Below are 55,153 nucleotides of genomic sequence, written 5' to 3'. Positions count from 1 at the left end.
AGTTTGAACCTGGCCAGGGGCCGCTGGCCGAACACTTTCCCCGTCGTAATCGCATCATCAGCGGTCTCTCCCTGGGGACGCTGGTGGTGGAGGCGACCGAGCAGAGCGGGTCACTCATCACGGCACGCTATGCCCTGGAGCAGGGAAGGGAGGTGTTTGCGGTGCCTGGCACTCCTTTGAATCTGCAAGCGACCGGTAGCAACCGCCTCATACAACAAGGGGCAAAACTTGTGATGGATGCGGCCGATATAGTGGAAGAGCTGCTCTGGCCGCCTCCTCGCCCCTCAGCTGACCGTATGGTCAGCCATTGCGAAAAGAGTCGATTGCCAGAGGCCGGCTTGTTGGATAACGTAGATTACGAGGTCACCAGTGTGGATGTCGTTGCCGCCAGGTCCCGTCTTCCGGTCGAAGACGTCCTGGGACAGCTGATCGAGCTGGAGTTGGAAGGCAAGGTGCTGGCGGTGGCAGGTGGATATGTCAGAAGAGGAGGGTGAATCATGTTTGACGTATTGATGTACCTTTTCGAGACCTACATCCACAGCGATGCAGAGGTCATGATCGACCAGGACGAGCTCACCGACGAGCTGAGCCGTGCCGGTTTTCATCAGGACGAAATCTACAAGGCCCTGGGCTGGCTGGAGCGGCTGGCCAATCTGCATGACAGCGAGCGGGAGACTTATGTCACCTGCAGTGCGCCCAGCTCGATGCGTATCTATGCCCCTCAGGAGCTGGATCGTCTGAGTGCCGAGTGCCGTGGCTTCCTGCTCTTCCTCGAGCAGGCCAAGGTGCTCAACGCCGAGACCCGGGAGATCGTCATCGAGCGCCTGCTCGAGCTGGATACTCCGGAGATCGAGCTCGACGACCTGAAATGGGTGGTGATGATGGTGCTGTTCAACGTGCCCGGCAGCGAAAATGCCTACCAGCAGATGGAAGAGCTGGTATTCGACGAGTCGGACGGCGTCCTCCACTGACAGAAGCTGACCGCGCTGCTAGAATCCGGCCCATCCGGACTCTGGCTGCGCGGTGACTCATGTCCAAGATCGATCCTAACCTCTTCTCGGCACACGAGCATGCGCTCGAGCGCGAGCCGTGTCCCCTGTGCGGTGCCGAACTGGTGATCCGCCAGGGCAAGCATGGCCCCTTCCTCGGCTGCAGCGCTTACCCCGGCTGCGACTATATCCGCTCTTTGACCCCCAGTGGACGTGATATCGAGAAGGTGCTCGAGGGGTCGGCCTGTCCCGATTGCGGCCATCCTCTCGCCATCAAGAAGGGGCGTTATGGCCTCTTCGTCGGCTGCACCCAGTTTCCTCTCTGCCATCATATGACCTCTCTGCAGGAACGGGATGAGACCCAGATCCCTTGCCCCGCTTGTGGAGAGGGGCATCTGATCAGCCGTACCTCCCGCTATGGCAAGCAGTTCTACTCCTGCAGCCGCTACCCCGAGTGCAAGTACGTGGTGAACGACAAGCCGGTGCCCATGCCCTGCTCCGAATGTGGTTGGGGAATCCTGGTCGAGAAGCGGGTGCGTGGCTCCCTGCGCTGGGTCTGTCCGCGCAAGGAGTGTGGCAAGCAGGTCGAGCGGGAGTGACGGCTCCGCGCGACAGAAGCATTCCAACAAACGGCGGTGAAGCGCCGGCCCACAACGGATAGCAAAGTGAACATGAACGAACTGGAATGTGCGGTCGCCGCCCTCGAGCGTGACGGGGTGATCGCCTATGCCACCGAGGCGGTGTTCGGGGTCGGTTGCGACCCAGACTCCAAGGTGGCGGTTAACAAGCTGCTTGGCATCAAGCAGCGTCCGGTCGAGAAGGGTTTGATCCTGATCGCCGACAGCCTGGAGCAGTTGCTTCCCTATATCGATATGGATGCCCTGACCCAGGCGCAGCGGGATGCCGTGACTGCCAGCTGGCCCGGCCCTTTCACTTGGGTGATGCCGGCCCGTGCGACCACGCCAGACTGGCTGACCGGCCGGTTCGATACCCTGGCGGTGCGGGTCACAGACCACCCCCAGGTCAAGGCCCTGTGCCGTGCCTTCGGAAAACCACTGGTTTCGACCAGCGCCAATCTGACCGGTGAGGCCCCGGGACGCACCACGGACGAGGTGATCACTGCCCTGGGAGACAGGCTCGACTATGTGCTGCCCGGTGAGGTGGGGGGACGCAGCAACCCCTCTCAAATCCGTGATGCCCGAACCGGCGCCCTGCTGCGCCCTGCCTAGGAGAGCATGATGAACAGACCCGATGTCGCCGCGGTGAAGCACTTCCTGCTCGAGTTGCAGGATCGTATCTGCGCCGCCCTGGAGCAGGCCGATGGGAGCGGACGTTTTATCGAGGACGCCTGGCAGCGTGAAGGGGGGGGCGGTGGTCGCACCCGGGTGCTGCGTGGCGGGAGTGTCATCGAGCAGGGGGGGGTGAACTTTTCCCATGTCTACGGCGATGCCATGCCGGCTTCCGCGACCGCCCACAGGCCCGAACTGGCGGGACGCCGCTTCGAGGCGATGGGCGTCTCTTTGGTGATCCATCCGCACAATCCTCACGTGCCGACCAGTCACGCCAACGTGCGTTTCTTCATCGCCGAGAAGGAGGGGGAGGCCCCTATCTGGTGGTTCGGGGGTGGCTTCGATCTGACGCCCTTCTATCCGGTGGAGGAGGATTGCCACCATTGGCACCGCGTGGCCAGGGAGCTCTGTGCCCCGTTTGGAGATGAGGTCTATTCCGAGTACAAGGCATGGTGCGATCGCTATTTCTTCCTCAAGCACAGGGGGGAGACGCGAGGTGTCGGGGGGCTCTTCTTCGATGACCTCAATCGCTGGCCGTTCGAGCAGTGTTTCGCCTTTATACGGGCCGTGGGGGATGGCTATCTCCAGGCCTATCTGCCTATCGTCGAACGGCGCAGGGAGCACCCCTATGGGGAGTCGGAGCGGCAGTTCCAGCTCTACCGTCGTGGTCGCTACGTGGAGTTCAACCTGGTCTATGATCGCGGCACCCTGTTTGGGCTGCAGACCGGTGGGCGTACCGAGTCGATCCTCATGTCGATGCCACCTCTGGCGCGCTGGGAGTATGACTGGCACCCGGAGCCTGGCACTGCCGAGGCGCGCCTGCAGGCGTATCTGGCGCCGCGTGAGTGGTGACATGCAGGGCCCCATGATGGGGCCTTGCTGCTTGTGGCCGGATGGAAAAAACCGTTAAATCGGATGATTCGCCGTAACAGGAGCTCTCCGATGGATCGCTATCTCGTGGTTGGCAACCCGGTTCGCCACAGCAAGTCACCCTTCATTCACACCCTCTTTGCCCGGCAGACCGATCAGGCGATGGAGTATGGTCTCTGTGAGCCTCCTCTCGATGGGTTTGCCGATGCCTTGCACCTCTTCTTCGCCCGCGGCGGCAAGGGGTGTAACGTGACCGTTCCCTTCAAGGAGCAGGCCTTCGCCATCGCGGCCGAGCTGACCGAGCGGGCTCGCCGCGCCGGTGCAGTCAACACTCTGCTGATGACCGGGCAGGGGGTGTTGCTCGGTGATAACACGGATGGCGCCGGTCTGGTGGCCGACCTCAAGCAGCAGCAGGTCGAGCTTAACGGTGCCCGCATCCTGTTATTGGGGGCAGGAGGGGCGGCCCGGGGGGCTCTGGCTCCTCTGTTGGCGGAGCAGCCGCAGAGCCTGGTGATCGCCAATCGAACCCAGGCCAAGGCCGAACAGCTGGCCACCGAGTTTGGTGAGCTGGGCAATGTCTCGGCGGCCTCCTTCGAGGCGCTGGAGGGACCGTTCGATCTCATCATCAACTCCACCTCGGCCAGTTTGGCCGGCGAGGTACCCCCGCTGGCTGCCGGCCTCATCCATGGGCAGTTGACGGTCTACGATATGATGTACGGGGCCGGTGATACCCCCTTCAACGCCTGGGCACGGGCATTGGGTGCCGTGCGGGTCATCGATGGTCTGGGCATGTTGGTGGAGCAGGCTGCCGAAGCCTTCAGCCTTTGGCGCGGCATTCGCCCCGGTTCCCGTCAGGTGCTGCGCGAGTTGCGTCGTCAGCTGGGATAAGGAGAGAGCCATGAACCAGGATATTTTGTTTCCCGACCTGCAGGAGTGGCAGGCTGCACAGCAACGGATCTGTTTTCCGGCCCAGATGATGGGGGCGCTGATCCAGTGCTACATCAGCAAGGGACAGTTGGAGCGAATGGCCGGGCTGGTCTTGCGTTCGGAAGACGATGCCCTGCGTGCCTTCTCGTCGTTGAGATTCGATATCGAAGAGCTGGCGACCCAGGCGATTGAGGAGCAGGCCTTTGCGCCCGATGGCTCGATCACCATTGGTCAATGGGCCCACGGTCACCATGGAGACTTGTGAGCCGCGGGGGGAATCACTCCGTCTTTTTGTAAGAGATCGCCTACAGACGGGGCGGCCAACGGCTGAAATTTTGCATTTAATTTTTAAATAATCTCTTTTTTTTCATTCAGTTAAACAATGCTCGTGGTTTTTAAGTTGTTAAATAAGACAAATTATCTGTTGAGCCCGGGATTTACTGAGTTAAATTACGCTTCATGGAAGCGCTTTCGGCGTGCCGAAGCGTAGCAAGGGAATGAAGTACCAGGGAGTGGTGACCCTCAGGATGAGGGGGTGTGCAGGAGGCCATCTCTCGTGTCGTTCGCAGGAGGCGAATCGGCAGGAGTCTAAAAGAAAGCAAGCACACGCAACAATAAATCCAGGATGACGAGACGATAAGGTCAGGATGACCACAGACCTCACGCAGTTTGTTGAGGCACGGACATGGTGCATCGGGCATCAGAACATCGAAAGGCAGCCATAGGCTGCCTTTTTTCTTTTGTCGTGATTAACCCGCCAGCGGGTTTTGTGTCAAAATAGCGGCAATATGCCCGAGAGGCGCCTCAGCTGCGCCCTGTCGTGAAAAGCGAGACAGAATCGGTGCCGGATCCCATTCCCGCGCTCCTCTCCTGTACCCCCTCTCCACGTCCCTTTAAGATGCCCTGCCGGGACATCTTAAGGCGGGTTCCACCACTGTATTCCGGAGTAGATCAATGTCGGCCAACAAACCTGTTCGCAAGCCCAAGAGTGGCGGTAAGAAAGAGTCTCAGGAGAGCGCCCTGGCCGGGCGTGAGCGCAAGCGCGCAGCCAAGCGCAAGGGGCTGAAGGCAGGCTCCCGTCACTCGGGTACCCAGAGCGGCGGCAAGTCTGGCAAGAAGGATCAGAAAGATCCGCGTATCGGCTCCCGCAAGCCGGTGGCGTTGGTGGTCGAGGCGGCCAAGCCTCAGGCTCCCAAGGCCGCTCCGGTGAAGGAAGAGAAGCCGCTGATGTTGGCTCCCGAGCAGGAGCTGGCCGCTATCGAGAATGACGATCGCCTCAACGAGCTGCTCGATCGCCTCGACGAGGGTGAGGCGTTGAGCCCGGCCGATCAGGCCTGGGTCGAGCAGATGGTGGCTCGTCACCAGCAACTGATGGAAGAGCTGGGATTGGTCGAAGAGGACGAAGCCGAAGAGCCCGCCACTGATGACGAGCTGTGGGATCGCTTCCTCGACGCCGATTTCAAGCCTGAGTCCAAGCCGTGAGTCTGATTTGGCTGGCTGTGGCCGGGGCCATCATCCTGGCCGGGGTGGCGGCTTATGCCGCCAGCCTCCTGCTCAGGTTGAGGGCTCAGCAGCTTACACGCCAGCAGGCGATCCGGGCGCGTAACCTGCGTATTCTGGAGAGCGTTCAGGTCATTGCCAAGGCGGTACAAGAAGGGCAGTGTGACCCCTCAGAGGGGGCGATTCGCCTCACCAACCTGCTCGATGCCCTGCAGATGGTGCATAGCCAACCGCTGCCCGAGCAGTACCCGGGCCTCTACGGCCTGTATGAAAAGATCCGCCATCTCGCCACTCATGAGGCGCGCAGTGCCCTCGAGAAGCGTGAGCGGATGCGTCAGGACCTTGAACGGGTCAAGCATGAGGCCGACTATAACGACCAGATCCAAGAGGATGTGGCAAGACTGGCCATATTCACCCTGCCGGAGTGATGGCCGCCCAATGAGGAGCGTGATGTGCAAGCAGAGAAGATAGTCTGGGACCAGGCCCTGATCGAGAAGTACAACTACAGTGGCCCCCGTTATACCTCTTATCCGACGGCCCTGGAGTTTGACGAGGCTTTCGGATTCGATCAGTTTGCGGTCGCCGCCGTGGCCTATCCGCAGCGCCCTCTCTCCCTCTACGTGCACATCCCCTTCTGCCACAAGCTCTGCTATTACTGCGGCTGCAACAAGGTGATCACCCGCCATCAGCACAAGGCCGATCAGTATCTCGACTATCTGGAGCGGGAAATCCGCTTCCTGGCGCCACGCTTCGGGGGGCGCAGTGTAACCCAATTGCACTGGGGTGGCGGTACACCCACCTACCTGACCGAGGCCCAGACCCGTCGCCTGATGGCCATGCTGCGGGAGCACTTCTCTTTTGCCGAACAGGCCGAGATCAGTATCGAGGTCGACCCGCGCGAGATTGAGCTCTCCATGCTTGATGTGCTGCGTGAGGTGGGCTTCAACCGTATCAGCCTGGGGGTGCAGGACTTCAACAAGGCGGTCCAGGTCGCGGTCAATCGGGAGCAGGACAACGACTTTATCCGGGCCATGCTCGAGCGTGCCCGTGAGCTGGGGTTCCGCTCTACCAATCTGGATCTCATCTATGGTCTGCCACTGCAGACCCGGGAGAGCTTCCGCCATACCTTGGAGGAGGTGCTCAAGACCGATCCCGCCCGTCTCTCCATCTTCAACTATGCTCATCTGCCGAGCCGTTTCGCCGCCCAGCGCAAGCTGAAAGAGGAGGAGATGCCGGCGCCGCGGGAGAAGCTGGCCATGCTGCAGGAGACCATCGAGTTTCTGACCGGTCAGGGTTACCAGTTTATCGGCATGGATCACTTCGCCAAACCGGACGACGAGCTGGCGGTAGCCCAGCGTGAGGGCAAGCTGCATCGCAACTTCCAGGGTTATACCACTCAGGGGGAGTGTGATCTGCTGGGGCTTGGTGTCTCCTCCATCAGCATGCTGGGGGATGCCTACTCCCAGAATCAGAAGGAGCTCAAGGAGTACTACGCCCAGGTGGAGGCCCTCGGCCACGCCCAGTGGAAGGGGTGCGCCCTGAATCGGGATGACCTGATCCGGCGTGGCGTGATCAAGGGATTGATCTGCAACTTCCGTCTCGATTTTTCCGAGATAGAGCAGGCGCACGATCTGGTCTTTGCCGACTATTTTGCCGAAGACCTCAAGTTGCTCCAGACCTTCGTCGACGATGGCCTGGTCTTCATCGATGAGCAAGGCATTCGGGTTGCCCCGACCGGTCATCTGCTGATCCGCAACATCTGCATGTGCTTCGACGTTTATCTGCGCAGCCGAGCCCGCCAGCAGCAATTCTCCAGGGTGATCTGATCCCCTTATCGCGGAGCCCAAACGGGCTCCTTTTTATTGGGTCACTTCTCCATGGGGTGATTGTCGTTGTGCCGCCAGCTCTCGAGTCGGCGGTGTACCCCCCGTTGTAACTGCTTGAAACTGCTCTCCATCCAGTCGACCCCCACCAGAATGGATAGAGTGACCAGAGTGAGGGCGATGGATTGGGTCAGCATGTCGAGGCCTATCATGGCCCCCAGTGCTGCCAGCATCCAGACCGTCGCGGCCGAGGTGACGCCGAGTACCTGACCATTCTGGGTCATCATGACACCGGCACCGAGGAAGCCGATCCCTGTGACCAGTTGGCCGAGGACGCGCGCCTGATCGGCTGGTTGGGGGCTGAGGTGAGTGGCCAGCGCCAGAAAGCAGTAGCTGCCGAGTATGATGAGAGAAGAGGTGCGGATACCGACCGGCTTGCCGCGCAGTTGCCGCTCCAACCCGACCAGGGTGCCGCAGGCCAGACAGGCGAGAATATGAAGCCAGGAGAAGGGGGCGATATTGAGTAGTTCGGGCATGGGGGCTCTCCCGGATTGTAGTGATGAGCCAGTCTTCACTATCTCTGTTCTGCCCCTGTTTGTCGATGGGACAGGTCGGGGGAATCGGGGTAGAGTGACACCCGAAGATGGGGAGGAGTCAGGATGAGAGAGAAAGAGGCGGGCTGCCTCTGCCTGCGTGAGGCGAAGGGCGGCGATCTGGCGGCCATCGTTCGCCTCGAGCGCTACCTGTTCCCGCCCGAGATCGCCTTCGGGCGCGATCGTTGGCGCTATCTGCTGGAGCGAGCCAGGGGGAAGGTGTGGCTGCTGCACGATGCCCGGGGAGAGCTGATGGCCTATCTCTGCGTGCTCGAGCACAGGGGCTGGCAGCGGTTGGTGGTGCAGACCCTGGCGGTGCACTGGCGCCTGAGCCGGAAGGGGTGGGGGCGATGGTTGATGATGCGGCTCATCGAGTGGGCCCGTGAGCAGGGGTGGCGCAGCATTCGCCTCGAAGTGAGTGAACGTAACGAAGAGGGACTGGGTCTCTACGCTAGCCTGGATTTTCACCAGGTCGCTCTGCTGCGGGATTACTATGGGCCGCGCCATCACGGACAGAGAAGGGTGCTTGTCCTATGAGCTGTGATGCCTGCCTGAGCGATGCCATCAAGGCGAAGTTGGGCCGCTGCCGGGCCTGTGCCATCCAGTGTGCACTGGTTGGATGTGCCGGGGCTCTTGCCTGGTACTGGCTGGGTGCCGACACCTCGGTCAACGCGCTGACCGGTGCCCTCTTCGGTGTGGCGGGATGGGGCTTGTTGCTGCTGCACCTGCTGGTCTTTCTCTGGCGCCGCCTCACCGGTCGCGAGTTGGGGCAGGATTGAGGTCCATCGTTTCCGGGGTGATTGGCTCGAACCTTGCTCTGGATGGACTCGTGTCGATTTGATGACGGAGTGTCGGATGGAGATCAAGGCGTATAACCGGCAATTGGCCCAAGCGGCCAGCCATGGGCGGGCCGCCGCAACCCTGGCCGATCGGGGTCAGGGAGGGTGGGAGGAGCAGATCAGCCTCTCGAGCCAGGTGCTTACCGGTCGGGCCCAGAGCGTGTTGACCTATGAGCATCTGGGCAAGAGCCGTCCGACGGGTGGCGCCCAGGGAGGGGACCCCGTACAGCGACTGGTGGATCACGCCCTGGGGTTCGATCGCAAACAGTTTAATGAGCTGGAGACGCAGATCCAGGCGCTGCAAAAACAGAGCGGGATGAGTGACGAGGAGCGGGCTGCGCAGCTCAAGCCTCTGCAAGAGAAGCGCGACGAGTTGCTCAAGGGGGCCCTGGAGCGTCTGATTGGCCGAGAGCCTGAGCAGGCCTAACCACCTGTTTATCGCGCTTTGACCTGGCTTGCCCTCGGGCGCACAATGCCCCCGAGTTCACAGCGGGGATAGCCCATGAACAATTTCCACTATATCAATCCGACCCAGATCTGTTTTGGCCGCGGCGAGATAGCCGCGCTAGGCGGTCTGGTACCCACCTCGGCTCGCCTGCTGGTGCTCTACGGAGGTGGCAGCATCAAGACCAATGGTGTCTACGAGCAACTCGAGCAGGCTCTGAGCCACCATCAATGGCATGAGTTTGGTGGTATCACGGCCAATCCCGAGTTCGACGTCCTGATGCAGGCTGTCGAGTTGGTGCGTCGGGAGCGCATCGACTATCTGTTGGCCGTCGGTGGTGGGTCCGTGATCGATGGCGCCAAATTCGTGGCGGCCGCTGCCTGTTTTGAAGGGCAGAGTCCCTGGGCGCTGTTGGAGGGGGCCAGGGTAGAGGCAGCCTTACCGCTGGGGTGTGTACTGACGTTGCCGGCCACCGGCTCGGAGAGCAATCCGGTGGCGGTGATCAGCCGTGGTGACGCCAAGCTCTCCTTTCGTCATCCCCTGCTGCAGCCAGGCTTCGCCATTCTCGACCCCTCGGTCACCTTCACCCTGCCACCGCGTCAGGTGGGCAACGGGGTCGTGGATGCGTTTGTTCATGTGCTCGAGCAGTATCTCACCTATCCGGTGCAGGCGGACGTACAGGATCGTTTGGCCGAGGGGCTCTTGCTGGCTCTGCTTGAGAATGGGCCTCGAGCCCTGAGTGAACCCGACAATTACGAGGTTCGTGCCAACATCATGTGGGCCGCCTCTCTCGCCCTCAATGGCCTGATTGGGCGGGGGGTTCCCCATGACTGGTCTACCCATGCCATCGGCCATCAGCTGACGGCGCTCTACGGTCTGGACCATGCCCAGAGTCTGGCGGTGGTGTTGCCCTCGCTGCTGCGGGCACAGGCCCGGAGCAAGCAGGACAAATTGATCCAGCTGGGACGGCGGGTATGGCAGTCGAGCAGAGAGGACACGGCCCTGCAGATCGAGGAGAGCATACTGCGTATCGAAGGTTTCTTCCGGCAGATGGGGGTGGCTACCAGGCTGGGGGATTATGGTCTCGGTGAGCCTGCTATCGCCGCCGTCTGCTCCAATCTCAAGCGCTTTGGCCTCATTCGACTGGGGGAGCACGGGGATCTGGATCCGGAGCGGGTCGCTCGTATTTTGGCCCAGGCCCTCTGAGGCAAAGCGCCGGCTTTTCGACCACACTCATCCCTGATGATGTATGGAGGTGTGTGATGGCAAGGATGCTGGTTGTTCTGCTGCTCTGTAGCTGGTGGCATCTGGCGCAGGCCATGCAGGCGGTCACCGAGGATATGCCCCCTTATAACTGGCGCGATGACAAGGGAGAGATGACCGGCTTCTCGGTCCAGCTCCTGCATGCGCTGCTGGAGCGCAGTGGTCTGCAACTCGATGAGAAGGGGGTGCAGTTACTCCCTTGGGCAAGAGCCTATCAGACGGCCCTCTACCAGCCGGATATCGTTCTCTTCACCGCGGCACGGACCGCCGAGCGCGACAAGTTTGGCCCCATCGGACCCAGGGCCATCTGGTTCTGGCGCCTTGCCAGTCGCAGCGATGTTGCCCCCCAGAATCTGGCAGAAGCGACCCGCTGGCGGATTGCGGCAGTGCGTAACTCAGCCTCTGCCCAGCAGCTCTCCCTGGACGGCTTCGAGTCTCTGGTCAATGTGACCGATGAGACCGACAAGTTTCGCATGCTACGGCGGGGGAGGGTCGAGTTGGTCACGGCGTTGGAGCTGGGGGCAGCCTTCCATATGCGGCAGCTCGGCGGCTCCCTGTCGGAGCTGACCCGTCTGTTTGTGCAGGATGCCCAGTACGACTACTACTTTGCCGTCAGTCGGGGGACGGATCCGGCCAAGGTGGCGGCCCTGCAGCAGGCGCTCGATGCCATGCGTCTCGATGGCTCGCTCGAGCGCCTGCGTCAGCAGTGGCTCAAGTAGATCAGGCCTGCAGCGCCTGGTCCAGGTCGGCCAGCAGATCGCCGATATCTTCTATGCCTACCGAGAGGCGGATCATCTCTGGCCTTACCCCGGCCTTGGACTGCTCCGCCTCGCTCAGTTGGCGATGGGTGGTCGAGGCCGGATGGCAGGCCAGTGACTTGGCATCCCCTATGTTGACCAGGCGCTTGAAGATGCGCAGAGCATCATAGAAGCGCACCCCCGCCTCATACCCCCCCTTGAGCCCGAAGGAGAGCAGCGCCGAGGGGCGTCCTCCCATGTAGCGGCTGGCCAGTCCGTGGTGTGGGTGGTCGGGCAGGCCGGCGTAGCTGACCCACTCTACCGCCGGGTGTTGCTGCAGATGGAGGGCAACTGCCATGGCATTCTCCACATGGCGATCCATGCGAAGGGTCAGGGTCTCTAGCCCCTGCAGGATCAAAAAGGCATTGAAGGGGGAGAGGGCCGCTCCCGTATTGCGCAGGGGGACGGTGCGCACCCGGCCGATAAAGGCTGCCGCGCCAAAGGCCTCGGTGTAGACCACTCCGTGATAGGAGGGCTCGGGCCGGGTCAGCTGCGGAAAACGGGTGGCGTGTTGATGCCAAGGGAAGGTGCCTCCGTCCACAATGATGCCTCCCAGCGAGTTGCCATGCCCGCCCACATACTTGGTCAGGCTGTGAACCACTATGTCGGCGCCGTGGGTGATGGGTTTGCACAGGACGGGAGAGGCCACAGTGTTATCCACGATCAGGGGGACCCCGGCGGCATGAGCGACCCGGGCCAGGGCCCCAATGTCGACAATGTTGCCTGCCGGATTGCCGATGCTCTCGCAGTAGACTGCCTTGGTGTGTCCGTCGATGAGGGCTGCGATGGCTTCGGGGCTGTCGTCCCGGGCGAAGCGAACCTCTATTCCCTGGCTGGGCAGCATGTGGGCAAACAGGGTGTAGGTGCCCCCGTAGAGCTGGGGGGTGGAGACTATGTTATCCCCCGCCCGTGCCAGGGCCTGGATGGCGTAGGTGATGGCGGCCGATCCTGCCGATACGGCCAGTGCTGCCACACCACCTTCCAACGCCGCCATCCGTTGCTCCAGCACATCGTTGGTGGGGTTCATGATGCGGGTATAGATATTGCCGGGGACTGCCAGATCGAAGAGATCGGCCCCGTGTTGGGCGCTGTCAAACTCGTACGCAACAGTCTGGTAGATGGGGACGGCGACGGCCTTGGTCGCGGGATCGCTGGTGAAGCCGTGATGAAGGGCCAGGGTGGCGTCTTGCATGGTACGTTCCTTGTTCTTTAGACGGATAGACGTCCACTTTATGCCTGTGGCGGTTCACTGTAAATCACAGATCCTAAAGACGGCGACGATATTCCCGGTCTTCCACATAGGGGAGGTCCCACTGCATCAGTTGTGTCAGGGTTGACAGCGGATCCTGTCGCCAGCTCGGGCTCTGGTGAACGATGCGGGAGAAGTAGCGGCGCCAGAACGGCAGGGGATTGGTCAGTGTCATGGGGTGTCTCCTCTTGGTTGAGCCCAATATTGGCGTAAAATGAGGAAGGTAAAACTGAAAATAGTAAAAGATTGGTTTCCTTATTTATGCCCAGTGAACGCCTCTATCAGCACTTTGAACGCCTGGTGCGCCAACTCTCCTCTCTCGATAGCGAATTGACCCTGGGGGAGGTGGCCGAGTTGCTCTGTTGCACCTCACGTAATGCCCGCCTGCTGCTGCAACGGATGCAGGAGCAGGGGTGGCTGTCCTGGCAGGCATCGGCCGGTCGTGGTCGACGGGCCAGGCTGACGCTGCTGGACTCTCCGGTGATGCTTCAGAGTCGGCGATTAGAGGCATTGGTCACGCAGGGGAGGCTGGAGCAGGCGCTGCAGTTGGTCGATGGACAGGTCGAGCGACTGCTCCCCTATCTGGCCGGTGGCTCGGGCACCTTGACCTCGGAAGGCCAGCAGATCCTGCGGGTCCCTTACTACCGACCACTGCCCAATCTATTGCCGCATCTGCCTCTGCGTCGGTCCGAGATCCACCTGGTTCGGCAGATCTTTAACGGTCTGCTGAGACGAAATGAGGAAAATGGGGAAATTGAGTCTGACCTCGCCCACCATTGGGTCATGCTCTCACCGTTACACTGGCGCTTCTATCTGCGTCCCATGGTCCGCTTCCATCATGGCGGGCTCTTGCAGGCGGAAGATGTCTGCCTCTCTCTGGGACGCCTGAAGAGCCGTCCACTGTTTGCTCATATGGAACGAGTGGAGGCCGTCTCCCCAAGGGTCGTGGACATAGTGCTCTCGACGCCGGATCCCTGGTTACCCCATCTGCTGTGTGAACCTGCCGCCTTGATCCTGCCAGGAGACTGGCAAGAGAGGGCCGATATGGCCCTCTATCCGGTGGGGAGCGGTCCCTATCGGGTGGTGACCAATGATAGCCAGCGCCTGCGTCTGGCGGCATTCGATGACTACTTCGGATTGCGAGCCCTGCTCGACGAGGTCGATATCTGGATGCTACCCCCTCTCGCAGAGCGCCTTACCTGCCAGTTGCAACTGGCGGTTGAGCATAGGGATTCTGGTCAGGCCAGAGCGGCCTCTGCGCTGGAGGCGGGTTGCTATTTCATGCTGGCAGATCAGCGCTCACCGCGCATGGCCGATGAGGGCCTGAGAAGCTGGTTGGCACATTGCCTGAATCCGGTTCGCTTGCTCGGTGGCTTGCCCGCTGAGCTGCATGAGGTGTTGGCTCCTGCGCGGGGGTTACTGCCTCGCTGGCGTGATGTTCCGCTTTCGTCAGCACCATTGAACGCCGCTCTCCCCCATCGTCTGGTATTGGCCTATTTCAGTCAGCATCTGGAGTTTGCGGCTCTGGCCGCCGTCATGGGTTCGCGGCTGGAGAAAGAGGGGATTGAACTGGTCGTGAGAGAGGTGGATTACCATACCTGGGCACGGGGAGATTGGGAGGGCGTCGATATCTGGTTGGGGACGGTCAACCTGGAACAGGCGAGCGATTATGCCGTCTATGCCTGGTTACAGGAGTTGCCTCTGCTGCGAGCCGTATGGCATGACGAGTCTTCCTTTTGGCAGGGATTGACGCTCTGGCGCGATGGGCTGCACGAGATGGGAGTGCGGGAGGAGGTGGCGCGGTTACAGCGCCGGGCACTGTTTATGCCCCTGTTTCATCATTGGCTGGAGCTTGATAATCGCAGTGGCGTTAATGGGGTTCGAATGACGGCGCTAGGATGGTTCGACTTTCGAAACGCCTGGATTGCACCCCAGGCTGAATAGGGTGAGTTGGTCGATTATTTAGATGAACCTGCTGTGAAATTCTTATTTATCAGAGAGAATTAATTGTCTTCGTTGAGATAACGTTTTCACGCCACGTTCGCTGACTTTCAGTTTCATCTGTGATTTATTACATTCGTGTAATTAAATTACGTTGATAGCCCGATAAAAATAGGGCCGGAACCGCGAATCGCGCTCCGGCCGCCAGAATCAGCGTAAAAAATAGGAAGAAGCTAAATCTTGAGAACGAGACGATGGGTGTTCTTCAAGAAGCAGGAGAAGTATAACAGGTCGAACCAGTTTTTAAAGTATTTGCTCTAGTTTTTGGGCAAAAAAACGCCCCACAGAGACTCTGCGGGGCCGCTATTCAGCCACATTCAATTACGTGAAATAAAAGGTCTGAAAGATAGAACATCTTACCTCTGTACCCTACGCCGCTAACTGTACAGCAACTGGACAAAAAGTGAAAGTAATTTATGTAAGTTACTTTCAAGAACTGTGACTGAAAATATTTTCCTTATTTATCATGGCCATAAAAAAAGCCCCGATTGACATCGGGGCTGTATCAAAAGGTGACTTACTAGCACTTCCTCAACTATCTAGTTAGGCCGCGGGTTTGAGAATAAGTTCCACTGTACCGAGAAAAAAGTGTCGTCCAGCCATGAAAATATCATCAAATAACCTTAATTGTCTGATTTGTAACTATATTTTCAACCTCTCCAGAATCTCTTCCGGTTGCTCCGTCTCGGCAAGCACCAGGCGTAACCGATTGAAGGCATTACAGGCTTCTTGGGGATACTTGCCAAACGAGACAACACCCGTGTGACTCCAGCCGGCGGCGAGCAGTACCTTCTTCTTGAAGGCAGTCCCCTCGGTTCCACCTCCACCCAGTTGCATCAACAGCTGTTCCATCTGCAGGTGAGGAGGGGGCACGCGTGAGAAGGTGGTGAAATGCTCAGGGGTGACTTCATCGAAGGTCATAATGGTTCTCGCTCTGTGTTCAATCAGTAACTCAAAAGATAGATCAGGAGAGACGGGGTTGCCGTTCAGACCGAGAGATTGAGACCACCAGTGTGCAGCGGAGTGACGGCACTCTGGTAGTGCTGGGCGATAACCCGATTGCGTTGGGTCATGATGTTATCGAGTGGACCGCCTCGTCCGGAGATGGTGCGCTGGTAGAGCTGTTGGCTGGCCTTCATCTCCTTGCGTGCGGCGGCGCGCGCAACGGCATAATCCTGTGCAGAAGGATCGGTCGGGGCCAGCGCGGCGGCCTGTACGGCCTGCATCTTACGGATGGTGGCCGAGGGGTCGTGAGGAATCTCTGTCGTGTCAATTGAGACTTCACCACCCTGTGCATAGCGCTGGGCATCCGGTCCCGTGGTGTACTCATAGCTTGGGGCTCCCGCGTACTGGCCACCGAGTCGCTGGTGTGCCTGCTCGTGGTTATGCACCTCCTGGTCACGATCCTTGAGCTGCTCTATCTCTCTTTGCTGTTCGGGGGTGAATTGCTGCCGGGATTGATCCCGTTGCGGTTGACCCTGCCCCTGTTGGCCACCCTGGCGGCCGTCGGGATCGACCTGCTCAAGCCCGGCTTGTGGTTGAGACCCGGCACGAACCTCACGTCCCTGGCTCTCAGGATTCTGGGTGGCCGGCTTGGGGTTTTCTCTCTGCTGACGGCTCCCGATCTCCTCTCCCTCAGGATAGGAACTGGAGGCTTTGGGCTGGGGGATATAGTCGGCCTTGCGGTTATCGGCGCGTGCAGATTCCGTCTGGGGATACAGATGGTTGGGAATGAAGTTGGGGAGGCCGACATTAACGTTCATGTCATACTCGAATGTCGATCAGCGTCCCCATCATCTCGTTGGCACTCTTGATGACCCTGGCATTGGCACCAGCCTGCAACTCGCCCACCTTGAGATTCACCAACTCTTCGGGAACGTTGACCTTGTCACCCGAGGGGGTGCTGAGGCTGGCGAGAGAGGCTGAGGCGTCGGCCACGGTTTTTTCGGCCCGCTGAAAGCCGATCGTGCCATTCGTCATGGCTGAATCAATACGCATCACACATCCTCACACAACGGGTAGTTCAATTATTCACCAGTAGCGAAAGAAATTGAAGTGATGTGCCGTTTTTTTAGTCGATCATGGCGCCGAGCCGGCGACAAAACTCCTCCGGATGGGAGATAAAGGGCGCATGGGAGGCCTTTTCGAAGACCAGGCTCGAGCTGTGCGGGAAGCGGGCGTCGAGCAGAGGCACGACCGCGCGGGGCACCAAAGCGTCGAGACGGCCGTAGAGACGCAGCCAGGATCCCTGCCAGTTGTCCATGGCTGCGCGCAGATCGACCTCGGCCAGTAGACGGAGTCCCTCGGCCAGCGCCACAGGAGAGGGGGCCGGCCGCTCGGCCAGCCAGCGGCGCAGTTGGCGGATATCATCCCGGGCGTGCTCGCTGCCCATGGCCTGAATGGCCAGGAAGCGCTCTATGGTCTGGTTAAAGTCTCCCTTGAGCATCTGTTGGAAACCGTCCAGCACCTTGGGCGCTATGCCGGGCCACCCTTCATGGGCCAGGAAGCAGGGCGAGCTGGCGACTGTGATGAGCTGCTGTACCCGCTGCGGGTGGGTGAGGGCGATTTGACTGGCCACCAGTCCGCCCAGCGACCAGCCCAGCAAGATGGTGCGCTCGGGCAGAACCTTCACCACCTCCTCTGCCAGCCATTCGAGGCTATAGTCGACCCCATCGGGCAGTGCAGAGGCGCCAAATCCGGGAAGATCGACCAGATGCAATCGATAGTGGTTGGCCAGAAGGGGGGCAACACCATGCCAAACCGCACTATTCATGCCCCAACCATGAAGCAGGACCAGGTCCGGCCCCTTCCCCGTCAGCTCTACCGTGATGCTCATCTACACTCAGGTCCTGTTGTTGTCATGGTGGTCAGGCATGGTAAAGGGCTGGGTGACGAAAGCAAGGGGGCTGCTGGGTGGTCGGGCCGACTGGAGTGGTCACTGCTTGCTCTGTCTGCAGCCGAGTGAGATCCCGCTGCTTTGCGATGTCTGCCGGCGAGCCCTGCACCAGGATATGAGACGCTGCCACGGTTGCGCCGCCCCCTTGCCCGATACTCTCCCCCCGGATCAGTTGTGGTGTGGCCGGTGTCAGCGTCGGCCTCCTCCCTGGGCTCGGCTGCAGGTGATCGGTGACTATCTGGCCCCCTGGCCTGTGTTAATTCCGCGCTTCAAGTATGCCAGGCAGGTGATGCTGGCCGATGTACTGGGACGGCTGCTGGCCGATCACCTGGATCTGACCGACCCGCCCGAGGTGCTGCTACCCGTACCGCTGCACTGGTGGCGGCGCATCACCAGGGGGTTTAACCAGGCCGAGCTGCTGGCGTGTGAGGTGGCCCGCCATACCGGAATTCCACTCGATAGGAGCTTGCTGAGACGGGCGCGGGCAACCCCTCAGCAGAGTCGCCTCGGTGCCGGGGCGCGGCGACGCAATCTGCGCCATGCCTTTCGGGTGGGGAGCCATCACTATCGTCACGTTGCGCTGATCGACGATGTGGTAACCACAGGGGCGACGGCGGGGCGGTTGGCGCGTCTGTTGCGGGAAAGCGGGGTGGAGCGGGTGGAGGTGTGGGCCCTGTGTCGCACCCTGCGGCATCTTGGCTGAAGCGTGACGGGTGTGCTACCCATCGCCTGGCAACAGGAGTATCATCAATACCCTAGCCATTTGCTCAGGTTTACGAGGACAGTGATGATCACCATTTCCGAGGCCGCCCAGGCTCATTTTCGCAAGCTGCTGGAGAAACAGCCGGAAGGCACCAACATCCGGGTGTTTGTCGTCAATCCCGGTACGCCCAACGCCGAATGCGGTGTCTCTTACTGCCCGCCCGATGCCGTGGATCCGGATGATCAGCACCTTCCCTTCGACGGCTTCGAGACCCTGATCGACCCGCTGAGTGCCCCCTTTCTGGAGGAGGCGAGCATCGACTTCGTCACCGATCAGATGGGCTCCCAGCTGACGCTCAAGGCACCCAACGCCAAGATGCGCAAGGTGGGTGACGACGCTCCCCTGATCGAGCGCATCGAATACGTGCTGCTCTCCGAGGTGAACCCCATGCTGGCCGGTCACGGCGGTAAGGTGACCCTGACCGAGCTGACCGAAGACGGTTACGCCATCCTGCAGTTTGGCGGTGGTTGCAACGGCTGCTCCATGGTCGATTACACCCTCAAAGAGGGGATCGAGAAGCAACTGCTGGAGAAGTTCCCGAACGAGCTCAAGGGCGTCAAGGATGCCACCGAGCACCAGCGTGGCGATCACTCCTACTATTGATCTCCGGCTCCCCATAGAGAAGGCCCCGCCAACTGGCGGGGCCTTCTTGTTTCGGGTGAACTACTCGTCTTTCTTGTCCCGGGAGAGCAGGGCTATCGCCGCCTCTTTCGGGTTCTTGCCCTCGTAGAGCACCTTGTAGATCTGTTCGCAGATGGGCATCTCCACCCCACAGCGTGCCGCCAGCAGGTGCACCTCCTTGGTGTTGCGATGCCCCTCGACGACCTGGCCTATTTCGGTCATGGCACTCTCGACCGACTTGCCGGCCCCCAGCGCCAGACCGAAGCGGCGGTTGCGCGACTGGTTGTCGGTACAGGTGAGTACCAGGTCCCCGAGTCCTGCCATCCCCATGAAGGTCTTGGCATCGGCACCGAGGGCGAGCCCGAGGCGCTGCATCTCAACCAGGCCACGGGTGATGAGGGCGGTACGTGCGTTGGCACCAAAGCCCAGACCATCGGAGAGACCGGCACCGATGGCGATGACGTTCTTCACGGCGCCCCCCAGCTGCAGGCCGATAAAGTCCGGGTTGGTATAGACCCGGAACGAGCGGCCACAGTGCAGCAGGTGGGAGAGGTCCTCGGCAAAGTCGTCATGGGTTGAGGCGACCGAGATGGCGGTCGGCATGCCGGCGGCCAGCTCCCTGGCGAAGGTGGGACCGGAAATCACCGCCAGCGGCATGGTATCGCCCAAGACCTCGCGCGCCACCTCTTGCAGCAGGCGGCCGCTGTCCGGCTCCAGGCCCTTGGTGGCCCAGGCGATACGGCTGTCGGGGCGCAGGAAGGGCCTGATCCGGGCCAGCACCTCTCCGAAGACATGGCTCGGGACTACCAGCAGCAGCACGGGAGCCGCCGTGACAGCCTCTTGCAGATCCGAGGTCAGCAGCAGGGAATCGGGAAAGGGCACATCCGGCAGGAAGGCCTTGTTGCAGTGCTCTCTGGCCAGATCGGCAACATGAGCCGGATCGTGACCCCACAGCAGGGTCGGATGGCCGTTACGGGCCAGAGAAATGGCAAGGGCGGTGCCGTAAGACCCCGCCCCCAAGACCGAAATGGCAGCCTTGTCACTCATCTCAAGCTTCCGCAGTGGCCTGCTCTGCCTGCAGTTGGGCCACATGCTGGGCGAACAGGGCATCGAAGTTGACCGGAGCCAGGTTCAGCTGCGGGAAGGAGCCGCGGTTAACCATGGCGGAGACGGCTTCACGAGCGTACGGGAACAGGATGTTCGGGCAGAAGGCGGCCAGGCAGTGAGCCAGCTGCGGCTCCGGCAGGTTGCCGATGGTGAAGATACCGGCCTGGTGCACTTCGCACAGGAAGGCGGTCTCTTCGCCCAGCTTGCAGGTGACGGTCAGGGTCAGCACCACTTCGTAGATGCTTTCGGCCAGCATATTGGTCTTGGTGTCCATATCCAGGCTGACTTCCGGCTGCCATTCTTTCTGGAAGATGTGCGGGGTGTTCGGTGCCTCGAACGAAACATCCTTCACATAGACGCGCTGGATGTGGAATTCCGGTTGCTGTACTTCCTGGTTGTTGATCGCTTCAGCCATGTTGTTTGATTCCTTTATTTAGCAAAAACGGGGCCTGTGGCCCCGGGATTATCAGCGCTTCTTGGTGACCGGCAGGTTATCTGCACGCCACTGGGCCATGCCACCCGCCAGGGTGTGCACCCGCTTGAAGCCATGCTTGTAGAGGGCTCTGGCGGCGGCACCCGCACTCATACCGGTCTCGCACACCACGATAATGGGGTCATCCTTGTGCTTTTCAAGCTGGCCCAGGTTGTTGGCCTGGATTTCGCTGAGGATGAGGTGCTGGGCACCGGCCAGATGGCCGCGACCAAACTCGTCGAGAGTACGGATGTCGACCACCACGGCATTCTCGCGGTTGATCAGCATGGTGGCGGCGTGGTTATTAACCGCCTTGACGGGGGAGAAACGGGCACGCACCGTGGTGTAGATCAGGGTGCCGGCCAGGCCGACCCAGGCTGCGGTGAGCAGGGGGTTGCGGGCCGCGAAATCCAGATACTCTTGCATCTTTCCTACAATCCAAATCCGGGACAAGGGCCCGAGTATACATGGGGGAGGTGAGAATATCAGCCATCAATGGGGCAAAGCGGGAGCACGCTCTCAGGCAGGGCTGGCGGGCCCCGGCGGATCAGGTGACTATTTCGGCGGATGTAGTAATATTACGCTAGTTTCGCTTTCTGCAATTCATTCCAATCCGAGAGGACATAGTCTTATGTCAACAGCCAAGAAACCCCTGGTTCTGGTCATCATGGACGGTTGGGGCTACAGCGACAAGGCAGAGCACAACGCCGTCGCCGCCGCCAACACCCCCAATCTGGATCGCCTCGCTCGTGACTACACCAGCACCCTCATCTCCGGCTCCGGCCTCGACGTCGGTCTGCCCGATGGTCAAATGGGCAACTCCGAGGTGGGTCACGTCAACATCGGCGCCGGCCGGATCGTCTACCAGGAGCTGACCCGCATCTCCAAAGACATCCAGGACGGCCCCTTCTTCGACAACGTCGAGATCGGCAAGGCCGTCGATGCCGCCGTTCAGGCCGGCAAGGCTGTCCACATTATGGGCCTGATGTCTCCGGGTGGCGTGCACAGCCACGAAGAGCACATCCTGGGGATGATCGAGATGGCCGCCCGTCGTGGCGCCGAGCAGATCTACTTCCACGCCTTCCTGGATGGCCGTGACGTGCCGCCGCGCTCCGCCCAGTCCTCCATCGAGCTGTTCGACGCCAAGTTTGCCGCCCTCGGCAAGGGTCGCTTCGCCTCCATGATCGGTCGTTACTACGCCATGGATCGCGACAACCGTTGGGACCGCGTACAGCAGGCCTATGACCTGATGACCCAGGGCAAGGGCGAGTTCACCGCCGCCTCCGCCACCGAGGCCCTGGCTGCTGCCTACGCTCGTGACGAGAACGACGAGTTCGTCAAGGCCACCCGTATCGGCGAAGCCGCCCCGATGCAGGATGGCGATGCCCTGATCTTCATGAACTTCCGTGCCGACCGTGCCCGCGAGATCACCCGCGCCTTCGTCGACACCGACTTCACCGGTTTTGCCCGCGAGGCCCTGCCGAAACTGAACTTCGTGATGCTGACCGAGTATGCGGCCGACATCAAGACCGCCTGTGCCTACCCGCCAACCGCCCTGGTCAATACCCTGGGTGAGTGGCTGGCCAAGCAGGGCAAGACCCAGCTGCGCATCTCCGAGACCGAGAAGTACGCTCACGTCACCTTCTTCTTCAACGGTGGCGAAGAGGCCTGCTTCACCGGCGAGGATCGCGAGATTGTGGCCAGCCCCAAGGTAGCCACCTACGATCTGCAGCCCGAGATGAGCTCTGGCGAACTGACCGACAAGCTGGTTGCGGCCATCAAGAGCGGCAAGTACGACGTCATCATCTGTAACTACCCGAACGGCGACATGGTCGGCCACACCGGTGTGTTCGATGCCGCGGTCAAGGCTTGCGAGGCCGTCGATCACTGCATCGGTCGTGTCACCGAGGCCCTGGCCGAGGTGGGTGGCGAATGCCTTATCACCGCCGACCACGGCAACGCCGAGAAGATGATGGATGAAGAGACCGGTCAGGCGCACACCGCCCACACCAACCTGCCGGTGCCCCTCATCTACTTCGGTCGCAAGGCCGAGGTGGTAGAGGGCGGCAAACTGTCCGATCTGGCGCCTACCATGCTGACTCTGATGGGTCTGCCTGTGCCGCCGGAAATGACTGGCAAGCCCCTGATGATTTTGAAATAATTCCGCCCCATGCGGGGACGTGACTTGATTTCAAAGCACTTACAACGCGTCGGCCTTTTGGCCGGCGCGCTGTTTTATTGCCTGAGCGCCCAGGGGGGGCTCAACAACGATCTGGGCAAGGTCCAGAACGATATCAAGGCTCAGCAGAAGGCGGTCAAGCTCGGCAAGCAGGAGCTGGCCAAGCTGGCCAAACAGCTGGAGCAGGATGAGCGCGCCGTCTCTGTCGCCGCTGCCAAGCTGGCGGATACCCGCTCTCAGCTCAAGAAGAGCGAGAGCCGTATTCAGGAGCTTGCCCGCGAGAAGGACGAACTGGAGCGCCAGGCCAACCAGCAGAAGAGCCTGCTGGCCAAGCAGGCCGAGAGTGCCTTCCGGGCCGGCGATCACGACTATCTCAAGCTGCTGCTCAACCAGCAGGATCCCAATCGCCTCAGCCGTACCATCGACTTCTACGACTACCTCAACAAGGCCCGAATTGAGGCCATCGAGTCCCTGCGTGCCACCCAGCGGCGGCTGACCGCCAATCAGGAGGCGACTCGGGAGACTCTGGGTCGTCAGCAGCGCCTCCTCGACGATCAGAAGCAGCAGCATCAGGGGCTGCTCGCCAGCCAGCAGAGCCGGGAGCAGACCCGCAGCCAGCTGCAGCAGGATGTGCAGAGCGATGAGGCCAAGCTGGCCAAGATGGTGCAGGCGGAGAAGCGCCTCAAGGCACGCCTCGAGGAGTTGCGCCGCCAGCAGGAGGAGGCCGAACGCCGCGAGCGCGAACGCATCGCCAGGATGAAGGCGGAGCAGGAGCGGCTACGCAAGCAGGCGGAGCAGGCCCAGCGGGAGGAGGAGCGCCAGCTCGCCCGCCGTCAGCAAAAAGAGCTGGAGCAGGCCGAGGCCCAGAGCCGTCGCTACAGCGGAGGCCTGAGCACCAGCAGCGCCTTGCGCTGGCCGGTGCAGGGGCCCATTCTCATCTCCTACGGGTCACGGCGCACCGCCGAGATCAAGTGGAAAGGGACCCTGATCGGCGCCCCCGAGGGCACTCAGGTCAAGGCGGTGGCGCCCGGTCAGGTGGTCTATGCCGACTGGCTCGATGGCTACGGCATGCTGCTGGTGGTCGATCATGGCAAGGGTTATATGAGCCTCTATGGTCACAACCAGTCTCTGCTGCGCCATGTGGGGCAGAAGGTCGAGCAGGGCGAGCCTGTAGCCCTGGTGGGTAACAGTGGCGGCCAGGATCAGACCGGTCTCTACTTCGAAATCCGTTATCAGGGGGAGGCGATCAACCCCACCAGGTGGCTCTCCCGGCGCAGTTAGTGCCCCATTTTGGTGCCAGGCACACAACTGGTGCCCCATCCTGAACCAATGCGTCTCTATCGGGCCCTCTTTTGGGCCCGATTTGCTGGCACGACTCCTGCTCTGCTCTCCCTCCGCCCGCCCCCTCGACGGGGCGGTGCATGACAACAAATCAGGATGATGGAGACACACAGTGCAGGACCCCAACGCTATCGCAACCCTTACCCAGAGTGCGGACACCCTGTTCGTGCTCGGCGGCGCCATCATGGTGCTTGCCATGCATTCCGGCTTTGCCTTTCTCGAACTGGGCACGGTGCGCAGCAAGAACCAGGTCAACGCCCTGGTGAAGATCATCACCGACTTCGGCATCTCGACCCTGGCCTACTTCTTCATCGGCTATTGGCTTGCCTATGGCAAGACCTTCTTCGCCGATGCGCCGACCCTGGCGGCAGGGCAGGGCTACGAGCTGGTGAAGTTCTTCTTTTTGCTCACCTTCGCCGCCGCCATCCCGGCCATCGTCAGTGGCGGTATTGCCGAGCGGGCGCGCTTCTACCCCATGTTGCTCTGCTCCGGGCTCACGGTGGGGTTGGTCTATCCCCTGTTCGAGGGGATCGCCTGGAATGGCAACTTCGGCCTGCAGGCATGGCTTGAGCTGCGCTTCGGGGCCCCCTTCCACGACTTTGCCGGCTCGGTGGTGGTGCATGCCGTGGGGGGCTGGATCGGCCTGGTGGCCGTGGTGCTGCTCGGCATGCGCAAGGGGCGCATTCGCGGTGGTCAGGCGGTGGGCTTTGCCCCCTCGAACATCCCCATGCTGGCGCTCGGGGCCTGGGTTCTCACGGTCGGCTGGTTCGGCTTCAACGTCATGTCGGCCCAGAAGCTGGGGGGGATCAGCGGTTTGGTCGCCCTCAACTCCCTGATGGCCATGGTCGGCGGCACCCTGGTGGCCATGCTGCTCGGCCGCAACGACCCGGGCTTCATCCACAACGGTCCCCTGGCCGGGTTGGTGGCGGTGTGTGCCGGTTCGGATCTGATGCACCCCTTGAGCGCCCTGCTGGTCGGGGGCGTGGCCGGAGCCATCTTCATCGGCACCTTCACCTGGTTGCAGCGCAAGCGCCCCCAGATAGACGACGTGCTCGGGGTGTGGCCCCTGCACGGACTGTGCGGTGCCTGGGGGGGGATCGCGGCCGGCATCTTTGGCCATCCCTACCTGGGTGGCATGGGCGGGGTGAGTCTCAGCAGCCAGCTGATCGGCACAGGTCTTGGTATCCTGACAGCCCTGTGTGGCGGCGGCCTGATCTACGGCCTGATGAAGCGGCTGGTGGGACTGCGCCTGAGCGAGGAAGAGGAGTTTATTGGCGCCGACCTCGCCATCCATCACATCGCCGCCACCAACCGGGACAAGGCACCCATCTGACGGCTGACTTGGGGGAGCAAAACGGGTATGTTACACGTAACATTTTCCGCCGGTTCTCCCCCATGCACGACACCCGAAAACGTCGCCCCACCCTGCAGGATATCGCCGACCGGGTCGGCGTGACCAAGATGACGGTCAGCCGCTATCTGCGTGACCCCGGCTCAGTGGCCGAGGCCACCCGGCAGCGCATCGCCGAGGCGGTCGAGGCGCTCGGCTATATTCCCAGCCGGGCGCCTGACATCCTCTCCAACGCCACCAGTCGCGCCATCGGCATCCTGATTCCCTCTCTCTCCAACCAGGTCTTCTCGGCCGTGGTGCAGGGGGTCGAGGCGGTCACCCGTGCGGCCGGCTACCAGACCCTGCTGGGACACTATGGCTATAGCCCGGAACGGGAGGAGGAGCAGGTCGCCTCGCTGCTCTCGTTTCATGTGGATGGGCTCATCCTCTGCGATACCGAACACACCGAGCGCACCCGCAAGATGATCGCCACGGCAGGCATTCCTGTGGTGGAGGCGATGGACTTTCCCGAGGCCCCCATCGACATGGTGGTGGGAATGGATCACCGCGCCGCGGCGCGTGCCATGACCGAGGCGATGCTGGCCCGGGGACGGCGTCATATCGTCTATCTGGGGGCTCGTCTCGACGTTCGCACCCGGTTGCGGATGGCCGGCTACTACGATGCCATGGGAGCGGCCGGGTTGACGGGGGAGCACCTGCTGACCGGGGAGTCCTCCACCTTCATCCTCGGTGGCTCCTTGCTGGATCAGGCGTTGGCCCGCTGGCCCGACCTGGATGGCCTGTTCTGCACCAACGATGACCTGGCGGTGGGGGCCATACTGCGTGCCCAGGCGCTCGGCATCCCGGTTCCGGGGCAGATTGCCATCGCCGGTGCCAATTCCCTCAACATAGGGCGCGCCATCTCGCCGCAACTGGCCAGCATCATCACCCCGCGTGAGGAGATAGGGCGCGAGGCCGCCACTCTGCTACTGGCCAGCCTGGCCGGTCAGCCGCTGGCGACCAAGGTGTGCGACCTCGGCTTCACCCTGTTCGAGGGGGAGAGCCTGGGTGAGATCCCCCGGCCCATCCGCTCATGAAACAGGCCACCCCTCGGGGTGGCCTGTCGGTTTGGCAGGGGGCGCCGTGCTTAGCGGCTGACCAGTGCGACCGCCTCGCGGGAGAGGCGGGTCACCTCGTCCCAGTTGCCGGCCTTGACGGTGTCGGCCGGCAGCATCCAGGAGCCGCCGACGGTGGCGACGCTCTTAAGGGCTAAATAATCGGCCACGTTCTTCGGGCCAATACCGCCGGTCGGGCAGAAGCGCACCTGGGGCAGGGGAGCGGCGATGGCGGCGAGCGCCTTGGTGCCCCCGTTGGCCTCGGCCGGGAAGAACTTCAGATGATCGTAGCCGGCTTCCAGGGCCTGCATCACCTCGGAGGGGGTGGCGACGCCCGGGATCAGCGGTGCACTCCCCCTGGCGGCATGGGCCAGCAGGGCCGGGGTCATGCCCGGGGAGATGACGAAGCGGGCGCCGGCGGCGACGGCGGCGTCATACTGGACGGCGTTGATGATGGTGCCGGCCCCGACCATGGCCTCGGGCATCGCCCTGGCGATGCGCTCGATGGCGGCCAGGGCCACCGGGGTGCGCAGGGTGATTTCGAACACCGAGATGCCACCGGCCAGCAGGGCCTCGGCCATCGGCACGGCCTGCTCCAGATCGGTGATGACCATGACCGGGACCAGGGGAGAGGCGGCGAAGACCTCGGCGGGGGAGACGTTCCAGTTGTGCATGGGAATTTCCTTCTGCTGATCTTATTCGAAGATGGTGGCGCCACACTCGGCGCTGGACACGGCGCGACGCATCACGCCAAACAGTTCACGACCCCAGCCTTCCTGCTCGGTGCTGAGATCGATGGGGGCCGGCTCACGGCCGCTCAGATCGCTCAGGCACATCAGGCTGCCCTGATCGGCGTCGAGGCGCAACAGGTCGCCATCGCGCAGCAGGCCGATGGCTCCGCCGTGCAGCGCCTCCGGGGTGACGTGGATGGCGGCCGGGATCTTGCCCGAGGCGCCGGAGAGGCGGCCGTCGGTCACCAGAGCCACCTTGTAGCCGGCCTTCTGCAGGTTGCCCAGCACCGGCATCAGCTTGTGCAGCTCCGGCATGCCGTTGGCGGCCGGGCCGTTGTGGCGAACCACGATGACGGCGTCCTGATTGAGTTCACCGGCCTTGTAGGCGGCCTCCACCGCGTGCTGGGAGGAGAAGACCCGGGCCGGCGCCTCGACGAGGCGATACTCGGGGGCCACGGCGGAGACCTTGACCACGGCGCGGCCCAGGTTGCCGTCGAGCACCCTGGTACCGCCGCTCGCCTGGAACCGGGCGCCGGGCAGGGCCAGCACCTCCGGGTCGCGGCTCACCCCCGCCTCTTGCCACACCAGCTGACCCTCCACCAGGTGCGGGTTCTTGAGATAGTCGGCCATGGTGCCGAACACCGGGGTGGCGTCCAGGTGCAGCAATTGTTGCTCGGCCAGACGGCGCAGCAGACCCGGTACGGCCCCGGCCTCCTGGAAGGCGTTCACATCGGCCGGACCGTTCGGGTACATGCGCACCAGCAGTGGTACCACATCGGAGAGCTCGCTGAGATCGTCCCAGGTCATGATGAGGCCGGCCTGACGGGCGATCGCCACCATGTGGATGCTGTGGTTGGTGCTGCCGCCGGAGGCGAGCAGGGCCACCAGGCCGTTGACCAGGCTGCGCTCGTCGAGCACCTCGGCCAGGGGGCGGAAGTGGCCTGAGCCGCCGACCATGGCGCTGATGCGCCGGGCGGCTTCCCGGGTCAAGGCCTGGCGCAGCTCGCTGTGGGGATGCACGAAGGCCGAGCCCGGCAGCATCAGCCCCATCGCCTCGAACACCAGCTGGTTGGTGTTGGCGGTGCCATAGAAGGTACAGGTGCCGGCGGCGTGGTAGGCGCCGCACTCCATCTTGAGCAGGGCGTCGCGCCCTACTTCACCGGCGGCGTACTGCTGGCGCACCTTCACCTTCTCGTCGTTGCTGATGCCGCTGGCCATGGGACCGGCCGGCACGAAGGCGGTCGGCAGGTGGCCGTGGGAGAGGGCCCCCATCAGCTGGCCCGGGGCTATCTTGTCACACACCCCGAGCAGCAGGGTGGCGTCGAAGGTGTTGTGGGAGAGGGAGAGGGCGGTGGCCTGGGCGATCAGATCCCGGGAGAAGAGGGACATGTCCATCCCCGGTTGGCCCTGGGTGACGCCATCGCACATGGCGGGCACGCCGCCCGCCACCTGGGCGCTGTGGCCCAGCTCGGCCAGCGCACCCTTGATGATCTCCGGGTAGCCCTGATAGGGCTGGTGGGCACTCAACATGTCGTTGTAGGCGGTGACTATGCCCACGTTGGCGCGGGTCATGTCGAGGATGCGCCCCTTCTCGTCACAGCTCGAGGCGGCGACGGCGTGGGCCAGGTTGCCGCAGGCCAGGGCGGCGCGGGTCTTGCCCCTGGCGGCCATCTGCTCGATGCGGGCGAGGTAGGCGGCGCGGCGCGTCTGGCTGCGCTCGCGAAGGCGGGCGGTGACGCGGGCGATGACGGGATGGATCATTGCTCTGCCTCCAGGGCGTGGACGGCGCGCTCCACCACTTGCTCGAAGCTGCCGTCGATGTCGATACGGATCACCCCGGTTTCCCCTTCCGGTCGCTCCAGGGTGGTGAACTGGCTCTGCAACATGGCCTCTTTCATGAAGTGTCCCTGGCGCGCCTTCATGCGCTCGAGGATGAGGTTGAACTCGCCGTCGAGAAACAGGAAGCGCACCGAGCGGTTGCCGTCGCGGATGAGGTCACGGTACTGACGCTTGAGGGCCGAGCAGACGATGATGCCGGTCTCGTTCTTGTGCTCGAGGCTGTAGGCCGCATCACGGATACGCTCGAGCCAGGGGGCACGATCCGCGTCGTTGAGAGGGGTGCCGTTGGCCATCTTCTGGATGTTGGCTCTCGGGTGGAGATCGTCCCCGTCGATAAACTTGGCGCCGATGGCTTCTGCCACCCGGGCGCCTACCGAGGATTTACCGCTGCCGGAGACCCCCATCACGATAATGCTCATTCCCGCCATTGTTTGACCTCTATCTCACTTCTTGAAAATCGTTTGTCGAATGGCTTCTAACTTACCACGTTACCGGTAACATGTTACCGGTAACGTTACGCATTGTGAAGTGAAGCACAGAATCGTGCGACGCATAATAGGAACCAAGTGAGGATAAGAAAATGGATGGAGCGGTGAACACACCCGATGTGGCCTATCTGCTGTCTGTCGCAGGTGGCGCCATCGTTCTGCTGCTATTGCTGATCATGCGTTTCAAGGTGCACGCCTTCGTCGCCCTGACGCTGGTCAGCCTGATCACAGCCCTGGCCACCGGGGTGACCTACGACCAGGTGATACCCACCATGCTGGGCGGTTTTGGCAGCACCCTGGCCTCGGTGGCGCTGTTGGTGGGGTTGGGCGCCATGATAGGGCGGATCCTGGAGCAGACCGGGGGGGCCAAGGTGCTGGCCGATACCCTGATCAACCGCTTCGGGCCCGAGCGGGCACCGCTGGCGCTGGGGGTGGCCTCCCTGCTGTTTGGCTTCCCCATCTTCTTCGATGCGGGGCTCATCGTCATGCTGCCCATCATCTTCAGCGTGGCCAAGCAGTTTGGCGGCTCTGTGCTCAAGTATGCACTCCCCTCGGCCGGCGCCTTTGCCGTGATGCATGCCTTCCTGCCCCCTCACCCGGGGCCGGTGGCGGCGAGTGAGTTGCTGGGGGCCAACATAGGCTTGCTGACCGTGGTGGGCTTGCTGGTGGCGATCCCCACCTGGTATTTGGGGGCCTATCTCTATGGTCTGTGGGCCGGCAAGAAGTTCGAGATCCCCCTGCCACCGCGTTTCGTCGCAGATGCCCAGGTCAGCCATGAGGCGGCGCCGAGCTTCGGGCAGGTGCTCTCGATCCTGCTGTTGCCCCTGCTCCTCATCTTCATGGATACCGGACTCAACACCCTGGGCGCCATGGGGATGGTGGACAAGGGGGCCGAGTGGGTCAATGTGCTGCGGATGGTCGGCAAGACCCCGGTCGCCCTGCTGATTACCCTGATCTATGCCCTCTTCCTGTTTCGTCAGAGCCAGGGCAAGGTGGCGCTCGAGAAGTTGTGTAACGAGGCGCTCGCCCCCGTCTGTGCCGTCATTCTGGTGACCGGTGCCGGCGGCATGTTCGGCGGTGTGCTGCGTGCCAGTGGCATAGGTGCGGCACTGGCCGATGTACTTTCCGATACCGGGATGCCGGTGATCCTGGCGGCATTCCTGGTCTCTACCGCCCTGCGCGTGGCCCAGGGATCGGCGACCGTGGCACTGACGACCACGGCGGCCCTCATGGCGCCGACGGTGGCGGCCACTGCCGGGTTGAGCGAGCTGGATCTCACCTTTATCGTCATCGCCATCGCCGGCGGGGCCACAGTGCTCTCCCACTTCAACGACTCCGGTTTCTGGCTGGTGGGACGTTTCCTCAACATGGACGAGAAGACCACCCTCAAGACCTGGACCGTCATGGAGACCCTTCTGGGGACGATTGCCTTCCTGATCGTGGCGCTGGCCAGCATGATTTTCTGAGTGACCGTCGTGCCAAACACCATGGGGCCGGCCTTGCGCCGGCCCCATGGTTATGGTGCCTGAATCGACTTTTTACCGATTCTTGCTTGGGGACGCCGCCGACCGTTGCTAGAATTGCCCATTCCCCGCTTCGAGTGGAACGCGTAACGCAGTGATTTCAGGTTTCTCTATGCATTTACCGGCACATTATCGACAGCTGTTGGAGCGCTTGCCCAAGATCGCCGTGGGCGCAGACCGTTTTGACGTGCTCTACAGCGCCAAGGATTTCAAGCAGCGCATCCTCGATCTCATCGCCAGCGCGCGCCAGCGCATCTATCTGGTGGCCCTCTACCTGCAAGATGACGAGGCGGGCCGCGAGATCCTGGATGCCCTCTACGCCGCCAAGGGACGTAATCCCGACCTCGACATCAAGGTCTTCGTCGACTTCCACCGTGCCCAGCGCGGCCTGATCGGCAAGGGGGCCCAGGGAGGCAACCACCTGCGCTACCAGTCCATGGCGGCCGAGCACAAGGAGCGCATCGCGATCTATGGTGTACCGGTCAAGGGGCGCGAGCTGCTCGGGGTGTTACACCTCAAGGGCTTCGTCTTCGACGACACCGTGCTTTACTCGGGCGCCAGCCTCAACGATGTCTACCTGCACCAGCAGGAGCGCTATCGTTTCGACCGCTACCACCAGATCGAGAGCCACGAGCTGGCCAATGCCATGGTGCGCTATGTGGACGACTACTTCGTCGCGAGCGATGCGGTATCCCGGCTCGACAAGCCGGCCATCCCCACCGCCAAGCAGCTCAAGGGGACGATCCGCCGCTTCAAGGGGCAACTGGCCCGCAGCCACTACCGTTTCAACTCCAGCCTGCCGGTGGCGGGTGAGGTGGCGGTGACGCCCCTGGTGGGACTCGGCAAGCGCAACAACCAGCTCAACCGGATGATCCGCAACCTGGTGCGCGGCTGCGAGCGCGAGATCTTCATCTGCACTCCCTACTTCAATCTGCCCAAGGAGTTGGCCAAGGATATCGAGGGGCTGTTGCGCCACGGGCGCAAGGTGACGATCGTGGTCGGCGACAAGACCGCCAACGACTTCTATATCCCGCCCGAGGAGAAGTTCTCCACCATCGGCGGCCTGCCGTATCTGTACGAAGCGAACCTGCGCAAGTTTGCCCAGCGTAACCAGCACCACATCGACAGCGGCCTGCTCAACATGATGCTGTGGCGCCACGAGCGGCACTCCTACCACCTCAAGGGGATCTTCGTGGATGGCGGCGAGTGGGCCCTGCTCACCGGCAACAACCTCAATCCCCGTGCCTGGTCCCTGGATTTGGAGAACGGCCTGCTGGTCAAAGATGCCCAGCACCTGCTGGCCGAGCACTTCACTCGCGAGCGGGAAAATATTCTGCAGCATACCCAGAGGGTTACCCGTTTCAACGAGGTGGAGCAGATTGGCGACTATCCGGAGCAGGTGCGTCGCCTGCTGGCGCGGATTCACAGGGTCAAGGCTCACCTGCTGCTCAAGCGCATCATCTGACCCGATTGCCGCTTTTGTAAGCGTTCCAAAGGCCTCCCGTTTTCGGGAGGCCTTTGTTATTATCTGGACGTATTTACAGTACTGTCGGGCATCTGGTTGATGAAATTGGATAAAATCCCGCTGGACAGCCTCAAGGGCGTGGGCGGCAAGATGCAGGAGAAGCTGGAGCGACTGGGACTGGTCACGGTCCAGGATCTCTTGTTCCACCTGCCACATCGTTATGAGGACCGCACCCGGGTGTGGCCCATCGGCGATCTCTTGCCCGGCACCACCTGCGCGGTTGAGGGGGAGATCCAGGACAGCCAGCTGTTGATGGGGCGCAAGCGCATGCTGGTGTGCCGCATCAGCGACGGCAGCGGCAGCATCACCCTGCGCTTTTTCAACTTCACCGCCGCCCAGAAAAACAGCCTCAGCGCCGGGCGCCTGATGCGCTGCTTCGGCGAGATCCGCCCCGGCAAGTTCGGTCTCGAGATCATTCACCCTGAGTACAAGCTGCTCGGGGAGGAGCAGGCCGGCCAGGCCGAAGAGGCTCTCACTCCGGTCTATCCCACCACCGAAGGGCTGCGCCAGCTGACCCTGCGTGGCCTCACCGATCAGGCGCTGGTGCTGCTGGCCGAGCACGGGGTGGAGGAGCTGCTGCCCGCCGGTCTCTACCCGACCCAGATCTCCCTGGCCGAAGCCCTGCGCCTGTTGCACCGGCCGCCGCCGGACGTGGCCCTCGACCAGCTCGAGAGCGGTCGCCACCCGGCCCAGGCCCGACTGGTGATGGAGGAGCTGCTGGCCCACAATCTCTCGGTGCTCAAGGTGCGCGAGCAGGCCCAGACCCAGGCGTCGGTGCCCCTGCCGCCGGCCCCCGAGCTGGTGGGGCGGCTGCTCGCCTCGCTCCCCTTCGCGCCGACCGGTGCCCAGCGCCGGGTGGTGGAGGAGATCAGCCGCGACCTGCAGCGTGGCCACCCCATGATGCGGCTGGTGCAGGGGGACGTGGGCTCGGGCAAGACGCTGGTGGCCGCCATGGCGGCCCTGCAGGCCATTGGCAACGGCTATCAGGTGGGGCTGATGGCCCCCACCGAGCTGCTGGCCGAGCAGCACGCCATCAACTTCGGCCGCTGGCTCGAGCCGCTTGGCATCAAGGTGGGCTGGCTCGCCGGCAAGCAGAAGGGCAAGGCGCGGGAAGAGGCGCTCAATGCCATCGCCGATGGCTCCGCCGCCATGGTGGTGGGCACCCACGCCATCTTCCAGGAGCAGGTCAACTTCCATCGCCTCGGGCTGGTCATCATCGACGAGCAGCACCGTTTCGGGGTGCACCAGCGCCTGGCCTTGCGCGAGAAGGGGGAGCGTGACGGAGTGCACCCGCACCAGCTCATCATGACGGCCACCCCGATCCCGCGCACCCTGGCCATGACCGCTTACGCCGATCTCGACACCTCTGTCATCGACGAGCTGCCCCCCGGGCGTACCCCCATCACCACGGTGGCGGTGCCCGACACCCGCCGCCAGGATGTGATCGAGCGGGTGCGGCTGGCCTGTACCGAGGGCAAGCAGGCCTACTGGGTCTGCACCCTGATCGAGGAGTCCGAAGTGCTCGAGTGTCAGGCCGCCGAAGAGACGGCCGCCGAGCTGCAGCGTCTGCTGCCCGGTCTGCACATCGGCCTGGTGCACGGGCGGATGCGCCCGATCGAGAAGCAGCGGGTGATGGAGGAGTTCAAGGCCGGCATACTGCAACTGCTGGTGGCTACCACCGTCATCGAGGTGGGGGTGGACGTGCCCAACGCCAGCCTGATGATCATCGAAAACCCCGAGCGACTGGGTCTGGCGCAGCTGCACCAGCTGCGCGGACGGGTGGGCCGGGGGGCGGTGGCCTCCCACTGCGTACTGCTCTACCATGCCCCCTTGTCCAAGACAGCCCAGAGCCGGCTCGGGGTACTGCGAGAAACCAACGACGGCTTCGTCATCGCCCAGCGCGATCTGGAGTTGCGCGGCCCTGGCGAGCTGCTCGGTACCCGGCAGACCGGGCTGGCCGATCTCAAGATCGCCGATCTGGTGCGCGACCAGCCGCTCATCCCCCAGGTGCAGAAGCTGGCGCGCTACCTGATGGACCAATACCCGTCCCATGTGGACCCGCTGATCCGCCGCTGGTTGGGGTTGCGGGAACACTACTCCACCGTCTGACTCGAGGAGGAAGGCATCGATGAACGCATGGCTCCGTGCCCTCTTGTACACCCTTGCCTTCCTGCTGCTGACTGTCTGGGTCGTGCTGGGTCTGTTCGATGCCGAGCGGGCCAAGGCGCCGTTGGCCCGCTGGCTCTCGGCCCAGAGCGGGGTGCCGGTCGCCATCGGCAAGCTGGTTTTTAATCCCTTGCACCCCTACACCCTGCTCGCCGAACAGGTGCAGGTGGGGGAGGCGCTGACCCTGGACAAGCTCTACGTCGAGGTGGAGTCGGTGGACTGGCTGGAACGTGACGTGCGTCTGGCTCACCTCGATCTGATCCGTCCGAGGATCACCTTGCCGCTGCCCCAGGGGTTGCCGACGCTCCCCATCAACCGCCTCAGCGTGGCAGATGGCCGCATCGACCGTCTCTCGCTGAGTGGACCGCTTGGCAAGGTGACCGGCCTCTCGGCGGGGATCCGCGACTGGCAGCTTATCGACCCGGTGCGCCCGCCCCAGGCCAACCTGACCCTCAATATCAACGCCCTCGAGACCCCCTGGCTGGCCCTGTCGCGCCTGACCCTGAGCGGCAAGCTTGAGGGGCAGAAGCTGTCGGTGGACAGGCTGGTGGCCAACGCCTTCGACGGCCTCATCGAGGCTGACATGGTGCTGGACTGGGGGGCGCGCAGCCTGCAGCTGGACCGCTTCAAGGGGAGCGGCATGAACATAGAGCTCGGGGATCTGGAGCGTCTCGAGTTTCCCTTGACCCAGGTCAGCATCAGCCATGGCCAACTCGAGCATGTCAGTCTCAACGCCCTCACCCAGGAGCTGGCACTCAACGACATCAACGTCAGCCTGGGTGGCATTGAGTGGCGCCAGGGGCAGGCGCCGACCGGCTTCGTCCACGGTCGTCTCGGGGAGATTGGCCGCGGCCTGTTCCAGCTCGAGGGGGTCGACACGGATCTTGCCATGTACCCGGATCGCCTCGATGGGGAGTTCAGGGGCAAGGCCTACGATGGCAGCTTCAATCTGGAGGTGAGCGTCGCCCCGGCCCGCTCCGAGTGGACCGTCAAGGATCTGACCCTGAGCGGCATGGAGCTCTCCCTGCCTGCCGGTTGGTGGCAACAATGGCGCTCCTGGCATCCCGCCCGGCTCGATGTGCGGCGCATTGCCCTCGACAAGATGCGGGTGCTCTCGTTTGACGATGCGGTGCCCCTCTCCCTGATGAACTGGCAACTCTTCGTCAACGACCTGCGCCTCAAGGGCGAAGAGGTGACTCCCCTGATCGGTCGGGCGCGCCTCGAGAGCCACTGGGAGGAGCTGGTGTGGAAGGGGCTCTCCAGTCGCAAGGGAGAGCTGTTGCTCGAGCTCACCCCGGAGCAGTGGCAGCTGCGGAACCTCGAGAGCCGGCTGCCTGACGATGGCCACCTCAAGCTGGCCGGTAGCTGGGGATTGCAGCCGGGTCAGCCGGGGTCGCTTACCCTGGCCGGCCGCGGCCTGGATTTGGAGCAGTGGGCCAAGCTGGGGGGCGCTCCGCTGACCCTCTCCGGCAAGGGGGATCTGGACGCCTCTGTGCAGGCGAGCGACAGCCAACGCTGGCGTGAGACGCTGGGGGGGAGCCTGAGTCTCTCTTTAAGCGATCCCTTCTGGGAAGGGGTGAAGCTCGACCCCCTGCTCGATGAGTGGTTTGGCCGAACCGAGGCCCCGGCCCTCGATGCTGCCAGCCTCTGGCAGGGGATGCAGGGGGGCGATACCCCCTTCTATCGCATCGCCCTCAAGGGGGAGGCGAAAGAGGGCAGGGTGAGCCTGAACGGCGGCGCCAGCACCATCACCCACTTGCTGGCCCTGCGCGGCGATCTCGATCTCGCCAACGGCGAGTGGGCGCTCGATCTCGGTGCCCTCAACAGCCAGGGATGCGCCGAGCTGCTGACCGAGTGGCGCGGCCCCCTGGCAGCTCCGACCCTGGCCTGGCGCTTTCCGGCCCGCGAGAGCGAATGTGGCTGGCCAGCGGCGGGGGTTGCCTATCCGGCCCAAGGGCCAGGCGGACGGCTGCACCAGGTCGAGTCGGCCACTCGCTAAGGGGTTATCCCTTCCTGACCGGCTGCACCACGTACTGGCCGATAAACTCGGCGGCCAGCTTGCCACCGCTGTAGAGCTGCACCGAGAGCTGGAAGCGGGCGGCCTCACCGCTGCGCAGGGGCAGCAGGGCGGCGGGCATCCCCTCCCGGGCGACCCTGGCCTCGGGGCTTGCCTTTACCGGCCGGTAGTAGCGAATATTGCCCTCGGCCAGCACCGTATCCCCCACCACTCCCAGCTCCTTGAGTTGCAGCCAGATAAGGCCCCATCCCGCCAGCACACAGAGGCTGTAGATGCTGCCGGCAAACATGGTGTCGTGGACGTTGAGATTGGCCGCCAGATTGGCGCCCAGATGGAGGGTCTGGCCATCATAGTGGTGGATCTGCACCCCCATCTTCTCGCTGATGGGGATGCCGCGGGACCAGCGGGTCGCCAGATCCTGACACCACTCGGGGCGATAGGCGATGGTCTGCAGGGGGGCGAGGGACTTGATCATCTGGCGGTGCGGGATGCGGCCAAAGGTGACCGGCCCTTCCCCCACCTCGAGAAAGCCACACTTGCGGTAGAACTCCACCGCCTCCTGGCGGGCGTTCATCACCAGCCGCTTGACCTTCTCCTCCCGGGCTCGCTGTTCGAGATCTTCGACCATGCGAGCACCCAGCCCCTGGCCCCGGTATTGGGGCAACATACCCATGAAGCGGATCTGCGCCTCGTCGCCGCCTACGAAGAGGCGGCCGACGGCGATGGGATTGCCCGCCTCGTCGAGCATCATGCGATGAATGGCGACGCTGTCGTATTCGTCGCGCTCCGAGCCGAGGGGCAGGTTGAAGGGCTTGCGCAACAGCTCCCAGCGCAGACGGTAATAGGCATCCAGTTCGGTGTCGGTGTGGGGGGTAATCACCCGGTACATGCACCCCTCCTTGGGTTAAAATGGTCTCAAACCATCTTGCCCATTAGCCCCATGAACTTCAATCTGGAAGCGCGCCACCCCGATACCCTGCTCCATCTCGACCACTACAGTGGCCGGCGTCTTGCCGTGCTGGAAGATGCCGACTTTCGCTGGCTGGAGATCGACGATGTGGTCCAGTCAGTCCTCTGCCGGACGACTCCGGAGGCGCTCTGCCTGCCTCATCTGCGGATGGTGCAAGCCTGCCTGCCCGACAAGGCTACCCGCATGCTGGAGCTGGGGTTGGGGGGGGGTGACATGACCCGCCATTTGGCGGCGCGCTGGCCCGGGGCCGAACACCATTGTGTGGAGCTGGATCGGGAGGTGCTTGAGCTCTACCGGCGCTTCTTCCAGGGAGGGGAACAACCCACCCTTCACCACGCCGATGCGCTGGCCTATCTGGAGCGAGAGGAGGCAACCTTTGACCTGATCCTGCTCGACCTGTTCGGCCAGGATGGCAATCCCCCCCTGATGTTTCAGCCTGCTCTCTATCAGGCCCTGGCCCGACGGTTGGGGGGAACCCTGCTGGTCAACCTGTTGCCCCGTACCCGGCTGGAACTGGAGCGGGTGCTGCACCTGTGTGCCGAGCATCTGGGGCAGGCCGAGCTGTGGCCCGTCCCCGGATACCGCAACATCATCCTCAGCCTGGTGTACGACTAGACCTGTAGCCAGAAGGTAACCGGCCCGTCATTGATCAGGGCTACCTTCATGTCGGCGGCGAAACGCCCGGTTTGCGTGGTCAGACCGCCGGCACGGGCCTGCTCCACGAAGTAGTCGTAGAGGCGCTCTGCCTCGGTGGGGCGGGCACCGCCCGAGAAGCTGGGGCGCATCCCTTTCTTGGTGTCGGCGGCCAGGGTGAATTGGGAGACCACCAGCAGGCTGCCACCGGCCTGTTCCACGTTGAGGTTCATCTTCCCCTCTGGGTCGGAGAAGATGCGATAGCCGCGCACCTTGTGCAGCAGGCGATCGGCGTGGGATGGGGTATCCCCCTGCTCGACCCCCAGCAACACCAGCAGGCCTCCGTCGATGGCACCCACCACCTCCCCATCGACGGTGACACTGGCCTCACTCACCCGTTGAATCAATGCAATCACGACGTCACTCCCGAAAGTCAAAGTACCGAGCATAACAGCCCGGCCCCGAACGGTCAGTTCTTGTTGGCGTAGGTGAAGACCTTGCCGATGTCCTCGAGGCGGTAGCTGGTGAGCTGGTAGACGTAGTAGTTGAGCCAGTTGGAGAAGAGCAGGTGGCCGTGGCTGCGCCAGGTGGCCCTGGGCGGGCGAGCCGGATCGTTGTGCGGGTAGTAGTTGACCGGCACCATGGGGTCGAGACCTGCCTCGAGGTCCCTGTGATACTCCTGGTCCAGGGTCAGGGCGTCGTATTCCGGATGACCGGTGACAAACACCTGGCGACAGTCCCGGGTGGCGGCGAGGTAGACCCCGGCCTCCTCAGACTCGGCAAAGATCTGCAAGTCGGTCTGGGCCCGGATAAGGTCACCGTCGAAGGCCGCGTAGCGGGAGTGGGGGGCGACAAACTCGTCGTCGAATCCGCGCAGCAGGGGCTCGTGATCCACCAGACGCTGGTGGTGATAGACCCCGGAGAGCTTCTCGCCACGGGTCTGTTTCTCCATGCCGTAGAGCACCTTGAGGGCCGCCTGTACCGCCCAGCAGAGGAACAGGGTAGAGGTGACGTGTTCATGGGACCAACGGATGATCTCGCCGATCCGCTCCCAATAGACCACGTCCTCAAACTCCACCAGGCCAAGGGGCGCGCCGGTGATGATCATGCCGTCATAGTTGTTGCCACGCACCTGCTCGAAGTCGTGATAGAAGTTCTCCAGGTGGGCTTGCGGGGTGTTGCGGGAATCCCTGTCGTCGATACGCAGCAGGTCGACGTGTACCTGCAGCGGGGTATTGGAGAGCATGCGCAGCAGCTGGATCTCGGTCTCGATCTTCTTGGGCATCAGGTTGAGGATCAGCACCCGCAGGGGGCGGATATTCTGGGTGACGGCACGCGACTCGCTCATCACGAAGATATTCTCTTCCCCCAGCACGGCGGCGGCGGGCAACTGGTCCGGAATCTTGATTGGCATGCTCACTCCCTGCACTACATCAGTAAATATGTCTGGATGTCTAGAAATCTATAATAAAGGGCCTGCGCTGTCATCAACCCTTTGTGTTCGGGATCGGGTTTGTCTAGCATAACCGCCATAAGGGAGGGGTTTCTGATTATGGCGGGTATCAAGATCTCGGTGGACAGACTGCAGGTGGGCAATTTTGTCTCCCTGCCCTTGGGGTGGCGCGAGCACCCCTTCCTCTTCTCCAGCTTCCTTATCAAGGAGCCGGAGCAGATAGAGCTGATCCGCCGCCTCGGACTCAAGCAAGTGGTGATCCTGCCCGACAAGAGCGAAACGCCTCCCAAGCCGCTGCAGGAGGTACAAAACGTCACCCCCTGCGACACCTCGGCGCTCGAGGCTCAGCAGCGCGCCATGCAGGAGGAGAAGGAGCGACGCATCGCCCAGTTGCAGAAGTACCGCCGCGAGCTGCAGCAGTGCGAGAAGCAGTTTCAACAGTCCCTGGCCCAGGTGCGCGGGGTGATGAACAAGATCCAGAGCCGCCCCCTCAACGCCATCGCCGACGCCCATGAGCTGGTGGGCGCCATGACCAAGCAGCTGATGTCGGTCGACGAGATGGTGTTGCACCTGGTGTCGGGTGGTGAAGACGAGAACAACCTCTACTTCCACTCCCTCAACGTCTGCGTGCTCAGCATGTTGCTGGCCAAGGAGTGCGGCATGGGGGCCAACGAGATCACTCTGGTCGGCCTCGGCGCCCTGTTCCACGACATCGGCAAGCTGAAGATCCCGAGCCATATTCTGCGCAAGACCGAACCCCTGACCCAGCCGGAGCAAAACCTGATGGCCCAGCACCCGCGCTATGGGCTGGATCTGCTCTCCCTGGCCAAGGATTTTCCCGATGCGGCCAAGGGTATCGTGCTGCGTCACCATGAGCGGCTCGATGGTTCCGGTTATCCAGAGGGGCTCAAGGGGGGGCAAATCGATGCCCTCTCCCAGCTGGTTGGGCTGGTCAACGAATACGACGATCTCTGCCACAACAGGGGCAAGGTGCCCTACTCGGCCCTGAGCGGCCTCTACAAACAGAAAGGGGTTCAGTATAACGAGCAGTACCTCACCCGCATGGTGCGTCTGCTCGGCCTTTACCCCCCCGGCAGTGTGGTGCAGCTTTCCGACGGGCGGGTGGGCTTGGTGATGTCCATCAATGCCTCGCGCCTGCTCTACCCCTCGGTGCTCATCTATGATGCGACCGTGCCCCGGCACGAGGCGGCCATCATCGATCTGGAGCACGTCGGCCTCTCCATCGCCAAGGTAATTTCGCCCAGGCGCCTGCCCCCGGCCATCTTCGAATACCTCAACCCACGTACCCGCATCAGCTATTACTTCGAGCACAACTCGAACTGAGGAGTCTATGCACATTGAACTGGTGAGCACCGGCGACGAGATCGTCACCGGCCTGGTGGTCGACACCAACGCGGCCTGGCTGTCGGCCCTCCTGCTGGAGCGGGGGTGGCAGGTGCGGCGCCGTCATACGGTGGGGGATGATCTGGCCGAGATAGGCTGTGTACTGGCCGAGGCTGCGGCCCGCAGCGATCTGGTGATCGTCTGTGGCGGCCTGGGACCCACTTCGGACGATCTTACCGCCGAGGCGGCTGCCATGGCGTTCAACGCTCCCCTCGAGCAGCACGACGACTGGCTCGACATCATCCGAGAGCGCTATGCCAGCCGGGGCCGCAGCATGCCGCAGAGTAACGTCAAGCAGGCCTCTCTCCCCCGTGGCAGCCGCCTCATCCCCAATCCGGTGGGGACCGCCTGTGGCTTCATGCTCCAGTTGGGACGTTGTCGCCTCTACTTCACACCGGGCGTGCCGTTTGAGTTCAAGCAAATGGTCGAGAAGCAGATCCTGCCCGAGCTGGTGGCTGCCCGGGAGACGAGCCTGCGCCGCTTCCATACCTTCGGGGTGGCCGAGTCGGCACTGGGGGATGTGCTCGATGGCCTCGTCTGGCCGCAAGGGGTGACCCTGGGGTATCGCTCCAGCATGCCCATCATAGAGCTCAAGCTGATAGGACGCGGGGTGGATGAGGCGGCGATGGTTCAGGCCGAAGCCCAGCTGCTGGCGGTGATCTCCCCCTGGTTGGTGGGAGAGGAGGATGAGGAGCCCTGGGTACAGATTCTGGCGGCCCTGGCGGGTACACCTCTTCATCTGCTGGAGGGGGCCAGCACAGGGATGCTGCAGCGGCTCTGCCGCGACTATCCGCAGTTGCACGCCCGCTTCGAGGCCGGATTGCCGAGCGATCCGGCCGAGTTACCCCGTCTGCCCGGCACGCTGTCGCTGTTGGTGGGGGGGGAGGATGAGCAGGGGGTTGCCCTCTGTCTGCAGGAGGGGGAGCGCCGCTTCGAGCAGGTGATCCGGGTGCCGCATCCGGATCGGGAGAGCCGGGAGCGCATCATCGCCTTCTGTGCCCTCGACATGTTGCGCCGTCATCTGGCCGGCGAGTCGCCCTTCGGCGACTATCAGACGCTGGTTCGTCACTCGATGCGAGTGGCGTAAAAAAGAACGGGAGGCCTTGGGCCTCCCGCTTGCTTTCCCGTGCAGGGGATCAGTGCAGACCTGCCACGTATTGGGAGAGGACCTTGATGTCATCGTCGGTCAGCTTCTTGGCCACATCGCGCATCATGCCGTTGGGGTCATTGTCGCGGGTGCCGGCGCGGAAGGCTTCCAGCTGGGCCTTGATATAGGCCGGATGCTGGCCGGTCAGGTTGGGGTACTTGGCCTGCTCGAGACCCTCGCCACGGGGGCCGTGGCAGGCGATGCAGGCGGCCAGGCCGCGGGACATGTCACCGCCCATGTAGAGGGCGCGACCCTGTACCACCACCTCGTCGGGGACCGGCACCGGGGTGCGCTCCTGGCTGCCGAAGTAGGCGGCCAGATCGTCCATGTCCTGCTCGGAGAGAGGCATGGCCATGGGGCCCATGATGGGAGAGGCGCGACCGGCTTTACCGGTGGCGGCGGCCTTCAGCTCCACCAGCTGTTTCTTGATGTAGGAAGGGTGTTGACCGGCAATCTTGGGGTAGATGTCGGCGGGGCTGTTTCCGTCAGCTCCGTGACAGGCAACACAGGTGGCGGACTTGGTCTGGCCTGCAGCGGCGTCTCCCGCAGCCTGTGCCGCACCGGTCACGCCTGCCAGCAAGGCAAGGGCAATGGCTAGGTTCTTCATGGCGTTCCAACTTCTCGTTATAAGGCTTCCAGATCCCATGCCGCTGAAGGCATGTTAAAATGTGTGTTTAAGCGACGCTATTTTACACCATTTCACAAAAAAGTAACTCCATAACCCGCTCTTTCAATGGGGAATTTACCTTGGATAAACAAGTTTTGAATTTTCGCAAGGTGCACTTCGTGACCAGTGCTCCTGACATCCGCCATCTGCCGAATGATGGTGGTGTCGAGATCGCGTTCGCGGGGCGCTCCAATGCGGGTAAATCCTCGGCGCTCAACACGCTTACCCAGCAGAAGAACCTGGCCCGCACCAGTAAGACGCCGGGACGTACCCAGCTCATCAACCTGTTCGAGCTGGAGCCGGGCAAGCGTCTGGTGGACCTGCCGGGTTATGGCTATGCCCAGGTGCCGCTGGAGATGAAGATCAAGTGGCAGAAGAACCTGGCCGAGTACCTGCAGCGCCGTGAGTCCCTCAAGGGGTTGGTGATCCTGATGGATATACGTCACCCCCTCAAGGAGACAGACCAGAACATGCTGGAGTGGAGTGCCCACCGCAAGCTGCCTGTGCTGCTGTTGCTGACCAAGGCTGACAAGCTCAACCCGGGTCCGCGCAAGACCCAACTGCTCAAGGTGCGCAAGGACGTGGCCGCCCTCGGGGACCATATCCGGGTCGAGGCCTTCTCGTCGCTCAACAACATCGGTGTCGAGACTCTGGCCGAGGTGCTGACCGACTGGTACCTGAGCGATCAGGTCGAGGATATTGCACACGAGGAGAGCGCCGAGTAAGGGCGCATCCCGAAATAAACCAAGGGGGCCATCGGCCCCCTTGTCGTTTTACTCTCGTTCCTTCACATAGGGCGTACCGAGCGCCTTGGGCGCTACCGCCTTGCCGATGAAGCCGGCCAGCAGGAACACGGTCAGCACATAGGGCAGCGACTCGATAAACTGCACCGGGATGGCGAAGCCTCCGATGGAGACCCCTTGCAGCCGGATCGCCACCGCATCGAGGAAGCCAAACAGCAGGCAGGCCGCCATGGCATTCCACGGACGCCACTTGCCAAATACCAGGGCAGCCAGGGCCATAAAGCCCTTGCCCGCGCTCATGTTGGGGATGAACTGGGCGGTCTGGGCGACCGACAGATAGACACCTCCCAGTCCTGCCAGCATGCCACCGATAAACAGAGCGCTGTAGCGCAGGCGCACCACTGAGATGCCGGCGGTATCGACCGCTGCCGGCGCCTCGCCCACCGCCCGCAGGCGCAGGCCGAAGCGGGTGCGAAACAGCACCCACCAGGCGAGTGGCACCACGGCGAAGGCGGCGTACTCGAGCAGGGAGTGACCACTGAGCAGCTCGCTGTAGAGCTGGCCAACGACAGGCACGTCGTAGAGCTCCTTGGCGTAGGGCAGGTCGATCGGTGCGAAGCGGGCATCGCCGGAGAGTGCCGGGGTCTGTCCGCCCTGATCGAACCAGAAGCGACCCAGGGTCACGGTCAGACCGGCCGCCAGGATATTGATGGCCATGCCGCTCACCACCTGATCCCCCTTGTGGGTGATGGTGGCGAAGCCGTGCAGCAGGGCGAGCAGGATAGAGATGCCCACCCCCGCCAGCAGGCCGACCCAGGCCGAGCCGCTGACGGCCGCTGCGGCGGCGCCGGCAAAGGCGGACGCCAGCAGCTTGCCCTCGAGGGCAATGTTAACGACGCCCGAACGCTCGCAGAACATACCGGCCATGGCGGCCAGGATGAGAGGGGGCGCGGTGCGGACGGTGGCATCCAGCATCAGGATCAGAATCTCGAACATGATTTACGCCTCCTTGCGTGTGGCCAGCGCCAGATAGAGCTGCTCGACCCGCGGGCGCAACATGTGCTCCAGCGCGCCGCAGAACAGGATCACCAGACCCTGCAGCACCACCACTATGTTGCGGTCGACCCCGAACTCGAAGCTGAGCTCGGCCCCCCCCTGATAGAGGAAGCCAAACAGCAGGCTCGCCAGGATCACCCCGACCGGGTGGTTGCGTCCCATCAGGGCCACGGCGATACCCGTGAAGCCGAACCCCTCAACGAAGTTGAGTTTGATCTGGTGCAGTTCCCCCTGCAGCACGTTGAGGGCGAAGAAGCCCGCCAGCATGCCGGAGATGAGCATGGTGATGATCACCACGCGCGGATAGGGGATGCCGGCATAGGCCGACGCGCTCTGACTGGCGCCGACCGAGCGGATCTCATAGCCCCAGCGGGTGTGCCAGATGAAGAGCCAGACCAGCACGGCACAGATCAGCGCCCAGAAGAAGCTGATGTTAAGGGGGCTGCGCACCATCTCTATGCCCATCATGGCGGCCAGATCGCTCATCTTGGGCAACCAACTCGCCGCGGCGAAGACCCGGCTCTCGGTCGCCATGGAGCCCGCCGGTTTGAATACCTCCACCAGCAGGTAGGCCATGATGGCCGAGGCGATGAAGTTGAACATGATGGTGGTGATAACGATGTGGCTGCCGCGCCTGGCTTGCAGCCAGGCCGGAATAAAGGCCCAGGCCGCGCCAAACAGACCGCCGGCTATGATGGCGAGCGGCAGCAGCAGGGCAAACGGCAGTACATCGCCAAGCAGCAGACAGACCAGGCCGACGCCGAGACCGCCAATATAGGCCTGCCCCTCACCGCCGATGTTGAACAGGCCTGCGTGGAAGGCCACCGCGACCGCCAGACCGGTGAAGATGAAACCGGTGGCGTAGTAGAGGGTGAAGCCTATCCCCTCTTCGCTGCCGAAGGCGCCGGTCCACATGATCTTGGCCGCGTCGAGGGGGTTAATCTCCAGATAGCTGAAGAGGATGGCCGATACCAGGAAGGCCAGCAAGACGTTGAGGGCCGGCAGCAGGCCAACCGAGATCCACCCCGGAATGCGTGCTTTGCTCATGATTGTGCCTCCTTCGCGATATCGTCGGGGACTATGTTGGCCATCATCAGGCCCAGGGTCTTCTCATCGGCCCGGGCGGCGTCGAGCTCACCCACGATGCGACCGTCGGCGATCACCAGGATGCGGTCGGAGAGGCTCATGATCTCGTCGAGCTCTACCGAGACCAGCAGTACCGCCTTGCCTTGATCGCGCATAGCGATGATCTGCTGGTGGATATACTCGATGGCCCCGATATCGACCCCGCGGGTGGGCTGGCCCACCAGCAGCACTTGCGGGTCCTGCTCCACCTCGCGGGCGATCACCAGCTTCTGCTGGTTACCGCCGGAGAAGTTGGCCGTCTTGAGGGTCGGGCTGGGGGGGCGTACGTCCCACTTCTCCATCTTCTCCTGACACTCTCGCAGGATGGCCGCCTTGTCTTGCAGCAGACCCTTGTTGTAGTCAGGCAGGTGGTGGTAGCCGAGGATGTAGGCCTCCTGGGCCTCGAAACGGTTGATAAGCCCCATCTTGTGGCGATCTTCCGGCACGTGGCCGAGCCCCATGGCGCGCACGGCGCGGGCGCTGGCCGGATGGGCCTGATCGACCCTGTGCTCGGCTATGGTAAAGGCGCCCTTGCTGGGCTTGAGGATGCCACCGAGCAGGCTGAGCAGCTCGGACTGGCCGTTGCCGGAGACCCCGGCGATGCCGACCACTTCCCCGGCGCGAACCTGGAAGTTGACCGACTTGACCCGCTCCACTCCGCTGCCATCCACATAGCTGAGGTTGTCGACCCGCAGCAGAGGCTCACCCGGGTTGGCAGGCTGTTTGTCGACCTTGAGGCGTACCTTGCGTCCCACCATCAGCTCGGCCAGTTGCTCCTTGTCGGTGTCACAGGTGGCCACATGGTGCACCATCTCGCCGCGGCGCATGATGGAGACCTGGTCTGTGATGGCCATGATCTCCCGCAGCTTGTGGGTGATGAGGATGACGGTGGTACCCTGGTCGCGCAGTTTTTTCAGTACTTCGAAAAGGTGATCGGCCTCTTGCGGGGTGAGTACGCCGGTGGGCTCGTCGAGGATCAGAATGCGGGCGCCGCGATAGAGCGCCTTGAGGATCTCGACCCGTTGCTGCAGTCCCACCGGCAGGTTCTCAATCTTCTCGTGCAGCGGCACTTCGAGACCGTAGTCCCGCGCCAGCTCACCGAGCAGCTTCTCGGCGGTGGCCTGGCTCTGCCCCAGATGCCACCCCTGCTCGGCGCCGAGGATGACGTTTTCCAATACGGTAAAGTTGTTCACCAGCATGAAGTGCTGGTGGACCATGCCGATACCGGCCTTGATGGCCTCTTGCGAGCCGTGCGGCTTGAAGGGCTGGCCGAAGATACGCATTTCGCCGTTGTCGGCATGGTAGAAGCCGTAGATGATGCTCATCAGGGTCGATTTACCGGCCCCGTTTTCACCCACTATGCCGTGGATCGAGCCACGGCGAACCTGCAGGTCGATATGCTTGTTGGCGTGAACATCGCCGAACCGCTTATCGATACCGCTCAATTCGATGGCATAGCGATCTGTCTGGTCCATGATGCAATCCTTGCGAGTCATGAAAAAGCGTTGAAGAAGGCCGGCCTGATGGCCGGCCTTGAGGTGAGATTAGTACTTGCAGGAGTTGTCGGACATGTAGTCGTGGACCTGGATCTTGCCGGCGATGATGTCAGCCTTGATGGCGTCAGCCTTGGCCTTCATCTCCGGGGTGATCAGCTTCTCGTTGTACTGGTCCAGGGCCCAGTCAACACCGCCTTCGGCCAGACCCAGGGCCTGGATGCCGGGTTTCCAGGTGCCCTTGGCGGCGTCATCCCAGGTCTTGTAGGCGGCCAGACCTACCGACTTGACCATGGAGGTGAGCATGGTGCCCGGTTGCAGGTGGTTCTGGTTGGAGTCGACGCCGATGGCCAGCTTGCCTTCGTCCTTGGCGGCCTGATAGACACCGATCCCGGTTCCGCCGGCGGCGGCATAGACCACATCGGCACCCTTGGCGAACTGGGACTTGGCCAGCTCGGCACCCTTGGCCGGGTCAGCAAATGCGGCCGGGGTGGAGCCGGTCATGTTCTGGAACACTTCCATTTTCGGATTGACGTACTTGGCGCCCTGCTCGTAGCCGCACTGGAACTTGCGGATCAGGGGGATATCCATGCCGCCGACGAAGCCGACCTTGCCGGTCTTGGAGGCCATGGCCGCCAGGGCACCGACCAGGAAGGAGCCTTCATGCTCCTTGAAGACGATGGATTGTACGTTGGGCTTGTCGACCACCATGTCGATGATGGTGAACTGGGTGTTGGGGAACTCGGTGGCAGCCTTCTCGACGGCGGATCCCATGTTGAAACCGACCGCGACGATGGGGCCGTTACCACGGCTGGCCAGACGGCGCAGACCCTGCTCGCGCTGGGCTTCGTTCTGGGGTTCGAACTCTTTGACCTTGATGCCCTTGTCCTTGTTGTAGAGCTCGACGCCGTTACGGAACACGGCTTCGTTGAACGACTTGTCGAACTTGCCGGCGGTGTCATAGATGACGGCCGGTTCAGAGGCGGCCTGGGCGGAGAGTGCAGAGAGGGTGAGGGCGGCTACTGTGGCCAGCTTGAGTACTTTAGTCACGATCTTGTCCTTGATTGTTATGGTGTCCGCTACCTGCCTGGGCAGGTATACCTGCTTGCGCGGTTTACTGTAAGTGAGCTGTCGACCGGGTCAAGGGAATAGTGCCGGAAAAACGTTTTCGCTAACGGTTTGAATTTTAAACCATAGTTCTCATAAGTGACTGTTTTTATATGGGTTGGTCGGTGCTTGAATGTTGGTAACTCGGTTGATTGGAGTGAATTGTCAACACAATCAACAGGTTAGTGTAAATCGTTTGCGCCTTGGCGGTATTGGGGAGGGCGGGGAGCCCTCCCTCAGGGTCACAGGGAGCGGAAGGGACGCTTCTTCTCCTCCTCGATGACGATGGCTTCCAGATTGACCACCCGCTCCTGCAGCTTCTGCAGCTCCTCTCGCAGGGCATCCACATCGGCTCGCTGACGGCCATTGAGGCCCTGCTGCCTGGCGCGGGTGCGCAGATAGTCAAAACCCAGGCTGATCAATACGATCAGCACAATCCCTGTCCACATGGTCATAACGTCTCCTGACGAAGCTAAGGTTACTCCCCTGTTGTGACACAGGTGCGAGGCCGAGTCACCACTCCGTTTGGAGTGGGTGTCGTTGGGGTCAAGCGCCCTGGCCGGCGTCCAGAGCCCGTTCGTCTCTCGGCTCCCCATGGGACAGGGTGCGGATCACCCGGGCCGGGTTGCCCACCGCCACGCTGTCGGCGGGGATGTCCCTGGTGACCACGGCCCCGGCGCCAATCACGGAGCGTGGCCCTATGGTGACGCCGGGACAGAGGATGGCACCACCGCCGATCCAGCAGTCGTCACCTATGTGTACCGGTTTGCCGAATGCCTCCCAACGGCGCCGATCCCGGTAGTCCATGGAGTGGGTGGCGGTGTAGATCTGCACGTTGGGTGCGAGCAGCACATGACTGCCGATATGCACCTCGCACACATCGAGGATGGTGACGTTGAAGTTGAGGAAGCTCTTCTCGCCGATGTGGATGTTGCGGCCAAACTCGCAGGTGAAGGGGGTGCTGATCCAGCTGCTCTCGGGGCAGTGGCCGAACAGTTCGCGGCACAGTGCCTGGCGTTCGCTCTCCTCGCCGGCCGGTGTGGCGTTGAGTCGGGTGAGCAGGGCCTGACCACGGATCCGGTCGTTAGCCACCTCTTCGCTGCTGCTGTCGAGCAGCCCCCCGGCCAATATCTTGTCCCAGTCGCTTGCCATCACATTCTCCTGCTGCTTGGTGATGGCTGTGCATTATGGCCAAAGCGGGGTCGGGTCACCACCCCAGCAGAGGCATGCAGACGAGGGCAGAGAGCAGATAGGGGAGCAGCACTCGCCAGCCGAGCCCACGACCGCCGATGACCAGCGCCAGTCCCCCCTTGATGAGGGAGTTGATAAAGCCGGCCAGCAGGATGGCACGCATGGCCACCTCCAGGTTCAGCTCCCGGCTGGCCAGATGGGCCAGGGAGAGGGTGATGGCGTCCACGTCGGCGATCCCCGATGCTGCGGCCAGCAAATAGACCCCCGAGCTCCCCACCGTCTGCTGTAACAGGGTGGCGAGAAAGCCGATGACGGCGAGCAAGAGGCCAAACTTGAGGGCCGTGGCCAGATCGAGGGGGTTGCGGGTCTCGGGTTGGACCGGCTCGGGGGCGGCCTCCCGCCGGTACCAGAACCAGAAGGCGCAGCCGTAGATGACCAGAGCCAGGGTAATCAGGGGCCAGGTGAGCTGGCGGGCCAGCGGCGGGTAGACCACCAGGGTGAGGGCCCAGACCCGCAGCCACATGGTGGCGCTGGCGAGCAGGATGCCGTTGGCGAGCAGCCGCTCCAGGCCGCTCTGCTCCCGGTTGAGACGAGCAAATTGCAGGGTGAGGGCGGTCGAGGAGGCAAAGCCCGCCAGTATGCTGGTGAGCACCAGCCCCTTGCGGGTGCCCACCAGGCGTACCGCGAAGTGGCCGCAAAACGAGATGGCGGCGATCATCACCACCATCAGCCAGATCTTGAAGGGATTGAAGGCCTGCAAGGGGCCCATCTCCTCGTTGGGCAGCACCGGCAGCAGCACCAGGGAGATGAGCAGGAAGCGCAGGGTGGCGTGAAACTCGGTCTCGCTCAGGAACAGCATCCCCTGGTGTATCTCCCCCTTAAGCCCCATCAGCAGGGCCGCCAGCACGGCGCAGGCGACCGCCTCGGTGGGACCGAGCAGTACCGCCATCAGGCCGAGCAGGTAGGTGAGCACCATGGCGACCGAGCTGGTGAGGCCAAACTCCCCCTGCCAACGCAGGGAGAGCCACACCGAGAGGACGACGCCCCCCAGAATGGCCAGCAGGCCGAGCAGGGCGAGCGTGGTGCCGAGGGTGGGGAGCAGCAGGCCGCAGGCGCCCCCGAGCAGACCGATGAGGCCATAGGTGCGCATCCCGGCGATGCGCTGGTTATCCTCCAGCCGGCGTGTCTGCCAGCCGCGCTCCAGCCCGATGATGAGGCCGATCGCCAGTGACACCAGGGCGCCGTAGAGGGGGGTATCGCTGAACTCCATCTCGCTCTCCCGCACATCCTTCTGCCTCATGATGGCACAGGCGGCAGGGGACAGACGTGTCCCCGATCACGTCCGGCAGTCGAGCCGAGCGGTGAAGACGCCTGCCTCGAGTCGGGTCTCGATTCGCCACTCCAGCTTCTCGGCGATGCGCTCAATGATGGTGAGGCCACAGCCGTAACCGAGCACCTGATCCGGAGCGGCGTCACTGGGATTGCTCACGGTGACTACCCCCAGCTCCAGGCGAATGTCGATATGCCCCTCGGCGTAGCTGAGGGCGTTCTTCAGCAGGTTGCGCAGGGCGATGGTGAGCAGGGAGAGGGGAGCCTGAGCCTGGCTGTCATCCAGAGTCAGGCGGATATCGAGGGGCTCGCGCTCGAGCAGGGGGCGCAGTCGCGCCAGCTCCTGCTCCAGCAGGGGGGCGATGGGGAGAGGCTCGCGCTCGGGATCCGATCCCCGACCGAGCAGCAGGAAGGTCTCGGTGAGCAGGGCCATCTCATCGGCCGCCTCGCGAATGCGGGTCACCGCCCGTCCTGCGGGGGGCGGCAACCCCTCCACCTTGCCGAGCAGGGCTGCCGAGCCCTGGATCACCATGTTGGGGGTGCGCAGCTCGTGGCTGGCGAAGCGGCTGAACTCCTGTTCGCGGGCGAACACTGCGCTCACCTCCTGCTTGCCGGCCAGCAGCGCCAGCTCGATATCCCGCAGCTCCTGCCAGGGGGCGTCGGGTTCGAAATCCGCCTGATCCGGGGTGAGGTGGGCGACCCTCTGTTGCAGCCGTTGCAGCGGTCCCGTGATATGGCGCACCAGCCAGATGCCGAAGCCGAGGCAGCCCAGCAGCAGGGTCACCCCGATCAGCCGGGTCGCCAGATGCAGCTTGTCTTCGTAGGGGTCGAGGTAGTCATCGGCGTCGTCATTGAACACCAGATAGAGTAGTCCCTCGCCGGAGGGGTGACGGGCCACCAGAAAGTGTTTGTCCTCCTTGCCCAGCTGGTGCTCGAAAAAGCCGGGGGTCTGGTAGGGCTTCAGCCACTTGGGCAGGCGGCCTGCCTCGGTCCAGTAGCTGGAGAACTGTCTGGGGCTTGGGGCTGCCGCCGCCGGGCCGAGTCGCAGCCAGTCATCGCTATAGCGGGTCACTTCCGCCTCCAGCCAGTGGCGCAGGCTCAGCTCCTCCATCTTGTCTTCGGCCACCAGCATCAGGCCGGAGAGCAGGATCAGCAGCACCACCCCAGCGCCGCCGAGCGCCATGATCAGGCGGCGGCGCAGGCTCGGCAGGCTCATGCGCTCACCAGTCGGTAGCCCTGGCCGTGCAGGGTCTCCAGCATCGGAGTGGGGAAGGGTTTGTCGAGCGCGTTGCGCAGAGCGTAGATATGACTGCGCAGGGCATCGGAGTCGGGCTCTTCATCCCCCCAGACGGTGTCGAGCACCTCTTGTCGAGTGACGATGGCGGGGGCGCGGCGAGCCAGCAGGGCGAGGATCTGGAACGGGATCTTGCCGAGCTTGAGGGGCTCACCGGCGCGGGTGGCGTGGCCGCTGGCGATATCGACCGTCAGATCGCCAAAGCTGATGGCCCCCACATCGCCGCGCGGGCCGCGCAGGCTGAGGGCTTGCAGCCGTACCTCCAGCTCCTCCATGGCGAACGGCTTGACCAGATAGTCATCTCCTCCCGCCTTGAAGCCTGCCAGCTTGTCTTCCAGGCTGTCGCGGGCGGTGAGAAACAGCACGGGAGTGGCAATCCCCTGCTCGCGCAGGCGCGCCACCGTGCTGAGGCCATCGAGGCGCGGCATCATCACATCCATGATGATGACGTCAAAACGCTGCTCTTCCAGCAGTTGCAGCGCGGCCTGACCGTGATAGGCACAATCGAGGCGGTGACCGGCCAGCTCCAGATAATCCATGATGGTTTCCGCCACCTGAGGATTGTCTTCCACTACCAAAATCTTCATGCTTTGCTCTCCTGGTTGGCGAGGGTTTCACGCTCTTTTCATACCGGATTCGGCATCCTGTTTGCCAGTGTAACCCCGAGGATCCCTGATGAAGAAGTCTCTCTGCGCCCTCCTGTTGCTGATCTTGTTGCCACTTGGCACCGCACAGGCGACCGAATTCAAACTGACCGGCCGCACCACCTGGCAGCTTGGCCAGTTGATGGTCAACGGCATGCCGTTCGTGATCGACGACCAGACCCGCTTCAAGGATTGGCTCGACGAGGATGATCTCGGCGGTACCTGGGTCGAGATGAAGGGGGTGGTGGAGAACGGCGTGCGCTATGTACGCAAGGTCGAAGCCCTCGACGAAGATGACAAGGACGAGATGGATCTGGAAGGGCCGGTCGAAGGGGGGCGGATCTGGGGCTACACCACCTCGGACAACAGTCTGGCGCCGTTCGAAGGGCGCTGGCTCGAGCTGGAGTGCAAGTTTGACGGCATGCGCCTGAGCCGCTGCCGCGAGGATGACTGAGCCAGGCCGGCGTGGCGCTGGCGGAAAAATGGTACAGCTGGGTCCATAGTTAAACCTCGCACGGTTTGACCATGGGCCTTTTGCTATGACACGTACTTCCCTCCTGCTGCTGACACTGCCGCTCTGCGCTCTGGCCGCCGATGGCGAGCTCTGGCTGGTGGAGCTGGAACACAACGATGGCCTGCGCCTGCAGTTTCAGGGCGCCGAACTCGAACTCGGCAACGCCGCGCTGAGCGGGGTGGCAGGCAGTGATGAGCTCAGACCCGGCATGCGTCTGGCCATCCTCAGCCGTGACGGGGTCGCCGAGCGGATCGGCATGGCCGACGCCATCGCCGGATTCTTGCCGACCAGCCAGTGGCGCCGGGCCGAAGCCTCGCTGCTGGCGGTTACGGGCCGCGCCCTGCGGCTGCAGGGACTCGGTGTGTTGGCCTTCGATGACGATACCCGCTGGCTGAACGGCAGCCCGGCCGATCTACAACCGGGCCGCAAGCTGGTGCTCAGTCGTAACGAGCAGGGCCGCCTGACCGAGATCCTGATCGCCAATCCGGAAGATGAACCAGAATAAGAACCGTGTCATCCCATGACTTAATATATATTCCTGATTACCCATGACCCTCAGCCAGCTTCAAGAGCCGATATGGCATCGGCGATGCTTACCACGACTGCATGCCCCAATTCTACCAACATGCTCTTGAGGTCAAAACGATGATTAAACCGGAAGCAGTATTCAGCAAGATGCCTTGGTAAATGCTTCGCTCCGAGCCTATGGCAACTGCCCCGCAGCGAGTTTTTCACATTCCCTATCATCGTGTTTACCCAGTTGAATGCCGGATGATCCAGCAAGTCAAGGTTGCCCCCGGTGACAACACCCAGGTGCTCACAATTGGCCTCCTTGACCGCTTTGAAACAGGCCAATCCATCTGATATCACCGCGCTACCACTGGCAACATGCCGTTTTGCCCAATCCGCAATGGACTTGGTTTTGAAACCATCAACCACCGTCATCCGCATCTTGATTGGATGCCCTTCCTTGTTCAGGGCCACTGCCGCCACAAACGGCGTCTTGCCTGCCGCGCCCCGACCCCGTTTGCCACCACGGCGCTCGCCACCCCAGTAAACATCATCGAGCTGAATGATGCCGCTGATGGGCTGCTTGTCATCGGACTCTTTCATGGCTTGCAGCAGCTTGTGCTTGAGCATCCAGGCGGTGTCATATTTGACGCCCAACTGACGCTTTAGCTCCATCGCTGACAAGCCTGTTTTGGTCTGCAATAACAAGTGCATTGCCAGAAACCACTTGGTCAGAGGGAGCTTGGTGTTTGCGAAAATGGTGTTTCCAGTCAATGACATCTGGTGACGGCAGTGATTGCATTGCAGCACGCGTGGCCGACTTTTCAGGCGACAACAGGTCTTGTTGGCGCACTCAGGACAGACGAAACCGTGTGGAAAACGCCAAGCGAGCAGCGCGTTTTCACACTGCGTTTCAGTGCCATAGTCCTTGAAAAACTCAAACAGGCTGTAGCCTTTCTGGAATTGGACTTTGCTTTTGGCCATGATCTCGCACCTCAGTAACTGTACGTAAGATCAGTATAGTTCGTGGTGACTGCTAATCATGGGTAATCAGGTATATATTTTGCTAAATTAGAAATATCTTTTTATCTATATTCAAAAAATGATTAAGTGATGAATAAAATAATAAAGTGAACGCTCTGATATTATTCCTGTTAAGGAAGGTGCGAACAAGT

The 55,153-nt window shown here is 62.5% G+C and carries 58 protein-coding genes and 2 pseudogenes (1 of these 60 cut by a window edge); 32 read left to right on the top strand and 28 right to left on the bottom strand.

The window, feature by feature from the left end; genetic code table 11:
* The 10 genes and pseudogenes from dprA to hemN all read left to right on the top strand — a co-directional run.
* A pseudogene (gene dprA / locus BN1133_RS19125) lies at positions 1-505 on the top strand (DNA-processing protein DprA); it begins 604 nt to the left of the window's first position.
* A complete protein-coding gene (locus BN1133_RS19120) occupies positions 498-971 on the top strand; it encodes a DUF494 family protein (protein ID WP_050668040.1) in 474 nt (157 codons plus the stop codon). The pseudogene dprA and the gene BN1133_RS19120 overlap by 8 nt, the downstream one beginning before the upstream one ends.
* Before the next feature lie 59 nt (positions 972-1,030).
* On the top strand, positions 1,031-1,588 hold the full coding sequence (locus BN1133_RS19115) for a DNA topoisomerase family protein (protein ID WP_050668039.1): 558 nt from the start codon (positions 1,031-1,033) through the stop codon (positions 1,586-1,588).
* A gap of 72 nt (positions 1,589-1,660) precedes the next feature.
* Positions 1,661-2,218, top strand: coding sequence for an L-threonylcarbamoyladenylate synthase type 1 TsaC (gene tsaC, locus BN1133_RS19110; protein WP_050668078.1), 558 nt, complete (start codon positions 1,661-1,663; stop codon positions 2,216-2,218).
* Positions 2,219-2,227: 9 nt separating this feature from the next.
* Entirely contained in the window at positions 2,228-3,130 is a 903-nt protein-coding gene (gene hemF / locus BN1133_RS19105; RefSeq protein WP_050668038.1) for an oxygen-dependent coproporphyrinogen oxidase, read from the top strand.
* 90 nt (positions 3,131-3,220) lie between these two features.
* Positions 3,221-4,036, top strand: coding sequence for a shikimate dehydrogenase (gene aroE, locus BN1133_RS19100; RefSeq protein WP_050668037.1), 816 nt, complete (start codon positions 3,221-3,223; stop codon positions 4,034-4,036).
* Positions 4,037-4,046: 10 nt separating this feature from the next.
* Entirely contained in the window at positions 4,047-4,340 is a 294-nt protein-coding gene (locus BN1133_RS19095) for a DUF1488 family protein (RefSeq protein ID WP_050668036.1), read from the top strand.
* Between the two features lie 689 nt (positions 4,341-5,029).
* On the top strand, positions 5,030-5,557 hold the full coding sequence (gene yihI / locus BN1133_RS19090; RefSeq protein ID WP_050668035.1) for a Der GTPase-activating protein YihI: 528 nt from the start codon (positions 5,030-5,032) through the stop codon (positions 5,555-5,557).
* 5 nt (positions 5,558-5,562) lie between these two features.
* Complete coding sequence (locus BN1133_RS19085; RefSeq protein WP_197273689.1) at positions 5,563-6,003, top strand: DUF2489 domain-containing protein; 441 nt, start codon at positions 5,563-5,565, stop codon at positions 6,001-6,003.
* A gap of 24 nt (positions 6,004-6,027) precedes the next feature.
* Positions 6,028-7,401 (top strand): oxygen-independent coproporphyrinogen III oxidase, encoded by a 1,374-nt coding sequence (gene hemN, locus BN1133_RS19080; protein ID WP_050668033.1) that lies wholly within the window; start codon positions 6,028-6,030, stop codon positions 7,399-7,401.
* A 41-nt stretch (positions 7,402-7,442) separates the two neighbouring features.
* Here hemN and BN1133_RS19075 read toward each other — a convergent pair whose 3' ends face one another.
* On the bottom strand, positions 7,443-7,934 hold the full coding sequence (locus BN1133_RS19075) for an MgtC/SapB family protein (RefSeq protein WP_050668032.1): 492 nt from the start codon (positions 7,932-7,934) through the stop codon (positions 7,443-7,445).
* A 123-nt stretch (positions 7,935-8,057) separates the two neighbouring features.
* On the opposite strand from BN1133_RS19075, the gene BN1133_RS19070 reads away from it, so the two are divergent.
* From BN1133_RS19070 to BN1133_RS19050, 5 genes are all read left to right on the top strand, one after another.
* The gene (locus tag BN1133_RS19070) at positions 8,058-8,528 is read left to right on the top strand and encodes a GNAT family N-acetyltransferase (protein WP_050668031.1); all 471 of its coding nucleotides are present in this window, start codon (positions 8,058-8,060) and stop codon (positions 8,526-8,528) included.
* On the top strand, positions 8,525-8,770 hold the full coding sequence (locus tag BN1133_RS19065) for a DUF3624 family protein (protein ID WP_050668030.1): 246 nt from the start codon (positions 8,525-8,527) through the stop codon (positions 8,768-8,770). The genes BN1133_RS19070 and BN1133_RS19065 overlap by 4 nt, the downstream gene beginning before the upstream one ends.
* A gap of 76 nt (positions 8,771-8,846) precedes the next feature.
* Entirely contained in the window at positions 8,847-9,257 is a 411-nt protein-coding gene (locus BN1133_RS19060; protein ID WP_050668029.1) for a hypothetical protein, read from the top strand.
* Positions 9,258-9,332: 75 nt separating this feature from the next.
* A complete protein-coding gene (locus BN1133_RS19055; protein ID WP_050668028.1) occupies positions 9,333-10,481 on the top strand; it encodes an iron-containing alcohol dehydrogenase in 1,149 nt (382 codons plus the stop codon).
* A 65-nt stretch (positions 10,482-10,546) separates the two neighbouring features.
* Entirely contained in the window at positions 10,547-11,257 is a 711-nt protein-coding gene (locus BN1133_RS19050; RefSeq protein WP_082178066.1) for a substrate-binding periplasmic protein, read from the top strand.
* 1 nt (position 11,258) lies between these two features.
* Here the strand turns inward: BN1133_RS19050 and BN1133_RS19045 are convergent, their stop codons facing one another.
* Together BN1133_RS19045 and BN1133_RS20230 are read right to left on the bottom strand one after the other, a co-directional pair.
* Positions 11,259-12,527 carry an O-acetylhomoserine aminocarboxypropyltransferase/cysteine synthase family protein gene (locus BN1133_RS19045; RefSeq protein WP_050668026.1) on the bottom strand — a complete coding sequence of 423 codons (1,269 nt, stop codon included), beginning with the start codon at positions 12,525-12,527 and terminating at the stop codon, positions 11,259-11,261.
* 73 nt (positions 12,528-12,600) lie between these two features.
* On the bottom strand, positions 12,601-12,759 hold the full coding sequence (locus BN1133_RS20230) for a glucose uptake inhibitor SgrT (RefSeq protein WP_136614419.1): 159 nt from the start codon (positions 12,757-12,759) through the stop codon (positions 12,601-12,603).
* An 86-nt stretch (positions 12,760-12,845) separates the two neighbouring features.
* Here BN1133_RS20230 and sgrR point away from each other — a divergent pair, with 86 nt between their 5' ends.
* A complete protein-coding gene (sgrR, locus tag BN1133_RS19040; protein ID WP_050668025.1) occupies positions 12,846-14,528 on the top strand; it encodes an HTH-type transcriptional regulator SgrR in 1,683 nt (560 codons plus the stop codon).
* Between the two features lie 364 nt (positions 14,529-14,892).
* On the opposite strand, the gene spfP is transcribed toward sgrR, so the two are convergent.
* The 5 genes from spfP to bioH all read right to left on the bottom strand — a co-directional run bounded on the left by spfP (position 14,893) and on the right by bioH (position 17,421).
* On the bottom strand, positions 14,893-14,940 hold the full coding sequence (spfP, locus tag BN1133_RS20595; RefSeq protein ID WP_462101308.1) for a small protein SpfP: 48 nt from the start codon (positions 14,938-14,940) through the stop codon (positions 14,893-14,895).
* 287 nt (positions 14,941-15,227) lie between these two features.
* On the bottom strand, positions 15,228-15,506 hold the full coding sequence (locus BN1133_RS19035) for a hypothetical protein (RefSeq protein ID WP_050668024.1): 279 nt from the start codon (positions 15,504-15,506) through the stop codon (positions 15,228-15,230).
* Between the two features lie 65 nt (positions 15,507-15,571).
* Positions 15,572-16,348 (bottom strand): putative metalloprotease CJM1_0395 family protein, encoded by a 777-nt coding sequence (locus BN1133_RS19030; protein ID WP_050668023.1) that lies wholly within the window; start codon positions 16,346-16,348, stop codon positions 15,572-15,574.
* Between the two features lies 1 nt (position 16,349).
* Complete coding sequence (locus BN1133_RS19025) at positions 16,350-16,583, bottom strand: flagellar biosynthesis protein FlgE (RefSeq protein ID WP_050668022.1); 234 nt, start codon at positions 16,581-16,583, stop codon at positions 16,350-16,352.
* 73 nt (positions 16,584-16,656) lie between these two features.
* The gene (gene bioH / locus BN1133_RS19020; protein ID WP_050668021.1) at positions 16,657-17,421 is read right to left on the bottom strand and encodes a pimeloyl-ACP methyl ester esterase BioH; all 765 of its coding nucleotides are present in this window, start codon (positions 17,419-17,421) and stop codon (positions 16,657-16,659) included.
* Between the two features lie 37 nt (positions 17,422-17,458).
* Between bioH and BN1133_RS20395 the strand changes: the two genes are divergently transcribed.
* Together BN1133_RS20395 and nfuA are read left to right on the top strand one after the other, a co-directional pair.
* Entirely contained in the window at positions 17,459-18,184 is a 726-nt protein-coding gene (locus BN1133_RS20395; RefSeq protein WP_050668020.1) for a ComF family protein, read from the top strand.
* 84 nt (positions 18,185-18,268) lie between these two features.
* Entirely contained in the window at positions 18,269-18,847 is a 579-nt protein-coding gene (gene nfuA, locus BN1133_RS19010; RefSeq protein ID WP_050668019.1) for a Fe-S biogenesis protein NfuA, read from the top strand.
* A gap of 60 nt (positions 18,848-18,907) precedes the next feature.
* On the opposite strand, the gene gpsA is transcribed toward nfuA, so the two are convergent.
* From gpsA to BN1133_RS18995, 3 genes are read right to left on the bottom strand one after another with little or no spacing between them, the layout of a single operon-like run.
* On the bottom strand, positions 18,908-19,912 hold the full coding sequence (gene gpsA, locus BN1133_RS19005) for an NAD(P)H-dependent glycerol-3-phosphate dehydrogenase (RefSeq protein WP_050668018.1): 1,005 nt from the start codon (positions 19,910-19,912) through the stop codon (positions 18,908-18,910).
* 1 nt (position 19,913) lies between these two features.
* On the bottom strand, positions 19,914-20,387 hold the full coding sequence (gene secB, locus BN1133_RS19000; RefSeq protein WP_050668017.1) for a protein-export chaperone SecB: 474 nt from the start codon (positions 20,385-20,387) through the stop codon (positions 19,914-19,916).
* 51 nt (positions 20,388-20,438) lie between these two features.
* On the bottom strand, positions 20,439-20,870 hold the full coding sequence (locus BN1133_RS18995; protein ID WP_050668016.1) for a rhodanese-like domain-containing protein: 432 nt from the start codon (positions 20,868-20,870) through the stop codon (positions 20,439-20,441).
* 205 nt (positions 20,871-21,075) lie between these two features.
* Between BN1133_RS18995 and gpmM the strand changes: the two genes are divergently transcribed.
* The 4 genes from gpmM (at position 21,076) to BN1133_RS18975 (ending at position 26,391) form a co-directional block, all read left to right on the top strand.
* The gene (gene gpmM / locus BN1133_RS18990; protein WP_050668015.1) at positions 21,076-22,605 is read left to right on the top strand and encodes a 2,3-bisphosphoglycerate-independent phosphoglycerate mutase; all 1,530 of its coding nucleotides are present in this window, start codon (positions 21,076-21,078) and stop codon (positions 22,603-22,605) included.
* Positions 22,606-22,614: 9 nt separating this feature from the next.
* On the top strand, positions 22,615-23,904 hold the full coding sequence (gene envC, locus BN1133_RS18985) for a murein hydrolase activator EnvC (RefSeq protein ID WP_050668014.1): 1,290 nt from the start codon (positions 22,615-22,617) through the stop codon (positions 23,902-23,904).
* A gap of 172 nt (positions 23,905-24,076) precedes the next feature.
* Positions 24,077-25,297: an ammonium transporter gene (locus tag BN1133_RS18980; protein WP_050668013.1), complete on the top strand. Its 1,221-nt coding sequence runs from the start codon at positions 24,077-24,079 to the stop codon at positions 25,295-25,297.
* Positions 25,298-25,359: 62 nt separating this feature from the next.
* Positions 25,360-26,391, top strand: a complete 1,032-nt coding sequence (locus tag BN1133_RS18975) for a substrate-binding domain-containing protein (RefSeq protein WP_050668012.1) — start codon at positions 25,360-25,362, stop codon at positions 26,389-26,391.
* A 50-nt stretch (positions 26,392-26,441) separates the two neighbouring features.
* Here the strand turns inward: BN1133_RS18975 and BN1133_RS18970 are convergent, their stop codons facing one another.
* The 3 genes from BN1133_RS18970 to BN1133_RS18960 are packed head-to-tail and all read right to left on the bottom strand — an operon-like array spanning position 26,442 to position 29,407.
* Positions 26,442-27,083 carry a bifunctional 4-hydroxy-2-oxoglutarate aldolase/2-dehydro-3-deoxy-phosphogluconate aldolase gene (locus tag BN1133_RS18970; protein ID WP_050668011.1) on the bottom strand — a complete coding sequence of 214 codons (642 nt, stop codon included), beginning with the start codon at positions 27,081-27,083 and terminating at the stop codon, positions 26,442-26,444.
* A gap of 21 nt (positions 27,084-27,104) precedes the next feature.
* Entirely contained in the window at positions 27,105-28,901 is a 1,797-nt protein-coding gene (gene edd / locus BN1133_RS18965; RefSeq protein WP_050668010.1) for a phosphogluconate dehydratase, read from the bottom strand.
* Positions 28,898-29,407 (bottom strand): gluconokinase, encoded by a 510-nt coding sequence (locus tag BN1133_RS18960; protein ID WP_050668009.1) that lies wholly within the window; start codon positions 29,405-29,407, stop codon positions 28,898-28,900. Before BN1133_RS18960 ends, edd begins: the two co-directional genes overlap by 4 nt.
* A 164-nt stretch (positions 29,408-29,571) precedes the next feature.
* Here BN1133_RS18960 and BN1133_RS18955 point away from each other — a divergent pair, with 164 nt between their 5' ends.
* From BN1133_RS18955 to BN1133_RS18940, 4 genes are all read left to right on the top strand, one after another.
* Complete coding sequence (locus BN1133_RS18955) at positions 29,572-30,933, top strand: GntP family permease (protein ID WP_231686300.1); 1,362 nt, start codon at positions 29,572-29,574, stop codon at positions 30,931-30,933.
* A gap of 169 nt (positions 30,934-31,102) precedes the next feature.
* A complete protein-coding gene (pssA, locus tag BN1133_RS18950) occupies positions 31,103-32,455 on the top strand; it encodes a CDP-diacylglycerol--serine O-phosphatidyltransferase (RefSeq protein WP_050668007.1) in 1,353 nt (450 codons plus the stop codon).
* 99 nt (positions 32,456-32,554) lie between these two features.
* On the top strand, positions 32,555-34,624 hold the full coding sequence (recG, locus tag BN1133_RS18945; RefSeq protein ID WP_050668006.1) for an ATP-dependent DNA helicase RecG: 2,070 nt from the start codon (positions 32,555-32,557) through the stop codon (positions 34,622-34,624).
* Positions 34,625-34,643: 19 nt separating this feature from the next.
* Entirely contained in the window at positions 34,644-36,680 is a 2,037-nt protein-coding gene (locus tag BN1133_RS18940; protein WP_050668005.1) for an AsmA-like C-terminal region-containing protein, read from the top strand.
* A gap of 4 nt (positions 36,681-36,684) precedes the next feature.
* On the opposite strand, the gene BN1133_RS18935 is transcribed toward BN1133_RS18940, so the two are convergent.
* Entirely contained in the window at positions 36,685-37,587 is a 903-nt protein-coding gene (locus tag BN1133_RS18935; RefSeq protein WP_050668004.1) for a bifunctional GNAT family N-acetyltransferase/hotdog fold thioesterase, read from the bottom strand.
* 51 nt (positions 37,588-37,638) lie between these two features.
* On the opposite strand from BN1133_RS18935, the gene BN1133_RS18930 reads away from it, so the two are divergent.
* Positions 37,639-38,283, top strand: a complete 645-nt coding sequence (locus BN1133_RS18930) for a spermidine synthase (RefSeq protein ID WP_050668003.1) — start codon at positions 37,639-37,641, stop codon at positions 38,281-38,283.
* On the opposite strand, the gene dtd is transcribed toward BN1133_RS18930, so the two are convergent.
* Complete coding sequence (gene dtd, locus BN1133_RS18925; RefSeq protein WP_050668002.1) at positions 38,280-38,717, bottom strand: D-aminoacyl-tRNA deacylase; 438 nt, start codon at positions 38,715-38,717, stop codon at positions 38,280-38,282. The genes BN1133_RS18930 and dtd overlap by 4 nt on opposite strands.
* 53 nt (positions 38,718-38,770) lie before the next feature.
* Entirely contained in the window at positions 38,771-39,715 is a 945-nt protein-coding gene (metA, locus tag BN1133_RS18920; RefSeq protein WP_050668001.1) for a homoserine O-acetyltransferase MetA, read from the bottom strand.
* 138 nt (positions 39,716-39,853) lie between these two features.
* On the opposite strand from metA, the gene BN1133_RS18915 reads away from it, so the two are divergent.
* Together BN1133_RS18915 and BN1133_RS18910 are read left to right on the top strand one after the other, a co-directional pair.
* Complete coding sequence (locus BN1133_RS18915; RefSeq protein ID WP_050668000.1) at positions 39,854-41,098, top strand: HD-GYP domain-containing protein; 1,245 nt, start codon at positions 39,854-39,856, stop codon at positions 41,096-41,098.
* A 7-nt stretch (positions 41,099-41,105) separates the two neighbouring features.
* The gene (locus BN1133_RS18910) at positions 41,106-42,245 is read left to right on the top strand and encodes a molybdopterin-binding protein (protein WP_050667999.1); all 1,140 of its coding nucleotides are present in this window, start codon (positions 41,106-41,108) and stop codon (positions 42,243-42,245) included.
* A 49-nt stretch (positions 42,246-42,294) separates the two neighbouring features.
* Here BN1133_RS18910 and BN1133_RS18905 read toward each other — a convergent pair whose 3' ends face one another.
* Entirely contained in the window at positions 42,295-42,912 is a 618-nt protein-coding gene (locus BN1133_RS18905; RefSeq protein WP_050667998.1) for a c-type cytochrome, read from the bottom strand.
* 140 nt (positions 42,913-43,052) lie between these two features.
* Here BN1133_RS18905 and yihA point away from each other — a divergent pair, with 140 nt between their 5' ends.
* The gene (yihA, locus tag BN1133_RS18900; protein ID WP_050667997.1) at positions 43,053-43,697 is read left to right on the top strand and encodes a ribosome biogenesis GTP-binding protein YihA/YsxC; all 645 of its coding nucleotides are present in this window, start codon (positions 43,053-43,055) and stop codon (positions 43,695-43,697) included.
* 48 nt (positions 43,698-43,745) lie between these two features.
* On the opposite strand, the gene BN1133_RS18895 is transcribed toward yihA, so the two are convergent.
* From BN1133_RS18895 to BN1133_RS18855, 9 genes are all read right to left on the bottom strand, one after another.
* Positions 43,746-44,711, bottom strand: coding sequence for an ABC transporter permease (locus tag BN1133_RS18895; RefSeq protein WP_050667996.1), 966 nt, complete (start codon positions 44,709-44,711; stop codon positions 43,746-43,748).
* A gap of 3 nt (positions 44,712-44,714) precedes the next feature.
* Positions 44,715-45,818: an ABC transporter permease gene (locus BN1133_RS18890; protein WP_050667995.1), complete on the bottom strand. Its 1,104-nt coding sequence runs from the start codon at positions 45,816-45,818 to the stop codon at positions 44,715-44,717.
* On the bottom strand, positions 45,815-47,371 hold the full coding sequence (locus tag BN1133_RS18885; RefSeq protein WP_050667994.1) for an ABC transporter ATP-binding protein: 1,557 nt from the start codon (positions 47,369-47,371) through the stop codon (positions 45,815-45,817). Before BN1133_RS18885 ends, BN1133_RS18890 begins: the two co-directional genes overlap by 4 nt.
* Before the next feature lie 69 nt (positions 47,372-47,440).
* On the bottom strand, positions 47,441-48,439 hold the full coding sequence (locus BN1133_RS18880) for a BMP family lipoprotein (RefSeq protein WP_050667993.1): 999 nt from the start codon (positions 48,437-48,439) through the stop codon (positions 47,441-47,443).
* 299 nt (positions 48,440-48,738) lie between these two features.
* Positions 48,739-48,951, bottom strand: a complete 213-nt coding sequence (locus BN1133_RS18875) for a hypothetical protein (RefSeq protein WP_050667992.1) — start codon at positions 48,949-48,951, stop codon at positions 48,739-48,741.
* A gap of 91 nt (positions 48,952-49,042) precedes the next feature.
* On the bottom strand, positions 49,043-49,648 hold the full coding sequence (locus tag BN1133_RS18870) for a sugar O-acetyltransferase (RefSeq protein ID WP_050667991.1): 606 nt from the start codon (positions 49,646-49,648) through the stop codon (positions 49,043-49,045).
* Between the two features lie 55 nt (positions 49,649-49,703).
* The gene (locus BN1133_RS18865; RefSeq protein WP_050667990.1) at positions 49,704-50,957 is read right to left on the bottom strand and encodes an MgtC/SapB family protein; all 1,254 of its coding nucleotides are present in this window, start codon (positions 50,955-50,957) and stop codon (positions 49,704-49,706) included.
* A 66-nt stretch (positions 50,958-51,023) separates the two neighbouring features.
* The gene (locus tag BN1133_RS18860; protein WP_050667989.1) at positions 51,024-52,232 is read right to left on the bottom strand and encodes a sensor histidine kinase; all 1,209 of its coding nucleotides are present in this window, start codon (positions 52,230-52,232) and stop codon (positions 51,024-51,026) included.
* Positions 52,229-52,897 (bottom strand): response regulator transcription factor, encoded by a 669-nt coding sequence (locus BN1133_RS18855; RefSeq protein ID WP_050667988.1) that lies wholly within the window; start codon positions 52,895-52,897, stop codon positions 52,229-52,231. Before BN1133_RS18855 ends, BN1133_RS18860 begins: the two co-directional genes overlap by 4 nt.
* 88 nt (positions 52,898-52,985) lie before the next feature.
* Here BN1133_RS18855 and BN1133_RS18850 point away from each other — a divergent pair, with 88 nt between their 5' ends.
* A complete protein-coding gene (locus tag BN1133_RS18850; RefSeq protein ID WP_050667987.1) occupies positions 52,986-53,408 on the top strand; it encodes a hypothetical protein in 423 nt (140 codons plus the stop codon).
* An 85-nt stretch (positions 53,409-53,493) separates the two neighbouring features.
* Complete coding sequence (locus tag BN1133_RS18845; RefSeq protein WP_050667986.1) at positions 53,494-53,973, top strand: hypothetical protein; 480 nt, start codon at positions 53,494-53,496, stop codon at positions 53,971-53,973.
* A gap of 37 nt (positions 53,974-54,010) precedes the next feature.
* Here BN1133_RS18845 and BN1133_RS18840 read toward each other — a convergent pair.
* Positions 54,011-54,962: pseudogene (locus BN1133_RS18840) on the bottom strand (IS1595 family transposase).
* Positions 54,963-55,153 lie beyond the last annotated feature (191 nt).

The sequence above is a fragment of the Aeromonas schubertii genome, assembly GCF_000820105.1.
Lineage (GTDB): Bacteria > Pseudomonadota > Gammaproteobacteria > Enterobacterales > Aeromonadaceae > Aeromonas > Aeromonas schubertii.
Note: the sequence above shows the minus strand (reverse complement) of the source record. Positions and strands in the feature narration are given on the sequence as shown.

Excerpts from the sequence above, each read along its gene's own strand:
- envC (WP_050668014.1), top strand. The coding sequence starts at position 22,615 with ATGCGGGGACGTGACTTGATTTCAAAGCACTTACAACGCGTCGGCCTT.
- BN1133_RS19035 (WP_050668024.1), bottom strand. The coding sequence starts at position 15,506 with ATGACCTTCGATGAAGTCACCCCTGAGCATTTCACCACCTTCTCACGC.
- BN1133_RS18855 (WP_050667988.1), bottom strand. The coding sequence starts at position 52,897 with ATGAAGATTTTGGTAGTGGAAGACAATCCTCAGGTGGCGGAAACCATC.
- secB (WP_050668017.1), bottom strand. The coding sequence starts at position 20,387 with ATGGCTGAAGCGATCAACAACCAGGAAGTACAGCAACCGGAATTCCAC.
- BN1133_RS18930 (WP_050668003.1), top strand. The coding sequence starts at position 37,639 with ATGAACTTCAATCTGGAAGCGCGCCACCCCGATACCCTGCTCCATCTC.
- BN1133_RS18995 (WP_050668016.1), bottom strand. The coding sequence starts at position 20,870 with ATGCAAGAGTATCTGGATTTCGCGGCCCGCAACCCCCTGCTCACCGCA.
- BN1133_RS18910 (WP_050667999.1), top strand. The coding sequence starts at position 41,106 with ATGCACATTGAACTGGTGAGCACCGGCGACGAGATCGTCACCGGCCTG.
- BN1133_RS19120 (WP_050668040.1), top strand. The coding sequence starts at position 498 with ATGTTTGACGTATTGATGTACCTTTTCGAGACCTACATCCACAGCGAT.
- gpmM (WP_050668015.1), top strand. The coding sequence starts at position 21,076 with ATGTCAACAGCCAAGAAACCCCTGGTTCTGGTCATCATGGACGGTTGG.
- BN1133_RS18890 (WP_050667995.1), bottom strand. The coding sequence starts at position 45,818 with ATGAGCAAAGCACGCATTCCGGGGTGGATCTCGGTTGGCCTGCTGCCG.
- bioH (WP_050668021.1), bottom strand. The coding sequence starts at position 17,421 with ATGAGCATCACGGTAGAGCTGACGGGGAAGGGGCCGGACCTGGTCCTG.
- BN1133_RS20395 (WP_050668020.1), top strand. The coding sequence starts at position 17,459 with ATGGTAAAGGGCTGGGTGACGAAAGCAAGGGGGCTGCTGGGTGGTCGG.
- hemF (WP_050668038.1), top strand. The coding sequence starts at position 2,228 with ATGAACAGACCCGATGTCGCCGCGGTGAAGCACTTCCTGCTCGAGTTG.
- BN1133_RS20230 (WP_136614419.1), bottom strand. The coding sequence starts at position 12,759 with ATGACACTGACCAATCCCCTGCCGTTCTGGCGCCGCTACTTCTCCCGC.
- pssA (WP_050668007.1), top strand. The coding sequence starts at position 31,103 with ATGCATTTACCGGCACATTATCGACAGCTGTTGGAGCGCTTGCCCAAG.
- BN1133_RS19025 (WP_050668022.1), bottom strand. The coding sequence starts at position 16,583 with ATGCGTATTGATTCAGCCATGACGAATGGCACGATCGGCTTTCAGCGG.
- BN1133_RS18970 (WP_050668011.1), bottom strand. The coding sequence starts at position 27,083 with ATGCACAACTGGAACGTCTCCCCCGCCGAGGTCTTCGCCGCCTCTCCC.
- BN1133_RS18905 (WP_050667998.1), bottom strand. The coding sequence starts at position 42,912 with ATGAAGAACCTAGCCATTGCCCTTGCCTTGCTGGCAGGCGTGACCGGT.
- BN1133_RS18960 (WP_050668009.1), bottom strand. The coding sequence starts at position 29,407 with ATGGCGGGAATGAGCATTATCGTGATGGGGGTCTCCGGCAGCGGTAAA.
- BN1133_RS19060 (WP_050668029.1), top strand. The coding sequence starts at position 8,847 with ATGGAGATCAAGGCGTATAACCGGCAATTGGCCCAAGCGGCCAGCCAT.
- BN1133_RS19075 (WP_050668032.1), bottom strand. The coding sequence starts at position 7,934 with ATGCCCGAACTACTCAATATCGCCCCCTTCTCCTGGCTTCATATTCTC.
- sgrR (WP_050668025.1), top strand. The coding sequence starts at position 12,846 with ATGCCCAGTGAACGCCTCTATCAGCACTTTGAACGCCTGGTGCGCCAA.
- BN1133_RS19045 (WP_050668026.1), bottom strand. The coding sequence starts at position 12,527 with ATGCAAGACGCCACCCTGGCCCTTCATCACGGCTTCACCAGCGATCCC.
- BN1133_RS19070 (WP_050668031.1), top strand. The coding sequence starts at position 8,058 with ATGAGAGAGAAAGAGGCGGGCTGCCTCTGCCTGCGTGAGGCGAAGGGC.
- BN1133_RS18850 (WP_050667987.1), top strand. The coding sequence starts at position 52,986 with ATGAAGAAGTCTCTCTGCGCCCTCCTGTTGCTGATCTTGTTGCCACTT.
- BN1133_RS19050 (WP_082178066.1), top strand. The coding sequence starts at position 10,547 with ATGCTGGTTGTTCTGCTGCTCTGTAGCTGGTGGCATCTGGCGCAGGCC.
- BN1133_RS18975 (WP_050668012.1), top strand. The coding sequence starts at position 25,360 with ATGCACGACACCCGAAAACGTCGCCCCACCCTGCAGGATATCGCCGAC.
- BN1133_RS19115 (WP_050668039.1), top strand. The coding sequence starts at position 1,031 with ATGTCCAAGATCGATCCTAACCTCTTCTCGGCACACGAGCATGCGCTC.
- BN1133_RS18885 (WP_050667994.1), bottom strand. The coding sequence starts at position 47,371 with ATGGACCAGACAGATCGCTATGCCATCGAATTGAGCGGTATCGATAAG.
- BN1133_RS18895 (WP_050667996.1), bottom strand. The coding sequence starts at position 44,711 with ATGTTCGAGATTCTGATCCTGATGCTGGATGCCACCGTCCGCACCGCG.
- BN1133_RS18845 (WP_050667986.1), top strand. The coding sequence starts at position 53,494 with ATGACACGTACTTCCCTCCTGCTGCTGACACTGCCGCTCTGCGCTCTG.
- BN1133_RS19030 (WP_050668023.1), bottom strand. The coding sequence starts at position 16,348 with ATGAACGTTAATGTCGGCCTCCCCAACTTCATTCCCAACCATCTGTAT.
- BN1133_RS18860 (WP_050667989.1), bottom strand. The coding sequence starts at position 52,232 with ATGAGCCTGCCGAGCCTGCGCCGCCGCCTGATCATGGCGCTCGGCGGC.
- edd (WP_050668010.1), bottom strand. The coding sequence starts at position 28,901 with ATGATCCATCCCGTCATCGCCCGCGTCACCGCCCGCCTTCGCGAGCGC.
- yihI (WP_050668035.1), top strand. The coding sequence starts at position 5,030 with ATGTCGGCCAACAAACCTGTTCGCAAGCCCAAGAGTGGCGGTAAGAAA.
- tsaC (WP_050668078.1), top strand. The coding sequence starts at position 1,661 with ATGAACGAACTGGAATGTGCGGTCGCCGCCCTCGAGCGTGACGGGGTG.
- BN1133_RS19055 (WP_050668028.1), top strand. The coding sequence starts at position 9,333 with ATGAACAATTTCCACTATATCAATCCGACCCAGATCTGTTTTGGCCGC.
- gpsA (WP_050668018.1), bottom strand. The coding sequence starts at position 19,912 with ATGAGTGACAAGGCTGCCATTTCGGTCTTGGGGGCGGGGTCTTACGGC.
- nfuA (WP_050668019.1), top strand. The coding sequence starts at position 18,269 with ATGATCACCATTTCCGAGGCCGCCCAGGCTCATTTTCGCAAGCTGCTG.
- BN1133_RS18940 (WP_050668005.1), top strand. The coding sequence starts at position 34,644 with ATGAACGCATGGCTCCGTGCCCTCTTGTACACCCTTGCCTTCCTGCTG.
- BN1133_RS18915 (WP_050668000.1), top strand. The coding sequence starts at position 39,854 with ATGGCGGGTATCAAGATCTCGGTGGACAGACTGCAGGTGGGCAATTTT.
- BN1133_RS18870 (WP_050667991.1), bottom strand. The coding sequence starts at position 49,648 with ATGGCAAGCGACTGGGACAAGATATTGGCCGGGGGGCTGCTCGACAGC.
- BN1133_RS18935 (WP_050668004.1), bottom strand. The coding sequence starts at position 37,587 with ATGTACCGGGTGATTACCCCCCACACCGACACCGAACTGGATGCCTAT.
- BN1133_RS18875 (WP_050667992.1), bottom strand. The coding sequence starts at position 48,951 with ATGACCATGTGGACAGGGATTGTGCTGATCGTATTGATCAGCCTGGGT.
- recG (WP_050668006.1), top strand. The coding sequence starts at position 32,555 with ATGAAATTGGATAAAATCCCGCTGGACAGCCTCAAGGGCGTGGGCGGC.
- metA (WP_050668001.1), bottom strand. The coding sequence starts at position 39,715 with ATGCCAATCAAGATTCCGGACCAGTTGCCCGCCGCCGCCGTGCTGGGG.
- BN1133_RS19065 (WP_050668030.1), top strand. The coding sequence starts at position 8,525 with ATGAGCTGTGATGCCTGCCTGAGCGATGCCATCAAGGCGAAGTTGGGC.
- BN1133_RS18865 (WP_050667990.1), bottom strand. The coding sequence starts at position 50,957 with ATGGAGTTCAGCGATACCCCCCTCTACGGCGCCCTGGTGTCACTGGCG.
- BN1133_RS19095 (WP_050668036.1), top strand. The coding sequence starts at position 4,047 with ATGAACCAGGATATTTTGTTTCCCGACCTGCAGGAGTGGCAGGCTGCA.
- aroE (WP_050668037.1), top strand. The coding sequence starts at position 3,221 with ATGGATCGCTATCTCGTGGTTGGCAACCCGGTTCGCCACAGCAAGTCA.